The organism is Lacicoccus qingdaonensis (assembly GCF_900101075.1).
GTDB lineage: Bacteria > Bacillota > Bacilli > Staphylococcales > Salinicoccaceae > Lacicoccus > Lacicoccus qingdaonensis.
This window is the reverse complement of the sequence record NZ_FNFY01000010.1, coordinates 1-53,972: the sequence shown is the minus strand read 5'-3', so window position 1 is coordinate 53,972 and position 53,972 is coordinate 1. Positions and strand designations below refer to the sequence as shown.

Annotated in this window: 77 protein-coding genes (1 of these 77 running past the window's edge); 10 read left to right on the top strand and 67 right to left on the bottom strand. The window is 41.0% G+C overall.

The window, feature by feature from the left end; all coding sequences use genetic code 11:
- From BLR15_RS07305 to BLR15_RS07180, 27 genes are all read right to left on the bottom strand, one after another.
- On the bottom strand, nt 1–128 hold the beginning of the coding sequence (locus BLR15_RS07305) for a hypothetical protein (RefSeq protein ID WP_092986118.1). Its footprint begins 313 nt before the window's first position; the window shows 128 of its 441 coding nt (coding positions 1–128); the start codon lies at nt 126–128; its stop codon lies beyond the left edge, outside the window.
- A 19-nt stretch (nt 129–147) separates the two neighbouring features.
- Nucleotides 148–528: a hypothetical protein gene (locus tag BLR15_RS07300; RefSeq protein ID WP_092986116.1), complete on the bottom strand. Its 381-nt coding sequence runs from the start codon at nt 526–528 to the stop codon at nt 148–150.
- A gap of 1 nt (nt 529) precedes the next feature.
- Nucleotides 530–1,033 carry an EMC3/TMCO1 family protein gene (locus BLR15_RS07295; RefSeq protein ID WP_092986114.1) on the bottom strand — a complete coding sequence of 168 codons (504 nt, stop codon included), beginning with the start codon at nt 1,031–1,033 and terminating at the stop codon, nt 530–532.
- A 107-nt stretch (nt 1,034–1,140) separates the two neighbouring features.
- Complete coding sequence (locus BLR15_RS07290) at nt 1,141–1,560, bottom strand: DUF1064 domain-containing protein (protein WP_176754086.1); 420 nt, start codon at nt 1,558–1,560, stop codon at nt 1,141–1,143.
- Nucleotides 1,561–1,570: 10 nt separating this feature from the next.
- Nucleotides 1,571–1,912: a hypothetical protein gene (locus BLR15_RS07285; RefSeq protein WP_092986110.1), complete on the bottom strand. Its 342-nt coding sequence runs from the start codon at nt 1,910–1,912 to the stop codon at nt 1,571–1,573.
- A complete protein-coding gene (locus BLR15_RS07280; protein ID WP_092986108.1) occupies nt 1,903–2,196 on the bottom strand; it encodes a hypothetical protein in 294 nt (97 codons plus the stop codon). Before BLR15_RS07280 ends, BLR15_RS07285 begins: the two co-directional genes overlap by 10 nt.
- Nucleotides 2,197–2,200: 4 nt before the next feature.
- Entirely contained in the window at nt 2,201–2,479 is a 279-nt protein-coding gene (locus BLR15_RS07275; RefSeq protein ID WP_092986106.1) for a hypothetical protein, read from the bottom strand.
- Entirely contained in the window at nt 2,480–3,271 is a 792-nt protein-coding gene (locus tag BLR15_RS07270; RefSeq protein WP_092986104.1) for an ATP-binding protein, read from the bottom strand.
- 12 nt (nt 3,272–3,283) lie between these two features.
- A complete protein-coding gene (locus BLR15_RS07265) occupies nt 3,284–4,141 on the bottom strand; it encodes a phage replisome organizer N-terminal domain-containing protein (protein ID WP_092986102.1) in 858 nt (285 codons plus the stop codon).
- Between the two features lie 106 nt (nt 4,142–4,247).
- Entirely contained in the window at nt 4,248–4,751 is a 504-nt protein-coding gene (locus tag BLR15_RS07260) for a hypothetical protein (protein ID WP_143003939.1), read from the bottom strand.
- Nucleotides 4,735–4,950, bottom strand: coding sequence for a hypothetical protein (locus BLR15_RS07255; protein ID WP_092986098.1), 216 nt, complete (start codon nt 4,948–4,950; stop codon nt 4,735–4,737). The genes BLR15_RS07260 and BLR15_RS07255 overlap by 17 nt, the downstream gene beginning before the upstream one ends.
- Nucleotides 4,947–5,420: a hypothetical protein gene (locus tag BLR15_RS07250; protein WP_176754085.1), complete on the bottom strand. Its 474-nt coding sequence runs from the start codon at nt 5,418–5,420 to the stop codon at nt 4,947–4,949. Before BLR15_RS07250 ends, BLR15_RS07255 begins: the two co-directional genes overlap by 4 nt.
- 36 nt (nt 5,421–5,456) lie before the next feature.
- Complete coding sequence (locus BLR15_RS07245; protein ID WP_092986094.1) at nt 5,457–6,158, bottom strand: MBL fold metallo-hydrolase; 702 nt, start codon at nt 6,156–6,158, stop codon at nt 5,457–5,459.
- A complete protein-coding gene (locus BLR15_RS07240; protein WP_092986092.1) occupies nt 6,158–7,090 on the bottom strand; it encodes a RecT family recombinase in 933 nt (310 codons plus the stop codon). Before BLR15_RS07240 ends, BLR15_RS07245 begins: the two co-directional genes overlap by 1 nt.
- Nucleotides 7,090–7,272 carry a hypothetical protein gene (locus tag BLR15_RS07235; protein ID WP_092986090.1) on the bottom strand — a complete coding sequence of 61 codons (183 nt, stop codon included), beginning with the start codon at nt 7,270–7,272 and terminating at the stop codon, nt 7,090–7,092. Before BLR15_RS07235 ends, BLR15_RS07240 begins: the two co-directional genes overlap by 1 nt.
- The gene (locus BLR15_RS07230) at nt 7,272–9,230 is read right to left on the bottom strand and encodes an AAA family ATPase (protein WP_092986088.1); all 1,959 of its coding nucleotides are present in this window, start codon (nt 9,228–9,230) and stop codon (nt 7,272–7,274) included. Before BLR15_RS07230 ends, BLR15_RS07235 begins: the two co-directional genes overlap by 1 nt.
- Before the next feature lie 72 nt (nt 9,231–9,302).
- A complete protein-coding gene (locus tag BLR15_RS07225; RefSeq protein ID WP_092986086.1) occupies nt 9,303–9,488 on the bottom strand; it encodes a hypothetical protein in 186 nt (61 codons plus the stop codon).
- Nucleotides 9,489–9,704 (bottom strand): hypothetical protein, encoded by a 216-nt coding sequence (locus tag BLR15_RS07220; protein WP_092986084.1) that lies wholly within the window; start codon nt 9,702–9,704, stop codon nt 9,489–9,491. It lies immediately after the preceding gene.
- Nucleotides 9,701–9,898 carry a hypothetical protein gene (locus BLR15_RS07215; protein WP_092986082.1) on the bottom strand — a complete coding sequence of 66 codons (198 nt, stop codon included), beginning with the start codon at nt 9,896–9,898 and terminating at the stop codon, nt 9,701–9,703. The genes BLR15_RS07220 and BLR15_RS07215 overlap by 4 nt, the downstream gene beginning before the upstream one ends.
- Nucleotides 9,891–10,073, bottom strand: coding sequence for a hypothetical protein (locus tag BLR15_RS07210; RefSeq protein WP_092986080.1), 183 nt, complete (start codon nt 10,071–10,073; stop codon nt 9,891–9,893). Before BLR15_RS07210 ends, BLR15_RS07215 begins: the two co-directional genes overlap by 8 nt.
- Nucleotides 10,066–10,308, bottom strand: coding sequence for a hypothetical protein (locus tag BLR15_RS07205; protein ID WP_092986079.1), 243 nt, complete (start codon nt 10,306–10,308; stop codon nt 10,066–10,068). Before BLR15_RS07205 ends, BLR15_RS07210 begins: the two co-directional genes overlap by 8 nt.
- The gene (locus tag BLR15_RS14015; RefSeq protein ID WP_176754084.1) at nt 10,305–10,448 is read right to left on the bottom strand and encodes a hypothetical protein; all 144 of its coding nucleotides are present in this window, start codon (nt 10,446–10,448) and stop codon (nt 10,305–10,307) included. The genes BLR15_RS07205 and BLR15_RS14015 overlap by 4 nt, the downstream gene beginning before the upstream one ends.
- Nucleotides 10,448–10,648, bottom strand: a complete 201-nt coding sequence (locus tag BLR15_RS07200) for a hypothetical protein (protein WP_092986078.1) — start codon at nt 10,646–10,648, stop codon at nt 10,448–10,450. The genes BLR15_RS14015 and BLR15_RS07200 overlap by 1 nt, the downstream gene beginning before the upstream one ends.
- Entirely contained in the window at nt 10,645–10,863 is a 219-nt protein-coding gene (locus BLR15_RS07195; RefSeq protein ID WP_092986076.1) for a hypothetical protein, read from the bottom strand. Before BLR15_RS07195 ends, BLR15_RS07200 begins: the two co-directional genes overlap by 4 nt.
- A 1-nt stretch (nt 10,864) precedes the next feature.
- The gene (locus BLR15_RS07190) at nt 10,865–11,170 is read right to left on the bottom strand and encodes a DUF771 domain-containing protein (protein WP_092986074.1); all 306 of its coding nucleotides are present in this window, start codon (nt 11,168–11,170) and stop codon (nt 10,865–10,867) included.
- A 4-nt stretch (nt 11,171–11,174) separates the two neighbouring features.
- Complete coding sequence (locus BLR15_RS07185) at nt 11,175–11,930, bottom strand: phage antirepressor KilAC domain-containing protein (protein ID WP_092986072.1); 756 nt, start codon at nt 11,928–11,930, stop codon at nt 11,175–11,177.
- Complete coding sequence (locus tag BLR15_RS07180; RefSeq protein WP_092986070.1) at nt 11,931–12,176, bottom strand: helix-turn-helix domain-containing protein; 246 nt, start codon at nt 12,174–12,176, stop codon at nt 11,931–11,933. It lies immediately after the preceding gene.
- Between the two features lie 47 nt (nt 12,177–12,223).
- On the opposite strand from BLR15_RS07180, the gene BLR15_RS07175 reads away from it, so the two are divergent.
- From BLR15_RS07175 to BLR15_RS07160, 4 genes are all read left to right on the top strand, one after another.
- Nucleotides 12,224–12,658 carry a helix-turn-helix domain-containing protein gene (locus BLR15_RS07175; RefSeq protein WP_245696668.1) on the top strand — a complete coding sequence of 145 codons (435 nt, stop codon included), beginning with the start codon at nt 12,224–12,226 and terminating at the stop codon, nt 12,656–12,658.
- An 11-nt stretch (nt 12,659–12,669) separates the two neighbouring features.
- On the top strand, nt 12,670–13,122 hold the full coding sequence (locus BLR15_RS07170; protein ID WP_092986066.1) for an ImmA/IrrE family metallo-endopeptidase: 453 nt from the start codon (nt 12,670–12,672) through the stop codon (nt 13,120–13,122).
- A gap of 10 nt (nt 13,123–13,132) precedes the next feature.
- The gene (locus BLR15_RS07165) at nt 13,133–14,188 is read left to right on the top strand and encodes a site-specific integrase (RefSeq protein ID WP_092986064.1); all 1,056 of its coding nucleotides are present in this window, start codon (nt 13,133–13,135) and stop codon (nt 14,186–14,188) included.
- Between the two features lie 423 nt (nt 14,189–14,611).
- The gene (locus BLR15_RS07160) at nt 14,612–14,851 is read left to right on the top strand and encodes a DUF2626 family protein (RefSeq protein WP_092986168.1); all 240 of its coding nucleotides are present in this window, start codon (nt 14,612–14,614) and stop codon (nt 14,849–14,851) included.
- 51 nt (nt 14,852–14,902) lie between these two features.
- Here the strand turns inward: BLR15_RS07160 and BLR15_RS07155 are convergent, their stop codons facing one another.
- On the bottom strand, nt 14,903–15,532 hold the full coding sequence (locus BLR15_RS07155; RefSeq protein ID WP_092986062.1) for an MBL fold metallo-hydrolase: 630 nt from the start codon (nt 15,530–15,532) through the stop codon (nt 14,903–14,905).
- Nucleotides 15,533–15,624: 92 nt separating this feature from the next.
- On the opposite strand from BLR15_RS07155, the gene BLR15_RS07150 reads away from it, so the two are divergent.
- Both BLR15_RS07150 and BLR15_RS07145 read left to right on the top strand, forming a co-directional pair.
- Complete coding sequence (locus tag BLR15_RS07150; RefSeq protein WP_092986060.1) at nt 15,625–15,864, top strand: DUF2759 domain-containing protein; 240 nt, start codon at nt 15,625–15,627, stop codon at nt 15,862–15,864.
- Between the two features lie 66 nt (nt 15,865–15,930).
- Complete coding sequence (locus BLR15_RS07145) at nt 15,931–16,659, top strand: SDR family NAD(P)-dependent oxidoreductase (protein ID WP_092986058.1); 729 nt, start codon at nt 15,931–15,933, stop codon at nt 16,657–16,659.
- A gap of 24 nt (nt 16,660–16,683) precedes the next feature.
- Here BLR15_RS07145 and BLR15_RS07140 read toward each other — a convergent pair whose 3' ends face one another.
- The 11 genes from BLR15_RS07140 to BLR15_RS07090 all read right to left on the bottom strand — a co-directional run bounded on the left by BLR15_RS07140 (nt 16,684) and on the right by BLR15_RS07090 (nt 27,412).
- Entirely contained in the window at nt 16,684–17,637 is a 954-nt protein-coding gene (locus BLR15_RS07140; protein WP_092986056.1) for an ROK family glucokinase, read from the bottom strand.
- Nucleotides 17,634–17,834, bottom strand: a complete 201-nt coding sequence (locus BLR15_RS07135; RefSeq protein ID WP_092986054.1) for a YqgQ family protein — start codon at nt 17,832–17,834, stop codon at nt 17,634–17,636. Before BLR15_RS07135 ends, BLR15_RS07140 begins: the two co-directional genes overlap by 4 nt.
- Entirely contained in the window at nt 17,821–19,245 is a 1,425-nt protein-coding gene (locus BLR15_RS07130; RefSeq protein ID WP_092986052.1) for a rhomboid family intramembrane serine protease, read from the bottom strand. The genes BLR15_RS07135 and BLR15_RS07130 overlap by 14 nt, the downstream gene beginning before the upstream one ends.
- A 3-nt stretch (nt 19,246–19,248) precedes the next feature.
- Complete coding sequence (locus BLR15_RS07125) at nt 19,249–19,806, bottom strand: 5-formyltetrahydrofolate cyclo-ligase (RefSeq protein ID WP_092986050.1); 558 nt, start codon at nt 19,804–19,806, stop codon at nt 19,249–19,251.
- A gap of 95 nt (nt 19,807–19,901) precedes the next feature.
- On the bottom strand, nt 19,902–20,546 hold the full coding sequence (gene phoU / locus BLR15_RS07120; RefSeq protein WP_092986048.1) for a phosphate signaling complex protein PhoU: 645 nt from the start codon (nt 20,544–20,546) through the stop codon (nt 19,902–19,904).
- Between the two features lie 2 nt (nt 20,547–20,548).
- Nucleotides 20,549–21,400, bottom strand: coding sequence for a phosphate ABC transporter ATP-binding protein PstB (pstB, locus tag BLR15_RS07115; RefSeq protein WP_092986046.1), 852 nt, complete (start codon nt 21,398–21,400; stop codon nt 20,549–20,551).
- Between the two features lie 16 nt (nt 21,401–21,416).
- Entirely contained in the window at nt 21,417–22,295 is an 879-nt protein-coding gene (pstA, locus tag BLR15_RS07110; protein ID WP_092986044.1) for a phosphate ABC transporter permease PstA, read from the bottom strand.
- 1 nt (nt 22,296) lies between these two features.
- Nucleotides 22,297–23,223, bottom strand: a complete 927-nt coding sequence (gene pstC, locus BLR15_RS07105) for a phosphate ABC transporter permease subunit PstC (protein WP_092986042.1) — start codon at nt 23,221–23,223, stop codon at nt 22,297–22,299.
- Between the two features lie 71 nt (nt 23,224–23,294).
- Entirely contained in the window at nt 23,295–24,359 is a 1,065-nt protein-coding gene (locus tag BLR15_RS07100; RefSeq protein WP_092986040.1) for a PstS family phosphate ABC transporter substrate-binding protein, read from the bottom strand.
- 147 nt (nt 24,360–24,506) lie between these two features.
- Complete coding sequence (locus BLR15_RS07095) at nt 24,507–26,699, bottom strand: peptidoglycan D,D-transpeptidase FtsI family protein (protein ID WP_092986038.1); 2,193 nt, start codon at nt 26,697–26,699, stop codon at nt 24,507–24,509.
- 110 nt (nt 26,700–26,809) lie between these two features.
- Nucleotides 26,810–27,412, bottom strand: a complete 603-nt coding sequence (locus BLR15_RS07090; RefSeq protein WP_092986036.1) for a superoxide dismutase — start codon at nt 27,410–27,412, stop codon at nt 26,810–26,812.
- 248 nt (nt 27,413–27,660) lie between these two features.
- On the opposite strand from BLR15_RS07090, the gene ispG reads away from it, so the two are divergent.
- A complete protein-coding gene (gene ispG / locus BLR15_RS07085; protein ID WP_092986034.1) occupies nt 27,661–28,776 on the top strand; it encodes a flavodoxin-dependent (E)-4-hydroxy-3-methylbut-2-enyl-diphosphate synthase in 1,116 nt (371 codons plus the stop codon).
- A gap of 42 nt (nt 28,777–28,818) precedes the next feature.
- Here the strand turns inward: ispG and BLR15_RS07080 are convergent, their stop codons facing one another.
- The 5 genes from BLR15_RS07080 to BLR15_RS07060 all read right to left on the bottom strand — a co-directional run bounded on the left by BLR15_RS07080 (nt 28,819) and on the right by BLR15_RS07060 (nt 33,181).
- Nucleotides 28,819–29,232: a Fur family transcriptional regulator gene (locus BLR15_RS07080; RefSeq protein ID WP_092986032.1), complete on the bottom strand. Its 414-nt coding sequence runs from the start codon at nt 29,230–29,232 to the stop codon at nt 28,819–28,821.
- On the bottom strand, nt 29,207–30,058 hold the full coding sequence (locus BLR15_RS07075) for a metal ABC transporter permease (RefSeq protein ID WP_092986030.1): 852 nt from the start codon (nt 30,056–30,058) through the stop codon (nt 29,207–29,209). The genes BLR15_RS07080 and BLR15_RS07075 overlap by 26 nt, the downstream gene beginning before the upstream one ends.
- Nucleotides 30,055–30,837 carry a metal ABC transporter ATP-binding protein gene (locus tag BLR15_RS07070; protein WP_092986028.1) on the bottom strand — a complete coding sequence of 261 codons (783 nt, stop codon included), beginning with the start codon at nt 30,835–30,837 and terminating at the stop codon, nt 30,055–30,057. Before BLR15_RS07070 ends, BLR15_RS07075 begins: the two co-directional genes overlap by 4 nt.
- Before the next feature lie 106 nt (nt 30,838–30,943).
- Entirely contained in the window at nt 30,944–31,849 is a 906-nt protein-coding gene (locus BLR15_RS07065; RefSeq protein WP_092986026.1) for a deoxyribonuclease IV, read from the bottom strand.
- An 18-nt stretch (nt 31,850–31,867) separates the two neighbouring features.
- Complete coding sequence (locus BLR15_RS07060; RefSeq protein ID WP_092986024.1) at nt 31,868–33,181, bottom strand: DEAD/DEAH box helicase; 1,314 nt, start codon at nt 33,179–33,181, stop codon at nt 31,868–31,870.
- A 141-nt stretch (nt 33,182–33,322) separates the two neighbouring features.
- On the opposite strand from BLR15_RS07060, the gene BLR15_RS07055 reads away from it, so the two are divergent.
- The gene (locus tag BLR15_RS07055; RefSeq protein ID WP_092986022.1) at nt 33,323–34,285 is read left to right on the top strand and encodes a 4-hydroxy-3-methylbut-2-enyl diphosphate reductase; all 963 of its coding nucleotides are present in this window, start codon (nt 33,323–33,325) and stop codon (nt 34,283–34,285) included.
- 166 nt (nt 34,286–34,451) lie between these two features.
- On the opposite strand, the gene BLR15_RS07050 is transcribed toward BLR15_RS07055, so the two are convergent.
- The 7 genes from BLR15_RS07050 to BLR15_RS07020 all read right to left on the bottom strand — a co-directional run bounded on the left by BLR15_RS07050 (nt 34,452) and on the right by BLR15_RS07020 (nt 41,093).
- Nucleotides 34,452–35,528: a Nif3-like dinuclear metal center hexameric protein gene (locus tag BLR15_RS07050; RefSeq protein WP_245696666.1), complete on the bottom strand. Its 1,077-nt coding sequence runs from the start codon at nt 35,526–35,528 to the stop codon at nt 34,452–34,454.
- Nucleotides 35,515–36,198, bottom strand: a complete 684-nt coding sequence (locus BLR15_RS07045) for a tRNA (adenine(22)-N(1))-methyltransferase (protein WP_092986020.1) — start codon at nt 36,196–36,198, stop codon at nt 35,515–35,517. Before BLR15_RS07045 ends, BLR15_RS07050 begins: the two co-directional genes overlap by 14 nt.
- Before the next feature lie 57 nt (nt 36,199–36,255).
- The gene (locus tag BLR15_RS07040; RefSeq protein ID WP_092986018.1) at nt 36,256–36,648 is read right to left on the bottom strand and encodes a c-type cytochrome; all 393 of its coding nucleotides are present in this window, start codon (nt 36,646–36,648) and stop codon (nt 36,256–36,258) included.
- Between the two features lie 105 nt (nt 36,649–36,753).
- Nucleotides 36,754–37,863 carry an RNA polymerase sigma factor RpoD gene (rpoD, locus tag BLR15_RS07035; protein ID WP_092986016.1) on the bottom strand — a complete coding sequence of 370 codons (1,110 nt, stop codon included), beginning with the start codon at nt 37,861–37,863 and terminating at the stop codon, nt 36,754–36,756.
- 24 nt (nt 37,864–37,887) lie between these two features.
- Entirely contained in the window at nt 37,888–39,633 is a 1,746-nt protein-coding gene (gene dnaG, locus BLR15_RS07030) for a DNA primase (RefSeq protein ID WP_092986014.1), read from the bottom strand.
- A gap of 6 nt (nt 39,634–39,639) precedes the next feature.
- Nucleotides 39,640–40,464, bottom strand: a complete 825-nt coding sequence (locus BLR15_RS07025) for a pyruvate, water dikinase regulatory protein (RefSeq protein ID WP_092986012.1) — start codon at nt 40,462–40,464, stop codon at nt 39,640–39,642.
- Between the two features lie 11 nt (nt 40,465–40,475).
- Complete coding sequence (locus tag BLR15_RS07020) at nt 40,476–41,093, bottom strand: transcriptional regulator CcpN (RefSeq protein ID WP_092986010.1); 618 nt, start codon at nt 41,091–41,093, stop codon at nt 40,476–40,478.
- Between the two features lie 285 nt (nt 41,094–41,378).
- Between BLR15_RS07020 and BLR15_RS07015 the strand changes: the two genes are divergently transcribed.
- Nucleotides 41,379–42,755 carry a glycine--tRNA ligase gene (locus tag BLR15_RS07015; protein ID WP_407927588.1) on the top strand — a complete coding sequence of 459 codons (1,377 nt, stop codon included), beginning with the start codon at nt 41,379–41,381 and terminating at the stop codon, nt 42,753–42,755.
- A gap of 221 nt (nt 42,756–42,976) precedes the next feature.
- Here BLR15_RS07015 and BLR15_RS07010 read toward each other — a convergent pair whose 3' ends face one another.
- From BLR15_RS07010 to BLR15_RS06935, 16 genes are all read right to left on the bottom strand, one after another.
- A complete protein-coding gene (locus tag BLR15_RS07010) occupies nt 42,977–43,279 on the bottom strand; it encodes a hypothetical protein (protein ID WP_092986006.1) in 303 nt (100 codons plus the stop codon).
- A gap of 49 nt (nt 43,280–43,328) precedes the next feature.
- Nucleotides 43,329–43,730 carry a hypothetical protein gene (locus BLR15_RS07005; RefSeq protein ID WP_092986004.1) on the bottom strand — a complete coding sequence of 134 codons (402 nt, stop codon included), beginning with the start codon at nt 43,728–43,730 and terminating at the stop codon, nt 43,329–43,331.
- Complete coding sequence (recO, locus tag BLR15_RS07000; RefSeq protein WP_092986002.1) at nt 43,723–44,496, bottom strand: DNA repair protein RecO; 774 nt, start codon at nt 44,494–44,496, stop codon at nt 43,723–43,725. Before recO ends, BLR15_RS07005 begins: the two co-directional genes overlap by 8 nt.
- 8 nt (nt 44,497–44,504) lie before the next feature.
- The gene (era, locus tag BLR15_RS06995) at nt 44,505–45,410 is read right to left on the bottom strand and encodes a GTPase Era (RefSeq protein WP_092986000.1); all 906 of its coding nucleotides are present in this window, start codon (nt 45,408–45,410) and stop codon (nt 44,505–44,507) included.
- Nucleotides 45,410–45,817 (bottom strand): cytidine deaminase, encoded by a 408-nt coding sequence (cdd, locus tag BLR15_RS06990; RefSeq protein WP_092985998.1) that lies wholly within the window; start codon nt 45,815–45,817, stop codon nt 45,410–45,412. Before cdd ends, era begins: the two co-directional genes overlap by 1 nt.
- 13 nt (nt 45,818–45,830) lie before the next feature.
- A complete protein-coding gene (locus BLR15_RS06985) occupies nt 45,831–46,178 on the bottom strand; it encodes a diacylglycerol kinase family protein (RefSeq protein ID WP_092985996.1) in 348 nt (115 codons plus the stop codon).
- Nucleotides 46,179–46,180: 2 nt separating this feature from the next.
- On the bottom strand, nt 46,181–46,645 hold the full coding sequence (gene ybeY / locus BLR15_RS06980) for an rRNA maturation RNase YbeY (RefSeq protein WP_092985994.1): 465 nt from the start codon (nt 46,643–46,645) through the stop codon (nt 46,181–46,183).
- A 9-nt stretch (nt 46,646–46,654) separates the two neighbouring features.
- Nucleotides 46,655–47,593: a PhoH family protein gene (locus BLR15_RS06975; protein ID WP_092985992.1), complete on the bottom strand. Its 939-nt coding sequence runs from the start codon at nt 47,591–47,593 to the stop codon at nt 46,655–46,657.
- Between the two features lie 179 nt (nt 47,594–47,772).
- Nucleotides 47,773–48,111 (bottom strand): SGNH/GDSL hydrolase family protein, encoded by a 339-nt coding sequence (locus BLR15_RS14395; RefSeq protein ID WP_092985990.1) that lies wholly within the window; start codon nt 48,109–48,111, stop codon nt 47,773–47,775.
- Complete coding sequence (locus BLR15_RS14390) at nt 48,102–48,503, bottom strand: SGNH/GDSL hydrolase family protein (protein WP_092985988.1); 402 nt, start codon at nt 48,501–48,503, stop codon at nt 48,102–48,104. The genes BLR15_RS14395 and BLR15_RS14390 overlap by 10 nt, the downstream gene beginning before the upstream one ends.
- Before the next feature lie 107 nt (nt 48,504–48,610).
- The gene (locus tag BLR15_RS14470; RefSeq protein ID WP_092985986.1) at nt 48,611–48,805 is read right to left on the bottom strand and encodes a GNAT family N-acetyltransferase; all 195 of its coding nucleotides are present in this window, start codon (nt 48,803–48,805) and stop codon (nt 48,611–48,613) included.
- Nucleotides 48,806–49,024: 219 nt separating this feature from the next.
- Nucleotides 49,025–49,195, bottom strand: coding sequence for a DoxX family protein (locus BLR15_RS14010; protein ID WP_176754083.1), 171 nt, complete (start codon nt 49,193–49,195; stop codon nt 49,025–49,027).
- A 123-nt stretch (nt 49,196–49,318) separates the two neighbouring features.
- Nucleotides 49,319–49,864 (bottom strand): TetR/AcrR family transcriptional regulator, encoded by a 546-nt coding sequence (locus tag BLR15_RS06950; protein WP_176754082.1) that lies wholly within the window; start codon nt 49,862–49,864, stop codon nt 49,319–49,321.
- A 177-nt stretch (nt 49,865–50,041) separates the two neighbouring features.
- Complete coding sequence (locus BLR15_RS06945) at nt 50,042–51,913, bottom strand: PTS fructose transporter subunit IIABC (RefSeq protein ID WP_092985980.1); 1,872 nt, start codon at nt 51,911–51,913, stop codon at nt 50,042–50,044.
- Between the two features lie 14 nt (nt 51,914–51,927).
- On the bottom strand, nt 51,928–52,830 hold the full coding sequence (gene pfkB / locus BLR15_RS06940; RefSeq protein ID WP_092985978.1) for a 1-phosphofructokinase: 903 nt from the start codon (nt 52,828–52,830) through the stop codon (nt 51,928–51,930).
- Nucleotides 52,831–53,577: a DeoR/GlpR family DNA-binding transcription regulator gene (locus tag BLR15_RS06935; protein ID WP_092985976.1), complete on the bottom strand. Its 747-nt coding sequence runs from the start codon at nt 53,575–53,577 to the stop codon at nt 52,831–52,833.
- Between the two features lie 167 nt (nt 53,578–53,744).
- On the opposite strand from BLR15_RS06935, the gene BLR15_RS06930 reads away from it, so the two are divergent.
- The coding region (locus BLR15_RS06930; RefSeq protein ID WP_143003938.1) for a helix-turn-helix domain-containing protein at nt 53,745–53,972 on the top strand (228 nt) is incomplete at its 3' end.

The following is a 53,972-nucleotide window of genomic DNA, read 5'->3' as shown; positions in this document are numbered from 1 at the left end:
GGTAGTGATGACTCGATGCCGTAAGCACTCGTCGCAGTAGAATCCATCTCATACACCTGAGACTGAATGAGTCGCTTCTTCCAGTGGTAATCGTTTATGATTTGTCGTATGTCGTTTATCAAATACAATTGCGACACCCCTCAATATTTAATCTTCCAGAGTCATCTGTTCATCATTCTGTTTATCGACATAGCCACGCGCTGGATCATAATCCTGGCCGAACACGTCATCGTTAACTTTGTCTTCTTCATCGACGAATAGCTCAGTCTTCATTCCGAACAGTCGAGTCATCTGCTCTTTGATGAAATCATCGTCCTGGCTTTCCAAAGTGAACTTCGGCTTCACTGCATCTTTAGTAATGGTCGCTTGCAATATGTTTCCAGTCTCTGTCCATTCCAGGTCAAATGTTAGATGTTTATCTGTGATGTTAAATTTGTTGAACAGAACTTTGTCGTGGTCCACTCCGAATGTTTTAGTGATCAGTTCCTCGCTTGCTTGAATGTTTCTCATTTTGTTTTCAGTAGTCATATTATTTGTCCTCCAGTATTTTAGTTTCTGCCATCCACTTGTGATTACAATCGAGGCATGTGTTATGATATCTATCCAGAAGTACGCCATACGATATTGCACTAGCTATGTTTTCAGTTTCGCATTCTGGGCATTGACTGATTGACCCAGTCGTTGATTCGTAAATAAAAGTATCTGTTTCTTCAGGTGAATTCATTTTTTCTATCGCTTTAAGATGTGGCATTGGGTCTACTCCCTTGAATTTTCGCGTTTCTTCAAACAACTTTTCTCTTTGCTCTTTCAACCGTTCAAGTTCTTTCATATCCGCTTTGTGCTGCTCCAGTCGTTTAATCTCTTTCTGCTCTGCCTTGATTTCTTTTTGGAGCGGTGTGCTGCGCTTGAGAGACTTATTGTAAACTTCGTTAAAGAACCACTTTATTTTCCGTCGGTATTTATAAATTACCGATACATTAATTAAAGTAAGGGCAATGAAAAACATCAAGGCTGATATAATTTCTACAATCATCCTAAAACCTCCTTAATTCTCTTTCTAAGCGCTTTAATCATTCACATGATATAAATTCTCGCTTAATCTACCCCATAATTTTAAGGGGATTTAGATATGTCCAATGGTTATTTCTTCTTTCTCTTATCTGCTGCCCTCTTTTTAACCAATTCATCATATTCGATCCATCCGAACCGGTCGCCGTACTTTAAAGACTTCGCTATCCAGATAATGTGCTTATCTTTGTGCATGTACTCGGTAATCTTGCGTTTCATCTTTGCATCTGCCGTCGCAAAACCTTTGATGTCAATCCACACTTCGTAGTCATCATGATAGGTGACATGGAAGTCGAGCTTGTAATCCATCTTGCGGCGTTTCTTGCCGTAGTAATTAAAGGTTGGCATAATGTTCAGGACTGGCTGAAGCTCTATCTCTTTGATGTAGCCCGCCTTTTGTTTGGCAAGCAGGTGCTCGTAGTAGTCGGCCTCTTGCTTTGAATCGAATGTGATGCCGTTGACGACCGTTTTATTTGCGCCGTATTTAGTCAATGTGATCCTCCTAATTCACTGATGAAGTAATTTTGTTTTCTTCAAGATCAACCACGAATGCATCTTTCATCGTCCATTCGTCATAGAAATTTACAGACAACCGCTTTACACCTAACGCCCTAGAAATAGCTTTCCTGCGCCTCAGCAATACCCGCTTTGTCCTGTCGATGGTTTCATCCACATTGGATTGATTAAAAGCCGCATCGTAAGGCTCAACCTCCAGAAAAGCGTCGTCGCCATCGATATGATTAAGGTCTATTGATTTTAAAAGGCAGTTCCCTTCGCATCTGCAGTTTAAAATCCCGTGAAGTGAATTGTTCAATTGAGCTTGAATCATTGCATTCATCCCCATTGGTCATCCTCCTCTATTTCTTTATAAATAACATCCATAAGGCCAAGCATACTTTTCACGGTCGCGATCCTTGAGTGGTTAGCCCTGGATTGTCTGGCTAAGGCCGTTACCATATCTTTAAGGCTATCTTTCAGCTTGTCCCACGCCTCAGCCTTGTACCTTTCAGCATCCAGTTTGGCGCTGAACTCTGCCATCTGCCTTAATGCTTCTTCATCCGATACACCCCAGAACTCGGGATGCATATGCCTATTAACTTTGAATATCGGCTTACGCTCTTCTCTCATCCCATCACCTCCACCGATCCAAGCCCGTAAACCACTGCTCGGACTCTTTATTAATCTCAGGCTCGACGGTCGTGATGCCCTCTCTCGTCATCGCTTCAAACATCTTGTCGCAAACCATGCGTTGGCCGGCATTGAACAGTTTGTCGATGTAGTGATCATTGAACATGTCGAGCGACTGCACGTCTGATTTTGTGATTTCATCCTGCGCCATTAATTTTTCATACATGATATCGTGCGGCGTTTTTGGGAATATAATCATGTCGATGTCATTGATTGTTTTCATTTACATCAGCCCCTTTCGTCTATAATCTGCGCCTTTGATGACAATAGCTTTAGCGCGATTCACCATACGAGATAAGATCCTATTCAGTTCTTTTGTCTGGGTAAATTCTTCACTCGTCATGTTTGTGGTGTACACAGTGCATTTATCAATGCGAGCATCGACGAGCCTGAACAATTCTGATATTGCGAACTCATTCATACGATTCGCACCCACATCATCCAGAATTAAAAGATCGGCTTCAGTTGCCCATTTATAAATTGAGTGATGGTTCGATTTATCTCGAAACTCTTTCTTGAGTGCTTCGATGTAGTTTGGCAGTGAAATAAATAACACTTTATAATTTTGCTTTGATACTTCATTTCGAATGGCAGCAGCAAGATGTGTCTTGCCAGTTCCAAACGTGCCCTGAATAAAAAGATTCTGTTTCTCTTTAAGATGCGAACTGAAATTCAATGCATAGTGTTTAGTAAATTTGAGTGCTTCAGATTGCATCTTCTTTTGTTCTTCATCATCGCTATTGACAATATAATTATCGAATGATTTTTCCAGGTACTCATTTTGAATGACAGAAAACCGATCATAATCTCGTGCATTCAGTTCACGTTGTCTTTCTTGCGCTTTACGATTTGCCTCACACATGCAACCGGCCTCATTCATCTTTTGGGAACCGCCTTCGAATGTGATGATGACCCTCTGTATCTCCCTGCCGCACCCTAGACACTCAATGTCCGTATGCTCGACCTGCGTATCAATGATTTTGTGTTCTGCCATGAATTTTGCGATTTCTTCCATTTTGACCCCTCCTTAAAATCCTAGGTTTTTATATTGATTACGAGTTTCTTCGTCGTTGGGAGTGCCGTATTTTGGTTTGTTACTCTTATTTTCGTACTGCATCAAGGCTTCGTAAGATGTTTTGCCATCTTCGAACCAATTCTCAATGATTCGTAAAACGTAAGGTGCTTTGAGTACGCCCTTGTTATCTGCGACATCTATCGCTTTATGGAGATACTGAATATCATCAATGCCACTCATTTTCTGACTGATTTTAAAACAGGCTTGAGCATTACTCATGTCGATTCCTCTTTTATTCAAGACATCATAAACTTCCTGATTGTAGGAGAGAGAATCTTTTTTCTCTTCTTCTCTCTCTTTCTCTATATCTAATTCTTTATCTAAGTCTTCTTCTCTCTCTCTTTCTCTCTCTGTAGCGTGACTGTCACGTGACATCACGTGACTTTGTTTATTTTGGTCACTTTCAGGCATCTTATTCTGTGCTTCACGCTCCCTTTCTCGCTGTTTTCTCTTCCTTAATTTCGCTTGTTCTCTTGCTCTTTCCATGCCCTCAACGTTCTGATGATTTTCCCAATTCTTTATCTTTATAACGTCGTCCTCACGATTGATCATTCCATACCGTTCAAATACCTGAAGAGCGTAACGAACAGTATTTAGTGGTCTGTTGAATATCGTTGCGATTTCTTCTTCATTCATCGGTATCGTTTCGGTCAAAAGGATATAGCCGCTTGAATTCGTTTTGCCTGCATAAGTAAGCAGCTTTATCCAAATAACCAAAATACTATCCGCGTCGGGCATGGCTTCAATCAGCTTGATTTTTTCATTGTCGAACATATCGACTTTAAGTTTTATCCACTGTATTTGGGCCATTATTCATCCTCACTTCCCTCTCCAATTCCAAATCAAAATCCCGAGCACAATCAAGATGGGTATTGCCAGTGCGATATATACCATCAAGGCATAGATGACTATGATCTCAAACGCCAGGGCGCTCATTGTCACCACCCCATCCCCTGAACATATCTCTAAACACCATCCGCCAGTAAAAATCCATATTGCTCGTCAAGATGACACGACTTTCTTTCGGCGGTTCAGATGCTTTATTATGCTTACTGTCTTCAAGTTGCTCACCGACGGTATCAGCGACGTATACATATTCGCTCGTCGATGAAATATCATACCTGCTTGAGTTGTGCAGTGAATCAGGGTTCTGCATACCTAATTTCTTAGCAAGTGCGTTTTTCGTGCCCTTTGCAACAACAGTTCCGTCGTGCGTGTTGGCCACTTGGTAAACGGGGTACATGCGACCGATTTTTATCGTCTCCCGATTTGCTGTCGGCTGATGAACATAACGGCGTATATGCCTTTGGTCTAAACCAGTCTTCTCAACCAACTCGTCAACTGTGCCGTAATAAAATTCATCTTCGATTCTCATTTCATAGTAATTTTTAGGGCTGACCTGCTTACTGATCATCTTCATCAATCCTCATCACATAATATTCGTCATCATCCCAAGTTTTAATCTTATGATTTGGCAACTTACCTTTAAGTGTTTTGTGCAGTGTCCTGAAGAATTTTCCATCATAAAAGCTTTTGTTATATTTATTGGTTTGAGTACGTACCAGATGGCGCATGATGAAATTTGCTTCACCTGCGACCAGGTTGTTTGTCGTTTTCATTCCACCAGCCTCCCATAATGCTTGAATCGGTGCGTCAAAGCCTCAAAGTCATCGATTTTATGTTTTAATATGGAAACTTCATCTTTCAACTGTTCTATCTCTCCTGATATGGTTTCTATCGATTTTGGATTATATGATTTCAGACGTTTGATTTCCGCCTCGTGCATCTTGATGGCTTTCGTTCTATATTCTCGTTTTAACGGTTTTAATTGCTTGTCGACACGCTTGCTGACAATCTCTTGTATTTCGTCGGCCAGCTCCCTTGATGCATCTTTGTAATACGATACGGTGATAACTTTATTTTCCTTGCAGATAATATTAAATTCTTTAAATTTATAGTGTCGTCTGCCATCGTCATCAATTGCTGTTAAGCTTGAATGCGGCATAACGGAATTGATCCAGTTTTTTGCGTTTTCCATCATGGTCCGATTCTTAGATTTCTGGATGCCGACGCGTTGCTTTATCCTCATTTCTGCATGGTATGTCAATTCGTACACAGTCACATTTCATCGCCCCGCAATTTTGACCGGAACACCAGTCACTTTTTGTATTCTTTCTTTAAACTCATTCGCTTTGGCATTATCTTTTGACAGGTGGATCATTGTGATTTCTCGTAACTTCGATAGGTCGCTGGACTTTAAATATTTGATGGCATTGTCTATGTTCAAATGCGACTTCATAATTCTGTTTGCCAGTGCCTTGTGAATGATGCCCTTTTCAACGTTCTCCATCATATATCCATAGTCATGATTGACCTCTAAAAGCATGTGTGTGAGGCCGGGAATCGTATATTTGATGTAATACGTATCTGTGGCAAACAGGAGCTTGCTGTCGCCCGATTTAATCAAATAACTGCATGGTTCAGCGACATCGTGCTGTGCCTCGAATGGCATCACTGTAAATGAGCCAATCCTGATGACTTCTCTGTACTCGATCGTGTGTAATCTGTAATGGCTGATGCCGAGTGCCTCTTTCGTTCCTGCTGTCATATAAACATCCAATCCGTTCTTCAAGAAATCCATCACATACTTAGAATGATCAAGGTGCTCGTGAGTAATGAAAACTGCCTTAATCTGTCTCGTTTTAAACTTGAGTGCCTGCTGTACCTTCTTAAATTGTATGCCGGCTTCCAGGAGGATGGCCGTTTGGCCGTCTGAAATCTTATAACTGTTACCAGACGACCCACTGCCAATAATTTGAATATCCATCAGAACGGCTGATCATCGTCAAACGATGCCTGGTCTGCATTCGCAAATGGATTTTCTTCTTGATTCTGCTCTTTTACTTCGCCAGTTTCTTTATCATGCGCTGGTACTTCCTGAATTTCGGCATCTTCAAAGTCGTCGGGAATATCAAGGATTTCTGATGCTTGCCCTTCTTCGACATCCGCATCAAACACTTCTTTTCTTTGGCGGTCATCGGCTTCCTGAGCAAACTTGAGTAGCCCTTCATCAGTGGAAGTATTGATATAGCGTTTGGCAGCACGGTTGATGACGGTCTTACGTGCCATTTCTTCTTTAAAGTTGTTATGCGTTTTTGAACGTTTCAGTGCATCTCTGTCTTTGATCATCGATGACTGCATCCACGCTTGTTCAATTTGGTCAATGGTCATGACCTCAATATGATTTTGTTTATTATCAAATATGATAGTTGCATAGCCACCGACGATTTTATCTTTATTGATATTTCCAAATTTTTGTTTGAGTCTTGGATTTACGATATAGCCGTTCTCATCAATCTCATAAGTGAAATCATCACCTTCATAAATCGGTTGAAACGTAATGTCTTTTGTCCCGGCGTCCCTTTTAAGCAGCATCACATTCCCGTGCACACTTCTTTGGAGTTGCATTTTATTGCCGTAAGGAATGAAATATGCTTGTTTCTTCGCAGGGTTCAAACCTTGTGTGACCATGTCTAACAGCGCATTCGCTTTACTGGTGTCCGATGTGTCCATGAGCTTCTTATCCTGGCTGATTGTGAGCCATGCCTGTTTCATTGCATTGGATGGTGAATAGTTTGCTGGAAGCTCCAGGTTCCCTTGATTTTCGAGGACACGCACCTTGTTCAGTACGCTGTCCGATACGTTTTTTTCGTCGAGTAATTGTTGTTCTACCTTTTGCAATTTAGTGTTTTCAGTCATTACTTATTCTCCTCTTCCATGATTAATTTAATGTCCATAACTGGCATGCAAGCGTAACTAGACGCTTCAGTAATTTTTATCGCTATATCTTCAACAAGCTCCATCTGCTCTTCGGTCAGGTCGTATTCAATGCATGTTGAGTCGTCACATCCATGAACTGCGATTTCGAATTTCTTTTTCATTATTGATTCACTTCCAATCTCAATTTTTTATCCGGCTCACTGACGATGAGCTGAATTTGTTGTGACGGTATTTCTTTCAGCTGTGTCACTGCCTCGCTGTTATCGACAAAGCAAGGCGCTTCCACTTCGAAATGCTTTGATAGGACACCGATAATGTCTAAACCGGCATTTATCCTCATAGCATTATTCAGACCGCCGTCATACGTCACGCCGTCAACCATAATCTCACACGTCTCCTTGATGTCGCCGTTCACTTGCGTGTGGAACAATTTGAATCTCGCAAGGTCGAACATGCTGTTGACCTTTTCAGTAATCAGATTGACCTTCGTTTTCGTAAACTGATCAATCAGATGCTTTCGATATTTCAAGTCCTCGATGGTGTCGAGGATGCTTTCTTCTTCCTTGCGATAATCATCTATGGACTGCTTCAATTGTTGCTGATGTTTAACAGATGCCTTCTGTTCTTGAACCTTATCTAGTTCACCCTGCTTAACAGTAATTTGTTGAGTGAGGTCTGCTACCTTCGATTCTGTAGTCTGTTTCTCGTCGCCCAGCTTTGATTCCAGTGCCGTCTTTTCTTTTTGAAGGGTTTTATACTCACTGTTCAACTCGACCTTCACAATGGATGTTTTGGCCTTATCCAGACGAACAGACAGCAGGCTGATTTCTTTCTCTTTATCAGCAATCTTCTTTTTGAATTCTTCAACTTCCGATTCGTTATGCTTAATGGCAGAACCGAGAGATTTACCCGCTTCAACGACACGCTCCATTTCTGCATTGATACTTTCGAGCTTATTCGATTTACGTTTATTAAATTCAGCCTGTGCATGTTCAACGGATTTTTCTGCATCGTGTTCAGGGAGTGGCTGGCCACAGTGTGAACAGATGGATTCATCTTCATTTACTTCAAACTGATCAGCCTGCACATTGTCACGCTCGGTAGCAAGCTCTTTATATTCTTTGAGCTTCGAGTCTTTACGAGCTGTTAAATCCTTAATATCTTCAAACGTGCGATTCTGGCGGGATTCATAGATGCTGACATCACTCTCAAGAGACTCTAATTCACGCTGCAGACCGTTCACTTTATCCTGTGCGCCCGTCTCTACCTCACGCTTCAAGTTGTCCATCTTGTACTGGATTTCATCAATCTCACGCTTGATTTCGATGACTGCACCGCCGTGCTCAATCTGAGTACGCTTATCTTTCAGTAACTCAATTTCTTCGTTAATTTGATTTATGGTTTTATCAATGAGTGGCTCGTCCAGTTCATCATCACTTAACTGCTCGTTCAAAGTATTGATTTTGACCGGAATATGTTCCAGATCCTCACGTGCTTTTTTCAGCTGCTCATTGACCACTTTCTTTTCATCTTCGATTTCTCGACGGTTAATAACTTCGAGTAGGTCTTTAAGTTCTGAATTACTATTAATGACATCCTCATCGGACACGTCGCCTGCAATTTCGAATAGCATTTTGCGCTTATCCTGCCAGTGCAGCTGGGGGAAGGCGTCAGGATTGGTCACAAGCTTGAATACCTCTTCATCAATAATTTTGTTAATCTCTGCTTTGTATTTGGTAATCGGGAATGGCACCTCGTCGATGTACTGCTTGGTGGAACGAGAGTTTTTATAATGTTTCTTCGTGGAACCTTCAACCTTTTCATAATTCGGATGGGATTCTCTTTTTAATGTCAGTGCATTGTCGTCCATGTCGAACACTGCTTCAACGGTCGGCACAAGCTCATGGATATGGTCGTTGTTCTCATCCTTCGGCACGATGTCGATTTTCTGCCCCTCAAGCCCTTTATCAAACAGGAGCCAGTTGAGCGCAATGGCAGTAGTCGTCTTGCCTGTCGCATTGTCGCCGTAGATTTTGGCATCCTTGCCATCAAAGTTGAACGACTCATTTTTAATGCCGGCAAAGTCCTTGATGGACAATGATTTTAATTTGAGTTTCATGCTAATCCTCCTAATGTGTTATAATTCCGGTAGATAGTTTGTTGATGGCACGCTTTGCAGAGCGTGTCTTTTTTATTTCTCTTCTAACTTTGCTCTCACGAAGCAGTCTTTCGCTTCAAGGAGTTTTCTCATTCCCGCCTCTTTTTCGTCGCCAGCTATGAGCGACTCATCCATTTGTTTTGCGAGTTCACCCAATGGCTTACTAACTTCCTGTAAGTGTTCTGGTAGATGTTTGTATTCGAAGAAATCCATGTTCATTTACCTCACCTCCTCCAGCACCCACCGAGGGATGCTCACTGTTTTCCTGTCCGAGTAGAACAGCGCGTTCCCGGTCTTCGTGTAAGTGTCCAATTCACCGTTCTGGAACAGCTTGACCGCCCGCACCTTGCCGCGCTTGTCCTTATCCACCTCATGTAACTCAAAGTGTTCAGCGACACCTGTATCGGCGTTGACGAGTTGTAATTCTTTAATCATTCGCTCACCTCTCTCTTTAATATGTCGGGTAATGGAGCGCGTTTTAATTCGATGAGGCTGTTGTATTTCGCCATCAAATCCATGTACTCACTTGCATTATTCTCATTAATTTTCAACAACTCCTCTTTCTCTGCTTGCAACTTGTCGTTTGCGACCCTTAACAGGCGATTTTCTTCAAGTAATTTATCAATCATCTTTCTGCCTCCCGATGCCATTGTCTTTGTTCAAAGCTTTTAAATATCTTTCGTAATGATCCATTTCTTGGTCGTAAGCTTTTCGACTGGCTTCATTTTGCTGCTCAACCGGCGGCTTATCCGGATGAATTTGGTGCTTGCTCCACTTCGGGCGCTGTGATTCTGGTCTAGTCATCTGAATCACCATCCTCCACCGTTTCCGGATGCTCTTTGATAATTAGAAGCGGCGGTGCTGCATATACGAATTCTTCATCGACATTAATTTCGGACTTTGACACTCCTCTGGAAACCTTTACCTCTATCGGAACTTCATATCTTCCTGCTAAAGAACGCACTTGCATCTTCACTTCTATATCTCCGTGAATCTCACGAGCCTTTTCTAAATCCTTGATTAATTCACTGATTTTCATTCAAAATCCTCCTTATTTACACTTCTCAACATCACCCAGAACCCTGCGATGAATGTAAAAGCACCCAATACAATCATTGGTGTGTTACCTGCGAATAAGCCGACTGCAACAGCGATTAAGAATAATGATAGATATGCCATTAGTAGCCCACCTCGTCATTCAATATTGAAGTTAATGAAATGCTGTTTTTATGTCCGTGACCGTGACGACCAAGTGAGTAGTTGTCGGGGATCATCCTTTTGACATCGAGCGGGATCCATTCAGTTTTACGTTTTGACCTATAAACAGCATATGCGATTAAGCCAGTTGTAACTGCTGTGATTGGTAGTAGGTATTTCATATGATGTCCCTCCAATTTTCTCCGGTTTCATAACCCCATTGACTGCGGTCTGCCAGCTTGTCCCCATTAGAGTCATAATCAGCACCACAGAAACATGAGTTGGTAAAACCTGTACAAGCTACTTTTTCGTCACACTCTTCGCATTTGATAATTAATACATCACGTTCTACAAGCCGTCCCAGGTCATCGACAAATGATAGTTTTTCGTAATTCATTTCAAACCCTCCTTAGTATTGGTAAAAACTCTTTGTCCAGATACTCACGCATTTCCTTTGCTTTGAACGACCAGCGGTCGCCCTGAGTTTGCGGAAAGTGCGAAAATGCTTCAATCTCTTTCAAGCGTCTCGGGTCGTTGAGCAAATTCTCTCGTATGAACGTTTGCGACTTCCCGGTTAATTCACAGATGTCCTTTACAGATAAATACTTGCCAGTTAAATCGTTTTTGATTAAGTCTTCGTATTCGATTTTCTTAATCAGTACATAGTCTTCGGGGATTGTGATTTGTACATCGAAGGATTGCATGTGATCACCCCTCTCTTTCAATCATCGGAAGAATGTCATTCTTCTTCAGTAACTCATATAAAAATATTCTTCCTTTTTGAGTCCATTTCGTATGAAGATTAAAATCAACAGTGCCGTCACTCTTTTTATATTCGTGGGTCTCTGATGATGTATAGCCTTTGTCTTGATGCTTTGCATACAGTAACCATTGACCGGATTGCTTGAATTGTATTTTTAAATCATGTAATAGCTTATTCATTGTTTGAGAAGTCATGCCGTAATCCTTTGCAATTTGACCGATAGCAAGTAACTTTTTGCTTTTTAATATCTGATCGTAGTAATCCGCTTTTGGCTTCAACTCTCCGATTCGTTGTTTCTGAACACTGTTTTCTAGCTGAAGTTTTTCATTCTCTTCGACTCTTTCAACAAGTTGCAACAGAGCCTCTTTGTAAGTGCCAGGCAACTGATTCTGTAGTTGGCTTTCCATCTCATTAAACTTATTGATATAGGCCATTTTGAAATCGTTGTAACCTTGAATGTTGAACATGTAAAGAATGAAGCTGTCTTTGGTTAGAAGGTATTCTCTGTACTCTCGGCCTCTAGAATTTTTATATTTACTTCCAAAAATCTCACCGCTCAAATCTGTGCCGTGAGATTCAATCAAATTATCCAAATCTCTTAAAACGACTTTATGTTCCTTATTAAGTTCTTCAGCTACTACTCGACTGCTTACGACAAGACCGAAGTCTTCTTTATTTTCAATTTGAATTATTGAGTTCATTTATTTCGCTCCCTCCTTTTCTTTCTCATCACGTAAGTCTGTGCTCAAAAAAATATCTACGCCTTCATCTGGAGTTAATTCTAAAGCAAAATAAATGCTGTTCATTACTTTAAATGAAGGTGATGTCTTTCCATTAAGTACATTGGAAATAGTATCTCTGTGCAGTCCTGACGCTTCAGACAACTCCTTTATGCCATAACCTTTAAGAGCCATTTTCGACTTTAATAATTTTGAATCGATATTCATTTTCTCACCTACTTTCTTATTACGTAAGTAAACCTTACCAATTTAAAATGAAGAAAGCAAGCCTTTTACGTAAGTTTATTATTATTTTGCTGAAATATATTGCATATAAGGAAAGTATTCCGTATAATGAATATGAGGTGATAAGAATGAGCTTTTCAAAAAGAATGAAGAAAGCAAGAGACAACAAGAAAATGACTCTAGCTCAGCTCGGTAAAATTATTGATAAAACAGAAGCAACTGTTCAAAGATACGAAAGTGGTAGTATTAAAAATCTTAAGAACGATACGATTGTTCAAATAGCAAATGCCTTAGAAGTTAACCCTGCTTACTTAATGGGATGGATTGACGAACCAAATACGAGCGAGGAAGAAAATGAACACACCAAAGCAATCGCTGCACACATCAGAGAAGATGCAACTGAGGAGGAAATTAAAGAGATTCAGAAATTTATCGACTATACATTTCATAACAGGAATCAATAAGGGGTGATACATTGTTCAACTATGAGAAGTTAATGTCAGCTCATAACCATATAAATTTTAAAGAGGTGTCGTTCTTACCCGCAAAGCTTGATGGCTTGCTGATGTCCGACACCATTTTTATAAATGAAGATTTAGACCCTCATGAGAAAAATGCAATTGTAGCCGAAGAAATAGGACACTATTACACCGTTTCGAGTCGCATTACAGACTATGAGAATATGAATGAATATAAATATGAATTGAAAGGTCGGCGCTTAGGTTATGAATTCAATGTCCCGATACAGAAAATAATTGAGTGTTATGAATTGGGATTGTCAAACATCCATGAAATGGCTGAACACTTAGAACTGCCTGAAGAATACATATGTGAGGCATTAAAACACTATGAGATTAAATATCAGAATAAGTTATTCTATAAGGATTGCTTAATCACATTCAATCCTTTGAAAATTATTGAGGATTAGGAGGCACTCAATGTCAGTAAAGAAGCGAGGCGCTACATGGCAATATGATTTCTACCACGATGATAAACGTTACCGCAAGTCCGGATTCAAAACCAAACGTGAAGCGACGATGGAAGAAAATGAGCGGCTCAATCAGCTCACAAAAGGCTTTCATCTGGATGACGACATTTCTTTTGCTGAGTATTTTAGGAACTGGACGAGATCACGATCAATCAACAAGGCGGCAGGCACAATCCAAAACTATAATTTGTTTTCGGACATCATCAATGATTACTTTGACGATGCGCCCTTAAATAAAATGACGCGCCCGAAGTATCAAACTTTTTTAAATTGGTACGGAATGGAAGCACCGAGCCGAAACGGCGGAAAAGGACACGCAAGAGGGACACTTAATCAGATAAATTCAATCATACGGTCATGTGTGAATGATGCCATTTTCGAGGGCTTGATATACAAAGATTTCACTTATAAGGTAGAACTCAATGCAGCAGTCGCCACTAAAAAGCCCGCAGATAAATTTATGGACTATGACGACTTTAAAAAAATGAAGCAAGCGACGACAGAAAATAAAAACTGGAATAATCTCTTTTTCTTCATGATGATTATTACCGGCGCACGCTACTCAGATATCATTGACATGCAGTACTCGCACATCAACGAACTAAAGAACGATGTTTATTTAAGCGGCACAAAGACCGACACTGCCGCTAGGACGGTCAAAGTTTCCAAGAGTGACATGTTAGTCCTAAAAGATTATCTAAGCGTTCTGCCGTACAATATGAGCGGTTATGTATTCAGGCGGAATGGATTCAGACCTTATTCATCTTCGTTGAATCTATCATTGAAAAAATTGTGCTCAGAATTAGATATTAAAGGTGTTTCGATGCATGCGATCCGTCACACGCATTGCAGCGTGTTAATCAAGGAAGGCATATCAATCAGTTACATCAGTGAGCGATTAGGTCATAAGAATACACAAATCACTTACGAAACATACGCGCATCTGTTGAAGGAACATAAGAATGAAGCAGAAATGAAAGCGGCAGATGCGATTGCGAACTTGTGACTACAAATGTGACTAAAAATTAGTGGATTGGTGACATCTAAAGATTATTGATAAATTGATGATTGTTGATATATCAACGTTTTAAGATTTTAAAACATGCTTGAGTTAGACTTATCACTTTCGAGTATAATGTGAATATCAGTGGCATCATTTTCCTGTGCACTTTCCAAAATGTTGATAACTTTATTTTTCATAAATTTCCCTCCTACTATATATAATCCTAAATTCTGCCTTTTTGATTTATTCTCACTTAATTTCACACTTTTTGGATTTCTGTATATATAAAACGGAGTTATTATAGTATTATGGAAGTTATTACCACGAAATTTAATATAAAGCCTATTTACTTTAAGAATCAGATTATCTATAATTAGTAGTGATGAAATGTTTATAAATATTTACTTCGATGAAAGGACTGGTCCGATGGATAAGGTATTTAAGACTTTAGGATTCTGGACAGCGATGTTCAGTATTCTGTTCTATGTGGGCGACATGATGATGATGACATTATTCTTCCTTGCTCAGACAGGATTCTTCGTCTTACTTGGATATATGAAATTGACTGAGAGAATGTATATGTATGTATTTGCAGCATATTTGGTGTTCTTCTTCGTTGGATTTACATACTACACAACGTTTATAATGGAGCCGGCATTCGGCTAAAAGACAAAAAAGTTCAAACCTCACATGGTTTGAACTTTTTTCTGTTTATCTTTAAAATATATATGGATTTGTCTGTTTTTCTTTTTCAATCGAGGTCGAATTGCCATGACCGGGATAAACCGCCGTTCCGTCATCCAGTTGGAACAGCTTGTTTTTTATCGATTTCATCAGGACGTCAAAGCTGCCTTCAAGCAGGTCCGTTCGCCCGACACCGCCGTTGAAGAGTACATCTCCTGAAAATATTTTCTGCTCTTCCTTGAAATAAAAGCTTAAGCTCCCCGGTGAATGGCCAGGCGTGTGAAAGATTTCAAAGTTAAAACTGTTGATTGAATAATCACCTTCCTGCAGAATGACCGGCTCGATATCACTCTCTATCGGTTCTATGCCCATCGATACGCGTTTAATTGACATATTTAAATTTGGATCTCCGATCCATTCTTTTTCTTCACTTGCCATATAAACATCTGTATCGTACTTTTGCTGTACTTCATCAAGTGCCCCGATATGATCATAATGAGCATGTGTAAGCAGTATACCCGTAACAGGCAGGTTGATTTCTTCTACAGCTTCAAAAATGACTTCTGCTTCCGCAGCCGGATCGACAATCAGCACTTCTTCTCCATTGGATATTACATAACAGTTTGTACCAAGCTGTCCCAGCGATAAAGTTTTTACATTCATTCAATCACTCCTAAAAATTCTTCTAGACAAGGTCCGATATTAATTATACAATAATAATGAGCTTAAAGAGAAATATGGGGGGTTAAGATAACATGCCTTTCTTAGATACAGGAGAACTATTTGAAATTGGCGGCATTACGATTCGCATCGGCATTAATGCTCTCGCATTACTAATGATTATTGTTACTGCCTTTTCAATTTGGGGCATCGTAGGTGCACTTAGAGCAAGAAATCTATTGGCTGTACTGATGAGTATTGGTGCAACTCTTACATTTGGCTTCTTTACGGTGGCCACAATACTTACATACGGCTATCCGGAACTCGGAGCTTAAATTGTAAATTCTGGAGATTAGGATACCCTAATCTCTTTTTTATATTTAATAAGAGGAGAGAATTGTATGAGATATGTATTTATTACCGGAACATCCAGAGGTCTCGGAAATGCACTGCTAGAAATGTTTCAGGAAGACCGGATCATCAGTATTTCAAGGGGCAGGGTCGAAACGGAATATCCTTTATACAAAGAATTTAATGTTGATTTTCTCGATGAGAAGAAACTGGAAAGTACTGTGGATGAGATTTTTGGGTCGATAGAACCGGAACCGGGCGATGAAGTGTTTTTAATCAATAATGCCGGTGTGGTCGATCCGGTGAAATCCGTTGAAAGCATAGATGCGGAAGGATTTTTAAACAATTACAAAGTGAACGTCCTAGCACCCGCCTTATTTATGAAAGGCTTTGTAAACCAGTTTAAAGACCTCCGGGGTGCCAAGCGTATACTGACGGTGTCAAGCGGTGCAGCATTGAATCCGACTGAAGGATGGGCTGCCTACTGCAGTTCTAAAGCTGCTGTAAACATGGTCAGCGATGTTTTAAGACTTGAAATGGATCGATTGGATTATCCAATTTTCACTGCGACATTCCGGCCGGGTGTAATCGATACGGATATGCAGAGTGATATCAGATCATCAGAAGAAAATGAATTCCCCGATGTGGAACGTTTTAAAAAGTATAAGGAAACAAACAAATTATATAATAAGAAAACTGTCGCATACGTTTTAAAAAGAGTGATAACGTCGGATAACTTTGCATTCAGTGAAAGCTTCAGCATCAGCGACTTCCTATAAAAAGTAAAGTAACAGCGAAAGCTGTTACTTTTCATATTGGGAAACTATTTTTGCTGCACCGTATATACCGGCATCATTGCCAAGAGATGCAAACACTATATCAGTACTTTCCACCGCCGGCGGAAAGGCATATTTGCGAAATTTTCCCAGTATTCTTGAACGGAGAAATTCACCGGCCTGGCTTAGGCCGCCGCCCAAAATGATATGTGACGGGTTGAGCGTTGCAGCGATATTTCCGATGCCGATACCGAGATATTCAGACATCTTATCCACCAGATACAGGCTCAGCGAATCTCCGTTTTCTGCATGTTCAAAGATTGTTTTGGCGTCAAGTGAACCAGACGATATCTTATCATCCAGTGCAGACGGGACGAATTCCCTGTGGTATTTGGCCGCCATGTTTTTCAGCCCCGATGAGGAAGCGACGGATTCCAGACAGCCTGTGCCGCCGCAGTTACACTTCAAGTCTTCTTCCACAGCCACTTTTATATGGCCGACTTCACCTGCAGCGCCGCCTGCACCATGCACAAGCAGATTGTTTACAATCACGCCGCCCCCGACCCCTGTGCCAAGAGTGAACATGACCACATCATCTTTGTTCTGTCCTGCGCCGAATGCCTGCTCACCTAAAGTTGCAAGGTTGGCATCATTATCGACTATTGTCCACACCCCGCTCATCTCTTCAAACTCTTTCTTTATATCTTTCAGGCCGTACCAGTTTAAATTGATGGCACCGTTCACTGTGCCTGCTTCAAAATCCACCGGCCCCGGGACACCGATTCCGGCACCTGTACAATCATCGAACGATAATTTATGCACCGACAATTTATCTGTAAATGAAAGATGTATATCTTTCAGTATGTTTCCCCCTTCGTCAGATGTATCAGTCGGTATCTGCCATTTTTCGACCAATTTCAAAGACGAATCAAATAAACCGAGTTTACATGTGGTGCCTCCAATATCCACCGCTAAAATCATTTTTCCTCATCCATTCTTTTGTTGATTATTAAAATGCAATTCAAATATTCCTCTTTATTGATCAAACCGTTCCTGTATAGTTCCTGGATTTCCATTTTCATCAGTTCGAGCCGGTTAATCATATCCTTATCATAGACATAGCTTCCAAACCGCAGCAGTATATCATTGATATATGTCAGATTTTTACTCAATTTCATCAAGCTCCTCAACGATGAGTGCAAGATCCGGATCCTCCACATCTCCCTCATACTGATTCATAATGGCTCTCATATCGTCATACTGCTGATTTTTTCGCAATTCGATCAATCTGTGTTTAATAATAACGTCGTTCTGCTGGTCAAGTTGGAAACTCAAATCATAATACTCTTCTGCTTTGTCTTCGTCTCCTGCATGCTGATACAGAGATCCTAGTGCGTAATAAGTAAGTCCTGTTTCATTATTCATCGCAAATGTCTGATTAACCATATCAAGTGCATCCTGATAATTGCCTTCTTCTATCGCAGTCAGTGCTTCCGTGTCCATCGCCTGCGTCTCCCCTTCCTCGGGTGTCTGGATAAAGAAGACCGGAAGAACAGCAATGATTACAAAAACTGCTATTGCACCAAAAAACCATTTCTTAAGTAATTTATCAGGATTAAATATCAATCCCAGCAGCAAACCAAAAATCAGACCGCCAATGTGGGCATAATGATTCACATTGCTGAATAGTGAAGACAGGACAGCTATGACGATAAAAATTAAAGCAACCTGTACAAGTAATTTATAATTAAACTTTTTATTCAGCAGCAGATGTATGATAATAATTCCGAGCAGACCATAAACCGCCCCGCTTGCACCAAGTGAAATTGCATCTTGAAGAAACATCAGGGAAAATAGGCTGGCAAGCGTCCCTGTCAGTAAATAAGCGGCAAGAAGATGCCATTTACTGTACAATGATTCTACAAATTTACCAAGCACGAAGAGCGCAGTGGCATTGAACAGAAAATGTTCCATACCGCTGTGCAGGAATGTACTCGTCAATAATCGATAGTAATCGCCATTGGCAACCGCCTGATAGCTGACAGCCAGATTATCCGTAACTTGAAGAGAACTTTGTATATAAAGATAAAATAAATTCAGCAAAAATATGACCAGGTTCACCGCGAGGAGCAGATAGGTCATCGGCGTGTACTTAGTCAAATGGGTTTCAAGAGGATGGTTGGACATCACCTTTTTTCTGTAAGATTCATCACTTTTTTTGGATTGCTGATTCATTTCCATTTTGTAGAAGGGGTGATTGATCAGGTTTGAAAAATTGTTCAATCCTTTATGAACAATTTTCAGTCTGTCATCTTTATCTTTTTCCTTAAAAGGCTCGGCAGTTCTATAATAACTTCTGACATTTTTTATAGTGAAACCTGCCATTTTTGAAAATTCATGATGCCGGTTGAAGATATTATCAGATAACAGCTTCCTTCTTTCTTCTGATAGCGGCTCCGGGTTTATGAGCATCACCGACTGTTTCTTTTTGTTCTTCAGCCAGATGATATTGTTGTAATCATCATAATTGAAAAAAGAATAGTCGGTATACCGTATCACTTCATAAGCTGATTTCCATATTCCAGACATGGGTCAGCGCCCTGCTTTTGCATCGATTTTTCTGGTTGGTGTAATAATATAGTCCACAGGGATATCATGGGATTCATGCTCGACATGACCAAACTGCTCGTCAAAAATGACAGATACTTTCTGCCCTTCGAATTCTGCAAGGAACTTATCATAGTATCCGCCGCCGTAACCGATACGGTAGCCCTGTTCATCAAATACAAGACCTGGAACGACAACAAGTTCAAAGTTATTGGTCTTTACAGTTGTCGGCGGTATTCTGATGCCCTTCTTATCCTTTAATATATCTTCCATATTCGTAAATGGGTAGAAGTTCATTACCTTCGCCTTATAATCGACTACCGGGTTGTATACTTTGATACCATCTTCAAGAAGTGTCGATATGATACCGTCAGTATCCATTTCATGCGGCATTGATAACACGATGCCGACTGATTTGAAATTATTCACTTTTATAAAATCGAGCAGTTCTTTCTTAAGTATGTCTTCCTGCTCTGTTTTATAATTCTCATCCAGCTCTGACAAAGTGTTTATCATATTTTTACGTGATTCTTTTTTAGACATCTGCTGTCCCTACTTTCTTCATTTATACCTCAAGTATCAATATACATAAGATTATAACAAAATAAAAGTATCCCTAAGGATACTTTTATTCGAAACTAATCTATTTTCTCGATCTTTTCACCAGTTATTACAAAGTACACATGCTCTGCAATGTTCTTCACATGATCGCCTATTCTCTCCAAATACTTGGCACAAAGCTGACTTTGTCCTGATACAAACAAGTCACTGTCTTCAAATATATCAGAAGTCGTCACATGTACAAACAGACTGTCGATATCTTCATCCCGTTCGTACACCTCTTTGCACAATGAAGTATCCTGATCGAGATAAGCGGCGTAGACATCTTTGAGCATTAATGATGCAAGCTGTTCCATTGTTCTTAAACGGAGCAGTAATTTTTCATTAGTGATTTTCACCCGTTTCCTTACCTCTGCTAAGTTACTGATGTTATCACTGATTCTTTCCAGGTCATAAGCAATTTTAATACTTGATATGATGATTCTTGTGTCAGTCGCCACAGGTGCCTGTGTTGTAATCAACGTCACAGCCTGACTGTTTATATTATACTCTCTCCTGTTGGCTTCCACATCACCTGAAACCAGGTCTCTTGCAGGTTCAATATCATCCATGCTGAGCAGATTAGTTACGCCTTGCAGGCGGTCGTAGCAAAGCACGCCCAGGTCGATGACTTCATCGGTCAGTGATTGCAATTCACCGGTAAATTTTTCTCTGTAGGACATTTTTATCCGAACCTGCCGGATACATAGTCTTCCGTTCTCTGGTCTCTTGGATTTTCGAAAATCACTTTGGTATCGTCGTGTTCTACAACATATCCCTGATAGAAGAATGCTGTAGTGTCTGAAACCCTTGCAGCCTGCTGCATGTTATGAGTCACTACGACGATGCTGTAGTTCTTTTTCAATTCCTGCATCAGATCTTCCACTTTAGTTGTAGAAATCGGGTCAAGCGCACTCGTCGGTTCGTCCATTAAAATAACATCAGGTTCTGTTGCAAGTGCTCTTGCAATACAGATACGCTGCTGCTGACCGCCGGATAATCCAATCGCATTTTCATTGAGACGGTCTTTCACTTCATCCCATATCGCTGCGTCACGCAGACTTTTCTCGACAATTTCATCCAGTATCTGTTTTTTACGGATGCCGTGAACACGTGGTCCATAAGCAACATTGTCATAAATTGATTTTGGAAATGGGTTAGGCTTTTGAAAAACCATGCCCACCTTGGTTCTCAATTCTTCGACAGTGAACTTTCTTTCAAATATATCTTGATCACGGTAGAGAATCTCGCCTTCTGTTCTTACTATCGGGACAAGCTCAACCATACGGTTCAATGATTTTACAAATGTAGATTTGCCGCAACCAGACGGTCCGATTATTGCAGAAATTTCATTTTTGTTGAAAGTCAGATTGATATCCTGCAAAGCATGGTTGTCACCGTACCATAAATTAAAATTATTTGTTTTGAAAATAGGTTCCCTGATGATTTCAGGTTTTGTTTCACCTTGTGTCTTATCTTCCAATGTTGCAGTATCTACAGTTTTTTTGATTTCGTTTCTTTCTTTTATATTAGCCATAAATTATACCTCCAAATTAATAACGCGTTGAGAACTTGTTACGTATGAAAATTGCAGCTGAGTTCATCAGCAGTAATATTACAAGCAGAACGATGATACCGGCAGCAGCAAGATACTGGTATTCTTCCTGAGGCATCTTGACCCATGAGTAAATCTGCATAGGCATTGCCTGGAATGAATCAAGAAAGCCGTTCGGTGTGACGAGCAGTGTCGTCGGTACGCCGATTACCACGAGCGGAGCTGTTTCACCGATGGCACGGGAAATCGCAAGTATGATACCTGTAATTATCCCGGGTATGGCAGCAGGAAGGATGATTCTTGATACCGTCTGCCATTTTGTTGCACCCATGCCTATCGATGCTTCACGTACGGTCGATGGTACAGAACGTATCGCTTCCTGTGAAGAAACGACGATGACAGGCAGTATCATGAGCGCAAGTGTCAGGCCGGCGGCCAGTACGGAGTTGCCCATTGCCATTGCACGTACAAAAATCGCAAGACCAAGCAGTCCGAATACGACTGAAGGGACACCTGCCAGGTTTGAAATGTTAATTTTTATAAATTCGGTCACCCTGTTTTCCGGAGCATATTCTTCCAAATACAAAGCTGTTGCAACAGACAAAAAGATAGCGACCGGTACCGTCACCAGCATCAGCCATAATGACCCGATTATAGCGCCATAGAAACCTGCTTCTTCTATACGGGAAGATCCCATACTCGTCAGAAAGTGCAAATCCAAATAGCCGACTGCATCGATCAAAGTATCGACTATCAGCGAAATCAGGACAGCCAGTCCCACAAGTGTACACAGGAAGAAAAGCCATTTCAATATTTTGTTTGTCATTAAACGGCCGTTACGTTTTTTGGCAATCAGATTTTTATCTATCAACTGCATATCAGTATTCCTCCCTGAAACGTTTAGTGATCCACTGTGAAAGTATGTTCATTGCAAATGTGAACAAGAATAATGTCATGCCGACTGCGAACAGGCTGAAGTATAGAGTTGAACCGTATGCTGCATCACCTGAAGTGATCTGAACGATGAAGCCTGTCATCGTCTGCAGCGGATCAGTCAGATCCAGACTCGCGTTCGGCGTACTGCCGGCAGCAATGGAAACGATCATCGTCTCGCCGATTGCCCTTGATACGGCCAATACCACTGAAGCGACAATACCTGATACCGCAGCAGGCAAAACAACTTTGAAAGTCGTTTCCAGTCTTGTTGCACCCAGCCCAAGTGAACCTTCCCGGGTGGAATTTGGTACAGAACTCATGGCATCTTCACTCAGACTTGCAATCATAGGCAGTATCATTATACCCACTACAATACCTGCACTGGTCGCATTGTACAGGGAAAAACCGCTGTAAATGGACTGGAGAATCGGTGTAATGAAGTTGATGGCAAAGAAACCATAAACAACAGTCGGTATACCTGCAAGTACCTCAAGAATCGGTTTGATGATTTTCTTCACTCTGTCAGTTGCATATTCACTCAGATAGATGGCTGCGCCAAGTCCGAGCGGTACTGCAAAGATGGTTGCCACAAACACTATTTTGAAAGTACCCATTGCCAATGCCCATATGCCGTATTCAGGATCCGATGAATAAGGCATCCATGTTGCCGAAGTGAAAAAATCGACAATTGATTCTCTGCTGAAGAACTCAACGGATTGTGAAATTAATGTATAAAGAATAGCGATGGTCGCAAGAATAGAAACCAAAGTGATAATAAATAAAATAACAGGAATGGATTTTTCAAAAGCACCGCCTTTATTGTCGGTATTCTTCTGAATCATCTCTTGAACATTATAATTCTTGGTCATGATATACCTCTCTTTCAGTGAAAAAGGACGGGCAAAATACCCCGTCCGGTTTAATATGCTTAGTTGTAATTTTAGTTGTCAGAGTTAGGCAGTTTGTCGTACTGCTCTTGAAGTACATCATCTTGAAGAGGTACATAACCTACTGATTCAGCAGCTTCAGCTGAATTGGCAAGAGCAAACTCGAAGAATGTGTGCAGAGTTTCATTCTCGTTTAATGACTCATTATTTACATATGAGAAAAGTGGACGAGCAAGTGGATATTCGAAACTCATGACGTTGTCTTCTGTCGGTTCAACTGCTTCATCACTGTCTGGACCTTGGATAGGTACTGCTTTCAACTGATCTTGGTTTTCAAGGTAGAAAGCATAACCAAAGAATCCGACTGAGTTAGGGTCGCCGACGACTGAAGATACAACTTGGTTTGTATCCTGGATAAGTTGTCCTTCAACGCCTTCCTCATCCATTACTTCTTCATTGAAGAAATCGTGAGTACCATGTGACTGGTCCGGACCATAAGCTGTAATCGGCTCATCAGGGAAGTCTTCACGGACATCTGACCAGCTTGAAGCTTCGCCACTGTAGATAGTGTTCAGTTCATCGAAAGTCAGGGAGTCAACAAAGTCATTCTCTTGGTTGACTGCAACAGTCAAGCCGTCAGTAGCAAGCTGGATTTCTGTCCACTCGACACCACCGTCAGCAAGCTGCTCTTCTTCATCTTCAGCAATCGGACGTGAAGCGTTCGCGAATTGTGCTGAACCATCAATCAGTGCACTGAAACCAGAACCAGTTCCGTTACCGCCAAGTTCGATAGGTATTCCATATTCGGAGTTGAAGTCTTCAACCAATACGTTCATGATCGGGAACACTGTTGATGAACCTTCACCAGCAATTTGAGGGTCATCTTCATTTACATCACCAGTAACGGCAACTTCTCCACCTCCATTTGATGCACTTTCATCTTCAGATCCTTCTTCAGATGAAGCGTCCTCTTCTGTTGAACCTTCTTCTGTTGATTCTTCTGTAGCTGCGTCGTCTCCAGATTCTTCTGTAGACTCTTCAGACCCGCCACCGCCGCAGGCAGCAAGAATGAACATCAGGCTCATAAGTAAAGCCGAAAGAAACAAGCTCTTCTTCATACTAAAATTCCTCCAATTGTCAATGTAGTAACTGGTGTTACATATATACAATAACGGTTGAATGTAAATGTGTAATGAACTAATTGTAAAGATTGTGTAAAGTTGAAAATACATATAAAAAAACCTTTTAGAATTTCTTCTAAAAGGTTAATATTCACCGTATTCAAGTTGTTGATAGAACCAGTCTGTATCATAGTTGAAAGGCTCTTCTTCCTCATGTCCGTATTCAAGTTCATAAAATTTGTTGATTACATCCGCTCCGAAATACTGTGCCGGGAAGAATGGAATCGTATATGGCATGTTAGGGAATATTACCGAAAATGCCATGTCCGGGTCATCGTATGGTGCGTATCCCAGATAAGTCTGGTTGAAGACATCGGTGCCGTCTTTGAAAGTTTCTGCTGTGCCGGTTTTCCCGGCAGCTTTCAATTCCAGTTCATGGAAGGCATCCCAGCCTGTACCGTATCTGTCCGTCGACTGATCATGCGTATTGAAAACGTCATAAAAGCCGTTTTGCACCTGATCCCATTCCTCTTCTGAAATATCCACTGTATTAAGAACCGTAGGATTGAAGGATTTTAAGACAGGACCTTCTTCATTTGTATCACTGCCACGCACCTCTTTTGCAAGGTTGAGTTCCATTCTTTTCCCGCGTGTCGCAATCGTTGATACATACTGGCTCAACTGCAGTGCAGAGTAGGTATCATACTGCCCGATTGACAAGTACAGATAATTACTTGCAGGATATTGTCCGAAGTCGGGAGACAGTCCGGTTGCTTCATTAGGGAGGTCGATTCCTGTAGATACTCCCAGCCCGAATTGATTCATGCCGTTTCTCAAAATCTGGCCGGCCTCGGTTATATCGTGCGGCAGCGACATATTGTCCGTATATTCCATTCCGGCAATACGGAGGGCCGTTTTATACATATAAACGTTGGATGATACCATGAGCGCTTCCTGATCATCTATCGGAATTTGGGAATCCCTGTTGAAAAATGATGTCCTTGGATTATTGTCACCGCTGAAATTGAGCGGTTCATCCAGCATGACCTCACCGGCTTCAAGAACATCTTCCTGATACCCTGTAATGATTGTAGCAGCTTTGGTGGAGGATCCCGGAACGAATGTTGAAGTCAATGTTCCATAATGATAGTCCACAATCTCGCCTTCGTCATTGATCTGCTTTCCGACCATTGCAAGGACATCCCCGTTCTCAGGGTCCTGTACAGCCAACAGCACAGTGTCCAGATACTCAGGTATGATTGTATAATCTATGTCGCCTGTCACTTCATCTCTTTCCGTAATCTCTTCAGCAAGTTGTCTCAGTGATGTCAGATGATGTTCTGCCAGTTCTTCAAGTTCAAGCTGCAGTTCAATATCTATGGATAAATAAAGATCATCACCCGGTTTGCCGCTCTCTACGGTTTCCTGGTTGATAATGCGTCCGGATTTATCCGTCGAATATTTCACCTGCTCCTTTTCACCTTGAAGCACATCTTCATACTGATATTCGAGGTAGGTTTTACCTACCCTGTCATTTCTCGAATAACCTCTTGACAGATAATCTTCAAGCAGTTCCCTCGGCAGACCTTCATCCGGTGAAGATACCTCTCCAAAAATAGTTTTTAAAGTATCGTCATAAGGGTAGTATCTGTCCCAGTCCATGCCTGTGGAAATGCCTTCCAGTTCTTCCAGTGCTGAATTGACACTTGCAAATTCTTCTTCTGTAACATCTTCATTCTTGATGACCACCGGGTTCAGTTCCGGTGCATTCGCCATTTCTACATAAATTCCGAGAGTATTTAAATCTTCATCAGATAATATACTGTCTACAAATTCTTCATCTGCCCTGTTATAAAATTCTTCATTGAATTCTGAGCGGCTGATGTTTCCGTCTTCCAGCAGAGTGGTTTCATCACTCATCAGTGAACTCGTTTCATCAGGATAGTTATTGATGATGAAGTCCTGCTTGTCCCTCAAAGATATTGATTCGACATCCATCTGTATGTAGTTGCTCAATTCAGAAGCGACATCCATGATTTGTGAAGTATTCATATTTCTATGTCTTGTGAAATAAATGGCAGGTCTGGACTCGTTACCAACAAGCAGGTTGCCATTTCGGTCATAGATCTCTCCGCGCGGTACACTCTGGTTGATTTCTACATACTGCGCATTTTCTATTTCTTCCTGATATTCGTCACCCTGCACAATCTGAAGGTAGCCCAGCCTTAAAATAAGCAGCAGACATAATGAGAATATGACTATGAGAACAAGATTGATTCTGCTTTTTAATGTTTGTCTGTTAATTTCTTCAAGGCTTTTGGTTTTTGCTCTTTTCAATAGACTTCATTCCTTAACCCATAAAAATACTAACGTTATTTTATCATAGCAGATGATTTATAGATATAAAAAAGACGGGAACAAAGTCCCGTCTTTTTAATTAAATATATTTATTTTGCATTTTTGTAAAGTTCGTTTACTTTATCCCAGTTAACAACGTTCCAGAATGCTTTCAGGTATTCAGGACGTTTGTTCTGATACTTGAGGTAATACGCATGCTCCCATACGTCCACACCAAGGATAGGTGTTTTACCATCAGTAATCGGGTTATCCTGGTTTGGAGTTCCAACAACTTCAAGTTCTCCGTTATTGACAACCAACCAAGCCCAGCCTGAACCGAATTGGCCAGCACCAGCTGCTTCAAATTTCTCTTTGAAAGCATCCAATGAACCGAATTTTGCTTCGATTGCATCTTTTACTTCTCCGTCTGCTTCAGAAGCATCTGGAGTCAACATCTGCCAGAACAGTGAGTGATTGTAGTGTCCACCACCGTTGTTGCGAACTGCAGTTTTGATGTCTTCAGGTACTGAATTTAAATCTTTGATCACTTCTTCGATATCTTTTGATTCCAAATCCGTGCCTTTCACTGCATCGTTCAGCTTCGTGACATAAGTGTTATGGTGCTTAGAATGGTGAATTTCCATAGTTTCTTTGTCAATGTGTGGTTCCAATGCATCATATGCATAAGGTAATTCTGGTAGTTCAAAAGCCATAGTTAATTCGCCTCCAATAAGATTTTACATATTAAATATAACAATTCACTGATATAATAACAAATGAATTGTTTACCTTACTGTTATTATCATACCTTTGTATGATTCATTTTAAACATCATGAAGAAACAAAACCGCTCTGATAAAATAGAAAGATGAATTAATAAAGCGAAGTAGTTACATTTCATGATTAAATTTAGTATAATAGCAAATGATTTAAGAAAGTATTTATATTAAGGAGTTTGGATATGTCTGAAATTATACATCGTACTAAGACACGACAAGTAAAAGTCGGCGACTTGACCATTGGCGGTGAAGATCAGATTGTCATTCAAAGTATGACAACGACTAAAACACATGATGTTGAAGCGACAGTTGCGGAGATACACCGTTTAGAGGAAGCCGGATGTCAGATTGTCCGAGTGGCATGCCCGAGAGAAGAGGATGCTTTAGCAATCCCGGAAATTAAAAAGCAGATTAATATACCATTAGTTGTAGACATACACTTTGATTATAAGCTGGCACTTCTTGCTGTTGAGGGCGGTGCGGACAAAATCCGTATTAATCCTGGTAACATCGGACGCCGCGAGCGCGTTGAGGAAGTAGTAAAAGCATGCAAGGCAAAAGGAATTCCAATCCGTATCGGGGTGAACGCAGGAAGTCTTGAAAGACATATCATTGAAAAATATGGTTATCCTACTGCCGACGGCATGGTTGAAAGTGCACTGCATCACATTCAGATACTTGAAGATCTTGATTTCCACGATATTATCGTTTCGATGAAAGCTTCTGACGTCAATCTCGCAATCGAAGCATATACAAAAGCTGCAAAAGCCTTTGACTACCCGCTTCACCTCGGGATTACAGAAAGCGGCACTTTATTTGCAGGAACAGTCAAAAGTGCGGCAGGACTGGGTGCAATCATTTCACAGGGGATAGGCAACACGCTCAGAATTTCATTATCAGCAGACCCTGTAGAAGAAGTTAAAGTCGCAAAAGAACTGTTGAAATCATACGGCCTGGCAAGCAATGCAGCAACATTGATTGCATGCCCTACATGCGGACGTATAGAAATAGACTTGATTTCAATTGCCAACGAAGTCGAGGAGTACATCGCGAAAATCCAGGCGCCGATCAAAGTTGCTGTACTAGGCTGTGCGGTCAACGGACCGGGAGAAGCACGTGAAGCCGATATCGGCATTGCGGGCGGACGCGACGAAGGTCTGCTCTTCATGCATGGTGAGACAGTCAGAAAAGTGCCGGAAGAAACGATGGTAGATGAACTCAAGAAAGAAATTGATATTCTTGCAGAAGCACATTACGAAAAAGAACGTAAGGCCAAAGAAGAAGCTGCGGGAAAATAGTACAGAAAAGAAGGGATACTCCTGATGGAATATCCCTTCTTTTTATTTACATCCGGCACACAGGCCGTACAGTTCCACTTTATGATTGGTAATCTCAACATCGTCAAGTTCATTCTGCCAGGTATCTACCGGACAGTAGTGAATCACTTTTGTATTGCCGCACTCTTCACATATGAAATGATGGTGGTGATGGTCGGAACATGAGATTTTAAACTGCATCTCTCCTTCGAAATTAGTGTTTTCAAGCACTTCTATTTCTTTTAAAGTGTAAAGGTTGCGGTAAATAGTATCGTAACTCAAACTCGGATAAGTTTTATGAAGCTGTTCCTGTACTTCCTTGGCGCTTAAATAACGATCCTCATTCAAAAACAATTCAATCATTGTCATTCTTTTCTCTGTTACTTTTAAACCATGATCTCTCAATTTCATTTTATACTTCTTGAGCTCTGCTGCCATTTCTACTCACCCCTAATCGATTTAATAAGATTGTTCCGAGCAAGATTAATATTGAGACTAAAACAATCGTACCGCCTGGAGAAATGTTCAGATGGAAACTTAGGAATAAACCGGCGATTACAGCTATTTCACCGAATATTACACTGACGATCATCAGCTGTTTGAAGCTCGATGTTATTCTCATCGCGCTAGCTACCGGCAGGGTCATCAATGCACTGACCAGCAATATTCCAACAATGCGCATGGATGCACTGATGACAAGGGCCACTACAATGATGAAGGCGACATAGATCCATTTGTTTATGTTCATGACATTTGCATATTCTTCATCAAATGAGACCATAAATAATTCTTTATACAGAAAGAATATGAAAAGGATGACTATGAGGCCGATTCCTGCTATCAGCAGAAGATCATTGATGCTCACAGCACTGATGCTGCCGAAAAGATATCCGAACAGATCCTGATTGAAACCGTCTGCCAGTGACAAAAATACGATACCTATTGCGATACCAAGACTCATTATTATCGGAATCGCAAGTTCCTGGTAATGCTTATAGACAGATCTTAACCGCTCTATACCGAGAGCGCCCATGATTGAAAATATGATGCCGGTGATCAGCGGGTTGATGGTGACTGTGAATATGGATGACAGATAGACACCGAATGCAATGCCTCCAAGAGTGACATGACTGAGTGCATCGGCAATCAGTGAAAGTCTTCTGATGACTATGAATGTCCCGACAAGAGGAGCGATCAGTCCTGCGATGACACCGCTTATGAAAGAATATCTTATGAATTCATACTCCAAAAGTGCCTGGATCATACACAGCACTCCCTATCATGATCATGACTGACAAGCTGGAGTGGAAAACCATATATCTTGGACAACTCGGCCTCTCCCAGGTTTTTAAATTCATGATTGGTTCCATGGAAATGCAGGTGTCCATTCAGACAGGCAACTTCATTCGCATGATCTACGACGACGCCGATATCGTGTGTCACCAACAGTATCGTGACGGACTGCTTTTTCAATTTTAAAAGTACATCGTAAAATTCCTTTACATGCTGATTGTCGATACCGACTGTCGGCTCATCCAGAACCAGTATGGAAGGACGGTTGATCAGTGCCCTCGCAATAAATACACGCTGTGTCTGCCCGCCGGATAATGAAGAAATGTTCTTATCTTTCAGATCCTGTATGTCCAGCAGTTCCAGTACTTCTTCCAATCTTTTTTTATCTTTCCTCGAGAATCTCTTGAACAGTCCCTTTTGTTTTGTCAGCCCACTTAAAATCACTTCACTCACAGACGCCGGAAAACCTTTGGCAAAACTGTTCGATTTTTGGGAGACATAACCGATTTCCTGCCAGCTTGCATATTTCTGGTGATTATCCCCTTTAATATAAATTTCACCTTTCTGAAGTTTCATTACACCCAGAATCAATTTGATCAATGTTGTTTTACCCGAGCCGTTCGGACCGACAAGAGCAACAAAGTCTCCTTTATCAATCTTCAAATTAATATTTTTCAGGGCTGGTGTATGTTCTAATTTGTCTTTATAAGTATATGAAATATTCTTTAATTCAAAGATTGCTTCAGACATTTATTTCGCTCCTTTATAATTATAATCATCTTATTATAAAGTAATCATTACGATTTGTAAATAGGAACGATTACGAAAGAAGCCGCAGCAAATGCCGCGGCTTCTTTTACTCTGCTTCAGACATTAAAGGGTTAATGTCTGTAAGTAAGTCTGGATTAAATTTACCTTTTTTAATCATTTCAATTTCATGTTTGTATGGTGCTTTCTTATTCTTCTTATCTGTACCGACAAACGGGGTTTCCAAAATTTTCGGTACATTTTTAAATTCCGGATGATTGATGATATAAGTCAATGTGTCAAAGCCGATGTGACCGAAACCAATATTCTCATGGCGGTCTTTATGGGCACCGACTGGATTTTTAGAGTCATTCACATGGACGACTTTGATACGGTCAATTCCGATGATCTTGTCGAATTGTTCCAGTACACCATCGAAATCATTAACGATATCATATCCTGCATCATGCACATGGCAAGTATCAAAACAGACACTCAGACGTTCATTATTTTCTACACCGTCTATGATTTGTGCCAGTTCTTCGAAGTTCCTGCCGATTTCTGTGCCTTTACCTGCCATCGTTTCAAGAGCAATCTGTACATCATTATTGTTGTCGAATGTTTCATTCAACCCTTTTATGATGGATTCAATCCCTTTACCTGCCCCTGCACCCACATGACTGCCGGGATGCAGAACAATCTGATTGGAACCTATATGCTCAGTCCGGACGATCTCTTCCTGAAGGAATTCCACGCCGTGGTCGAATACTCCATCGCGAACAGTATTTGCAATATTGATGATGTAAGGTGCATGAACAACAATATTCGACATCCCATGTTCTTTCATATGCGCCTGGCCCGCTTCTATATTCAGGTCTTCAATCTTTTTTCTTCTTGTATTCTGCGGAGCACCTGTATAAATCATAAAAGTATTTGCTCCAAAGCCTGCAGCTGATTCGCTTGCAGCTTCCAACATTTTTTTTCCACTCATCGATACATGCGATCCTATTAACATAATACCATCCTTAAAAATTTATTTCTTTCTTCTTTTCGATTTAGAATATTTGCGTCTCTCCTGCTGTCTCAGCTCATTCAGTTCTTTTGACATCTTCTTCTTATAACCCGGCTTCACTTTCTTTGGTTTTCTGACCTTATAGTTTAAATTTTTAGCCACGTCTTTTTCGACTTTCCTTCTGCTGACACGTGACGTTCTGGATTTGACCGGCTTCAATTCACCCTGTCTGACATCTTCATCCTCAAAATGGTAGCCTTTCTTCTCAAGCTGGTCGATTAAATAGTTTTCATCAGGCGTATATATTGTGATCGCGACACCTTCATACTGTCCGCGTCCGACACGTCCGACTCTGTGTGTAAAGAACTCAATGTCTTTCGGGATGTCGAAGTTGATCACGTGGGATGCGCCGTCTATATCCAGTCCGCGTGCAGCAAGATCGCTTGCAATCACCCATTCATATTTCAATTCCCGTATGTTTTTTATTTCTTTTGTTCTTTCACGCGGCTTCAAACCACCGTGAAAAATGCCTATATTCATGTTATGCTCCCGCAGGTAATCGTACAAGTCGTCCGCTCTCGACTTTGAATTTGCAAAGATGATACCGATATATGGATTTATCACTTCAGTCAGCTGTTTCACTTTCCCCATCTTATCATCACCTTTGACCGGGACAAGTGAATATTTGATGGAAGCTTTGTTTTTTGGCTGATCGATGACTATTGTTTCAACTCTGCCAATATACTTTTCAAGGAATTGCTGCAGCATCTCTGGAATCGTAGCTGAAAACACTAAAAACTGTGCTTCCTGATGTAGCGTGTTGGCAAGCATATCCACATCATTCAGGAATCCCAGATCAATCATCAGATCCGCTTCATCAATGACGATTGTCTTTGCCTCGTGGACTTTGAGCACTCCCTCTTTCATCAGTTCATTGACCCTTGTCGGTGTTCCGATGATGACCTGCGGCGATTTCTTCGCTTTATCAGCATCCTTGTTGAAATCAGTCCCGCCGATGAACAGTCCCGTCTTGATATCCTTATAATTTCCAATCAGTTCATTGGTCATTTGAAACAGTTGGCTTGCAAGTTCCCTTGTGGGTGCTAGAATTATGGATTGAGTCGAGTATTTGCCGACATCGATGCTTTCAAGTATTGGCAGGATGAATGCATGTGATTTTCCGCTCCCTGTCTCACTCATCGCAACGACGTTCTCTCCTCTCTGGACTTTGGGAATCACTCTTTCCTGAACTAATGTCGGATGAGTAAAGTTTATGGATTTTATCGCCTTGAGCAGATTTTCATCAAAGTTAAATCTTTTAAATGCGTGACTCATAGTATCACCTTTTCATTATTAAATTCGAATTCAATTATAACTGAAAAGCGTGTTACATGCTATAATGTAATTTCGGACTTCATGATGATTTTAATTATAAACGATATTAGATATAATGATTATTAAGGAGGAATGGACTCTATGGATATTATAAAAATTACACCACGAGGTTACTGCTATGGTGTTGTTGATGCGATGGTCATCGCAAGAAATGCCGCGATGGACAAATCATTGCCGAGACCATTATATATATTAGGGATGATCGTGCATAATAAACATGTGACGGATGCTTTTGAAGAGGATGGCATTGTAACATTGGATGGTCCTAACAGACTGGAAATTTTAGAGGACATCAATGAAGGAACTGTAATCTTTACAGCCCACGGTGTCTCTCCTGAAGTGAAAAGGCGTGCAAAAGAAAAAGGATTGACCTGCATAGACGCTACCTGTCCCGACGTACAGGTGACTCATGAATTGATCCGCAACAAGACGGAAAAAGGCTATGATGTAGTATATATCGGTAAAAAAGGCCATCCTGAACCGGAAGGTGCCGTAGGTGTTAATCCTGAACATGTACACCTGGTTGAGACGATGGAAGATATTGATGATCTGCCGGAGTACCTTCATGAAAGAAAACTGATCGTTACGAATCAGACAACAATGAGCCAATGGGATGTCGGTCACTTGATGGATGAACTTAAAGTGAAATATGAACACATTGAAGTGCAGCAGGAAATCTGTATGGCGACACAGGTCCGTCAGGAAGCGGTTGCTGAACAGGCAGACCAGGCGGAACTGCTCATTGTGGTCGGGGACCCTAAGAGTAACAACTCAAACAGACTTGCACAGGTTTCAAAAGAAATAGCACACACCAATGCCTACCGGATCAGTTCACTAAGTGAATTGAAAACAGAATGGCTGCATGGAATCAATTCAGTAGCCGTTACAGCCGGTGCTTCAACCCCTACTCCGATAGTGAGAGAAGTAATCGAGTATCTGAATCAGTATAATGAAGAGCTGGCAGAACAGCCAGTTTCATCTGTTCCTAAAGATAAGATTCTTCCAAAAATCAGAAAACCGAAACCGGTTGAAATTATGGATTGATATTAAAAAAAAGATGGCGATGCCTCCGTATGGGTGCATCGCCATCTTTACGTTATTCTGTTTTTTTACAGAATTAGGATAAATAATAAAGCTCTTATAACAATTAAAGTATTGAAAAAATTTATACTCCGGGAATTATACCCCTGCCGCTTCATCGTATTGATTATCATTGAAATGGATTTGTATTGGTTTTACTGGAAACTGCATTTAAACCAATGTTATCTTTTATTAAAGTTTCAAGTCCTTCTTTCATGAACATTTCAAGATAATGACCGGCATCGATGATATTCCTGCCAAGGAGTTTTGCATCGTAGGCTTCATGATATTTAACATCACCCGTAATGAGGACATCAATCCCCTGCCTGAACGCTGCATCTGCATAGCTCATCCCCGAACCGCCGATGATACCGACCGTTGATATATCCTGTTCATTGCTCTTTACAACATTGACAACAGGGTGATCCATTTTGTCTTCCAACAGTTCAATCAGGGAATCCAGCCTATCATCGTAATTAAATTTCACTCCCAGTCCTTTGTTGGGCACATTATTGATTGTGAAGATATCAAAGGCCGGTTCTTCGTACGGATGCACTTTCAGCAATGCATCAATGACTTGATCCTGTCGGCCGGAATCGAAGACTGCCTCGACTATATATTCATCAACGGTTTCCAGTTCATTACGGGTACCGATATGAGGATTTGCATCTTCATTCGGCCTGAACTGTCCGGTCACCGGGTATTCGAAGAAGCATTCAGTGTAATCACCCTGATTGCCGACACCGCCTTCTGATAATCCTTTTTTCAGGTCTTCCTTATCTTCTTTCGGTATGTTCACCCTCAGTTTTTTCAGCTCATATTTTTTCGGTATTAAAATCTCTGTATCAGGATAGCCTAAAGCTTCGGCAATCATATGGCTCACACCATTCGGCTGATGGTCCAGATTAGTATGCATAGTAATCAGGTTGATATCATTTTTAATCAATTTTCTGATGATTCTTCCGTAAAAATGCTCTGTTATACTGTTCACTTTCGGAAAGATGAGCGGGTGATGCGAAACAATTGTATTCAAATCCTTACCGATTGCTTCATCCACAGTCTCAAGTGAGCAATCCAGCGTCGTTAAAACACCGGTAACTTCGGCTTCGCTGTCTCCGACAAGAAGTCCCGTATTATCCCAGTCTTCACTGTCTTTAAACGGCGCAATCTCATCCAATCGTTTCATCAGTTCATTAATCTTCATCATTCAGCACCTCTTCCAGCATTTTGATTTTAGATTTTATTTCTTCCTTTTTATCACTGCTCTTGTCACTGTTTATACCATTATATATTCTAACCATATGGTCATGTTCCCATTCCACTTTTCCAATAAACGCCTCATCACGCTCAGACAGGTTGACAGGACCGAAAGTCATCTCTTTATCTGTCAAGGACACCTTTTCTGCTTTGTAGTCACATACGATGATTTCATAATAGCGTCTGCCTATTTTCAATACTTTTTCATGTGTGATCGTGTAATTGAGATCAGTAACGGCTTTTCTGATCGGATATGTGAAGTTGTTCGCCTGCAGAACAAGGCGGGGATGGCCGTTTACATTGCTGTACCCCTCTTCCAATATACTGGCAATCAGCGGACCGCCCATGCCGCATATCGTTATCGTATCCACTTCATCTTCTTCTGATAGAACTTTTAAACCGTCGCCGAGCCTAGCATCAATTTTATCAGTCATATGATACACATCAATATTTTTCAGCGTCGCTTGATACGGCCCTTCCACCACTTCACCACATATTGCATTTTTAACTATTTTATTCTGAATCGCATAAATCGGCAGATAAGCATGATCCGAACCGATATCCGCCATTTTATCTCCAATTATATAATTCGCTGCGTATTTTAAACGTTCATCAATCATCTTTAACATCCTCTAAAATAAAAACCTCCACTTCTGTGGAGGTTTCATAATTAATTATTATTCTGAGAAAAAGTCGTAAAGTGCAGTCAATTCCTCATCACTTACTTGACTTTCGTCAAACGCAGGCATTGATCCCTGGCCGTTTCTTACGATATCAGTGAACTCGTCCTCACCAAGACTAGTTCCTGCAAGTGCCGGTCCCATACCTCCTGAAAAGTCCTCACCGTGACATGATGCACAGCTGTTTTGAGCAATGCCTTCTGCATCCACATCGCCCGATGATGCGCCTTCTTCTGAGCCTTCTTCACCGCCACCTTCTTCTGAACCTTCTTCAGTAGCAACCTCTTCTCCTTCTTCTTCCTGGTTTGCACCTTGTGAAGACAGTAAGAAAACAAGACCCACACCTAAAAAGATGATAAGTAAAAATGGTATAATCGGATTCTTATTCAAATGTTGACCCTCCCTTATATAAATGCATATACAATTATAATTGTATATTAAAAATACATAATGTCAAAATGATTTTAGTTATAAAATTACACCTTTAATATCATCTTAATCCATAAAATCCCTCAAGCGTTTACTTCTGCTCGGGTGACGCAGTTTTCTAAGCGCTTTGGCTTCAATCTGACGAATTCTTTCTCTTGTCACACCGAACACTTTTCCTACTTCTTCCAATGTTCTAGTACGGCCGTCATCAAGGCCAAAACGTAATCTAAGGACGTTCTCTTCCCTGTCTGTCAGCGTATCGAGAACATCTTCCAACTGTTCTTTCAATAACTCATAAGCAGCATGATCTGACGGACTTTGAGCTTCCTGGTCTTCTATAAAGTCTCCAAGGTGGCTGTCATCCTCTTCACCGATAGGTGTTTCAAGGGACACAGGCTCCTGAGAAATTTTAAGAATTTCACGAACTTTATCGGCAGGCAGGTCCATTTCTTCCCCGATTTCTTCCGGAATCGGCTCACGGCCCAAGTCCTGCAGTAACTGGCGCTGTATTCTTATAAGTTTGTTTATTGTTTCAACCATGTGAACCGGAATACGTATCGTTCTAGCCTGGTCGGCAATGGCTCTTGTGATTGCCTGACGGATCCACCATGTAGCATAAGTTGAGAATTTGAATCCTTTTGTGAAGTCGAATTTTTCAACAGCTTTGATAAGACCCATATTACCTTCCTGAATCAGGTCCAGGAACAGCATACCGCGTCCGACATACCTTTTAGCGATACTGACAACCAGTCTCAGGTTGGCTTCGGCTAAGCGGCTTTTGGCAAATTCATCGCCCTGCTCTATTTTCTTGGCAAGTTCGACTTCTTCTTTTGCACTCAAAAGATCCACGCGGCCGATTTCTTTTAAATACATGCGTACCGGGTCGTTGATTTTAACCCCCGGCGGTGCACTCATATCATGCAGATTCAATTTTGCGTCAGTATCTGTTGCATCTTTTTCATTTATTAATTGTATGTCACTTTCATTCAGTTCATCAAAAAACTCATCCATTGTATCTGCATCTAATTCAAAATTGGATAGTTTATCTGCAATTTCCTCGTGTGATAAATGCCCTTCTTTTTTCCCTTTTTCAAGGAGTGCCTGTTTTACCTGTTCAACAGAAGTAAACAACTCTTCATCTTTTGTCTCGGTTGCTCCTACTTTATTTTCAGACATAAATGTACCTCCTAATTATATTGACTAACTTTTATATCTGCTGTTAATTTCCAGCAATTGCTGCATGATGCTGGCCTGCAGATCGATATCATTATCTGCCTCAGCTTCAGCAAGTTGTGCAAATAATAATTTTTTCTCCTTGTTACTATTTCTTTTACCACTTAAATCATCGAGGTAATCATCTATTTCATCCCGTGAGACATCACTTTGAATCTTCAAATTATCAATATCAATTACAACTTCTAATAATTCATTCGGTATCTGCTGAATAAAGGATGATACTTCAAATGTGTCATGGTCGTCAAAATAATTGCATAACCCTTTAAATATACCATAATACTGCTGTGAAGTTAATACTTCAGCGTCTATTTGATTTCTGCAATATTCGAACAGGCTTCTATCATTTAACAGTGCTTTTAAAAAGTAACGTTCTTTCTTCTCCCGGATGGAAAGTTTTTCAACCTGTTGTATACCACTTTCCCGTTTTACCGGATTTTTAACAGGAAGCCTGCTTTCAATCTGTGATTTGTCTATATTATATCTTTCACTGATATGCATGATCAATCTTGATTTTATCGCACTATCATTTACGTACTTCAATGCATCGATCAATGCATTGATATTCTGTGAATAAGCGAGGTCGTTATGCATACTTTCATTCAGCAGTTTTTCGGATAAAAAGTGCACATAATGGCGTTTTTCATTTTTAACCAGATCGCGGAATGCCGCTTCACCATTTTCCACGATGAACTCATCAGGATCCATGCCGCGAGGCAGCTGAATGACAAATGTATTCAGCCCATGTTTCAGCAGCTGCTCACCAATGCTCATCGTCGCCTGGGCTCCCGCGTTGTCGCCGTCGAACATCAAGGTGACATTTGAGGCAAGCCTGTCGAGAAGGTTTATATTTTCATCACTCAGTGCGGTACCCATGAGCCCTACAATGTTCTCGACGTTCACCGATTTCACTTTCAATACATCCAGATGCCCTTCCATCAGTATCACTTCATCCTGCTGCCTGATGGATTTTCTTGCGTCACTCAAATTGAATAATAAATGCCGCTTTTGAAACACTTTGGTTTCCGGTGTGTTCAAGTATTTCGGTTCGGAACCGTCTATACTTCTTGCAGTAAACCCGATGACATAGTCCTGATGGTTTTTAATCGGAATCATGATACGGTTCACAAAACGGTCGTAATACGAAAAGTTTTCTTCATTGCGTGAAAGCAGTCCAGCGCTGTAAGCCGCTTCTTCCGTAAATCCTTTTTCAAGGATTGCATTTTTGGTGAAAGAAGACATTTTCGGAGCAAGTCCTATTTTCTCCCTTTTCAGGATGTCGCTTGAGAATCCTCTGTCGATCAAGTAGTTTAAAGCGGCCTCGCCTTCGTTTGTATGAATCAGTATATGGTGGAAAAGATCTGTGATATGTTCATGCATCTTGATGAACTGCATATCATTATCGTCCACTCTGCTTTCACTTGTGGCAACTTCCACGCCGAGCGGCTCACCCAACCTTTTGACTGATTCGGAGAATGATATATTTTCAATTTGCATCAAGAATTGAAAGACGTTTCCGCCCTTTTTACAGCCGAAACAGTGACAGATCTGCTTTTCCGGACTCACGCTGAATGAAGGTGTCTTTTCATTGTGAAAAGGGCAAAGACCGACGTAGTTTCGCCCGCGTTTTTCAAGTTTTATATACCCGGAAACGAGCTCTGTAATGTCGGTCCTCTCTTTTACATGTTCAATTGTCTGTTGTGGAATATTCACTCTCCATCATCCTTTAATATCTATTTTACCATCAACATACTTCATTATTTCATTTGCAGTTTCTTCAATGGCTTTTTCAGATACATCAATGACAGGACAACCTATTTTTTCTATGATCGAATCGAAGTAATCCAGTTCTTCCTGAATTCTTTCATTTTGGGCATAGCTGGCAGTATCCTTAAGACCCAGCTGGGTCAACCTCTCTTTTCTGATTTTATTCAGCGCGGAAGATTTTATTCTCAGTCCTATGCAATTGGAGGCAGGGATTTCAAACAGTTCTTTTGGAGGTGTCACCTCGGGAACAAGCGGCATATTCATGACTTTATATTTTTTTAGCGCCAAAAATTGGGATAATGGTGTTTTCGATGTTCTCGAGACACCGATCAGTACGATATCCGCCTTGTTAAGTCCGCCTGCATCTTTGCCATCGTCATATTTTACCGCAAATTCTATGGCTTCGATTTTTTTGAAGTAATCCTCGTCCAGCTTATGGACGCGTCCGGGTTCATAATACGGTCTTTCCTCGGTTTTTCCTTCAAGTATCGACATCAGCGGACCCATCACATCGACAGATGGTATATTTTCCCTTCTGAGCTCTTCTTTGATATAGTTTCTGAATTTAGGGGTGATGATTGTATAGACAACGATTGCCTCTTTGCTTTTTGCGAGGTCGACGACATCATCCACGTTATCTTCCGAATCGATATACGGGTATCTTATTAATACATCCGATGAACTGTCTATATCGAATTGTGCCAGGGATGCTTTAGCCACCAGCTCCCCGGTTTCACCTACAGAATCAGATGCAATGATTACTTTTATGTTAGACATCCAGACACTCCTTATTCCATTAGATTAACAAATACTTTTGTAATATTTGTTTTCGTTATACGGCCGATGACAATGTCTTTATCGGCGTCTTTATCTATTACAGGTATCGAATCTATCTGTTTCTCTATCAGCTGATTCGCTGCGTAAATCAATAAATCGTTAGGATAACATGTAGTGATATGCGGTCTCCTTGTCATGATGATGCTGACCGGAGCGCGTTCTATGTCATTTTTGCCCATAGTGCCTTTTAACAGGTCTTTTCTTGAAATGACTCCAACAAGGTCCTTGTCCTCATCAATTGCATATAAAGTGCCCACGTCTTCCAGGAACATCTTTACAATCGCTTCGTATATTGACGTATCCTCTTTTATCACTATCGGTAAACTCTGCACGTCCCTCACCAGAATATTTCTGATTTTATTGGTCAATACTTCAGCCGGCTCTTTGCCGGTGTAAAAATATCCGACCCGCGGACGGGCATCCAGATAACCGCTCATTGTCAAAATTGCAAGGTCCGGTCTTAGCGTTGCCCTTGTCAAGGACAGCTGTTCTGCAATTTTGCTGCCGGTTATCGGTCCATGCTGTTTTACAATCTTCAGTATCTTTTCCTGTCTGCTGTTCAGTTCCATGGCCTCACTCCCAATAATGATAATTATAATACATCTGATAAAATAAAGAAATACAATGAAACATTTGCACTTTCAAAAGACATTTTATATAATGTGAATTAAGCGAGTTAAGGTTGGTGTGAGCTTAACATGTTAAATGGCATATAAACTCTTAAAAAATAACTGTATATTAAAAGTTGAGTGGAAACACTAATTTGGGTGGAACCGCGGGTATATACTCGTCCCAGGATAGCTTAGCTATCCTGGGACTTTTTATATGCCAAAAAAATTAAGGAGTGTTTGATTATGGATATGGACAAGATTGTGAATTTGTCAAAAGCAAGAGGTTTTGTATTTCCAGGCAGTGAGATTTACGGCGGTCTGGCGAACACCTGGGATTACGGTCCCCTCGGCATCGAGCTGAAAAATAACGTAAAAGCTGCATGGTGGAGAAAATTCATCCAGGAGTCGCCATATAACGTAGGTGTCGATGCTGCAATTCTGATGAACCCGAAAACCTGGGAAGCATCCGGCCACTTAAACAATTTCAATGACCCGATGATCGACTGTAAAGAATGTAAAAGCCGTCACCGCGCGGATAAACTCATTGAAAATGTCATTCAAAAAGAAGATGACACTTTTGTTGCAGATGGCTTAAACTTCGATGAAATGAAAAACATCATTGAAGAGCGCAACATCGCATGTCCGAACTGCGGCGCCCAGGATTACACAGAAATCCGCCAGTTCAACCTGATGTTCAAAACATTCCAGGGTGTAACAGAATCATCAACGAACGAAATTTTCCTAAGACCGGAAACGGCCCAGGGTATTTTCGTCAACTATAAAAACGTTCAGAGAACGATGCGTAAAAAACTGCCTTTCGGTATCGGCATGATCGGTAAATCGTTCCGCAATGAAATTACACCGGGTAACTTCATTTTCAGAACAAGGGAATTCGAACAGATGGAACTTGAGTTCTTCTGTAAACCGGGTACTGAAGTCGAATGGCAGAAGTACTGGAAAGATTTCTGTCAGAACTGGCTGCTGAACCTGGGTCTTGCAGAAGACAACCTGCGTATGCGCGATCATGATGATGACGAGCTGTCCCATTATTCGAACGCGACGACAGACATCGAATTCAAATTTCCGTTCGGCTGGGGCGAACTGTGGGGCATCGCAAGCCGCACAAACTTCGACTTGAGGCAGCATATGGAACATTCCGGTGAAGACCTCACCTACCATGATCAGGAATCCGGCGACAAGTACATCCCGTTTGTCATTGAGCCCGCTTTGGGTCTTGACCGTGTGACACTTGCATTCATGAGTGATGCATACGACGAGGAAGAGCTTGAAAACGGTGACTCAAGAACTGTTATGAGATTCCATCCGAGCCTTGCACCATTCAAGGCTGCTGTTCTGCCGCTGTCCAAAAAATTAAGCGACGATGCATTTAAAGTGTATGAAAAAATTGCACCTGACTTCAATGTCGAATTTGACGAGTCACAGTCAATCGGTAAAAGATACCGCCGCCAGGACGAAATCGGCACACCGTACTGCATCACTTTCGACTTTGATTCATTAGAGGACAACATGGTGACAGTACGTGAAAGAGATACTATGGAACAGACAAGAATGCCTATCGATGAAGTAAACGGCTTCCTGAAAGAAAAAATAAAATTCTAAAAGTAATGGTCCCACATAAAAGCAGGCATCCGGTTTTCTTAAGAACCGGATACCTGTATTTTACTTGTAATTTACGAATTTCGATTTGAAGGTCTTTTTCTGACTACCCAAATCGAATATAGTACTGAATTTCGATTTCAACTTGTATTTTTGTGCTTCCAAATCGAATTTGATGTCATATTTCGATTTCATGAGCAATTTTTCAGACCTCAAATCGAACGTCAGTATCGACTATAAATTTCATAACCGACATAACCGAATAATAAACCTATTCCAGGCCCCATGCCAATTGCATGCATCATGGAAACTGCCGGGAACAAACTGAGAATCAATGCAAAGATAAAGCCGGCAATCATTCCAAGCGGTATCAGACTGTCCAAAATATTTTGCTTTTTCTTTGATTCTCTCCTGCCAAGTGTGCCACTTTTAGCTTTATATACCATTCTGAAGATAACGAATATCACAATTCCGCTGACAATGACAAGTGGCAGTATGATATTCACGATTTCCTGATTGGAATACATACTATCCCCCCTGAACTGTAAACAAATCTAACCATTACTGATAAGTAATTCACCCATGGTCCGCTGCATTCGCTCCATTCTTCGACATGAGTTTAGAGACGATTGGAACTACAACTGCAAAAATCCAAAATTCAGAGTTGGAGATGTTGAAAATATTAGACTTTGGTTCACCGACAAAGATATTCATGGCAAAGATTACGGTTAAGAATGTAGTAATCATCATTGAATATATAAAAGGACTCAATTTTCTTCCTTCGGGTTCTTCACGGTCCTTATATAATTTAGATGTAATGAACGCTCCGCCTAAAATATACAGTACAAACAGAGCTATCGGTCCATACTGTACATAGCTGTTCACCCATTCCAAATGATGGTAAAAATCTAATATGATCGCATTCAATATTGCAATAAACCCCAACATTCTCATAATAGTAATGCTGAGCTTATACATCTGATCTCCTCCTCCTCTGTAAATCATTTACAAGTTTTCTCGCTTTAAAATAAACACCTGCATATTCGTCATAGATCATCTCTATGAAATTAAGCAGTGCTCTGCCATTTTCGGGACTTGTTTTGACTGAATTGATCAAATCGAGTTTAACGTTTTTCATGTATGCTGCAAGGTAAATGCTCCTGTTGCCGATATTTACCGAACGTGCGAGCGTTTCCTCATTCGCACAATAATCACAGATGACGCTGTGGTACATGAATGAATAATGGCTGAAAGTATTATAGTCCTTGCTGCCGCAAAGTGCACATTCATCCACGTTGATCTCGATACCATACTGAGGCATCAACTTGATTGCAGCCAGTGCAGTAACTGCGTTCTTTTCGTTTTCTTCCTTATTTTCAAGTAGTCTGAAACACTTCATCAGAAGCTCGAAGTTTTTGGGTGTAACATCCTCATCACTCAATATCCGCGTGACAAACTCCATTATATAGCTGCCATATGCAAATACATCAAAGTCATTATTGATGCCTTTGAACTGCGAAATGACATCAACTTCATTCAAAGTCCCCATGCCTTTAAACCGGCTGTATGTGAAAAGTGCTTCTTTGAACCCCTGTCTCAAAACGATAAACGGGCTTTTCGTCTTGTTGAACCCGCGTGCCATCAGCGGCACTATGACCCCTTCTTCATTCAAAATAGTAATAATCCGGCTAGACTCGCTATAGTTTGTCTGCCGGATCATGATACCTTTTTGCTGGTATATCATCTCATCACCTAGTATTCATCATCTTTGTATCCAAGTGACCTTATAAAGTTGGATTTATTGCGCCAGTCTTTTTGTACTTTGACCCAAAGTTCAAGATAAACTTTGTTTCCAAGCAGGTTCTCTATATCTGTTCTTGCAAGCTTCCCTATTTCCTTCAACATTTTGCCGCCCTTGCCGATTACCATGCCTTTTTGGGAATCACGTTCGACATAGATGACTGCCTGAACATGAATTTTATCACCTTTATCAGCTTTCATCTTTTCGACTTCGACACCGATGGCATGCGGTATTTCCTGGCTTGTCAGATGCAGCGCCTTTTCCCGGATAAGCTCACTGACAATGAAATGTTCCGGATGGTCCGTCACCCTGTCTTTGGGATAATACATCGGTCCTTCAGGCAGATAGTTTCCAATTACTTCTAGCAGGGTTTCCACGTTATTGCCCTGCAGGGCAGAAATCGGTACAACATCACTGAACTCAAGTTTATCCTTGTAGACGTCTATCTGTTTCAGAAGGTCGTCAGGATGTACAAGGTCTATTTTATTCAGCACAAGAATAATCGGAGTTCTTGTATTTTTAAGCATATCTATGATGTATTCATCACCTCTGCCGATTTCTTCTGCAGCATTGATGATGAAAAGGATTACTTCAGTTTCCTTTAATGTATTACGGGCAACCTTCATCATATGCTCGCCCAGATGATGTTTCGGCTTATGGATGCCCGGTGTATCGATGAATATCATCTGTGTGTCTTCAGTCGTATATACACCCTGCACTTTATTCCTTGTTGTCTGAGGTTTATCCGACATGATCGCAATCTTCTGCCCGAGCACTTTATTCATAAATGTTGATTTACCAACGTTTGGACGCCCGATTATACTGATGAAACCGGATTTGAAATTATCTTCTGACATTACTCCATATCCTTCCCTGAAAAACCGAGTGGTAATAAATCATCTACGGTACGTTTGATGACTTCTCCCGATTTGCTTGTTAAATAAACAGGCATATCATCATCACACAGTTCCTTCATGACCTGACGGCAGACACCGCAAGGGCTCGCAGGTTCATCTGCATCAGTGACGACGACGATTGCCTTGAATTTAGTGACATTGTTGGAATAGGCACTGACCAGTGCACTCCGTTCGGCACAGATGGAAGCAGGATAAGCTGCATTCTCAATATTGGCGCCGTAAATATATTCATCATCTTCCGTGACCAGCAGCGCACCGACGTTAAATTTTGAATACGGCGTGTAGGCCCGGCTTTGTGCCTCAATGACTTCATCCAACCATTCATCTTTAAAAATTCCATCGTTCATATATGTCTCTCTCCTAAGTGAATAATTCAATTAATTTTGGTAAAAAAACGATCAGACCTGTAATAACTGCATATGATGCTGCGAGCAGTACGGCAAGCGCCGAAGTGTCTTTGGCATACTTTGCCAGCTCATGGTAATCAGCCGTCACAAGGTCTACAGTATACTCGAGACTGGTATTGATTATTTCAGTAATCAGCACAATGAAAATTGCACTGATGATAAACAGCCATTCCACTGCATTCAGGCTGAATAAAAAACCCATTACCGTAACAGCCAGCGCAATCATCAGATGGCCTGCAAAGTGAAAATCTTTTTCAAATAACGCTTTGATACCTGCAAATGCGTATTTAAACCGCTTCATCGCTACTCATCTCTTGTTATACCAAACGCATTCAAAATCTCATCCTGTGTCTGGTTCATTTCTTTCTCATCTTCATCATTCATATGATCATATCCAAGCAAATGCAAAAAACCGTGAAGGGACAAGAAAAGTAATTCACGGCGATAGCTGTGTCCGTAATCGTCTGCCTGCACTTTGGCACGATCTGTCGATATGATGATATCACCGAGCGTTCTCGGCGCATCTTCATGAATCAGATTGAATTCATCATCTTCCATTGCAAAAGAAATGACGTCGGTCACTTCATTTTTATCTCTGTACTGGTGATTGATACCGCGGATGGATTCACTATCCACAAATGACACACTGATTTCGGCATCGGCTTCAGCTTCCAATTTCTCATAGGCAAAGTTCAATAATCTATTAATCTCATTTTGCTCATCACTTGATGTATAGCTTTCATCATCTATAAAATCGACTGATAGCATAGTGCACCTCTATTCATATGCTTTAATTATTTTTGAAACAAGCGGGTGTCTGACAACGTCAGTTTCATCCATACGGTTGACCGCAATGCCCTTTACTTTTTCAAGCCTTCTCACAGATTCAATCAGTCCGCTCTTAGAAGCACCCGGCAGATCAATTTGAGTTTCATCTCCCGTAACTACCATTTTCGAACCGAAACCGAGACGGGTCAAAAACATTTTCATCTGCATCTCTGTAGTGTTCTGTGCCTCATCAAGAATACAAAATGCATCATTCAGTGTACGTCCTCTCATATAGGCAAGCGGGGCCACCTCGATAACGCCGCGCTCAATCAGACGGTCGGTCTGTTCTGTACCGAGCACCGTGTGCAGCCCGTCGTAGAGAGGTCTTAAATAGGGATCGACTTTCTCTTTCAAATCGCCGGGAAGGAAACCCAGATTTTCACCGGCTTCCACTGCCGGACGTGTCAGTACAATTCTTTTTATCTGGCCGTCACGCAGCATCTGGCATGCAAGGACAACAGCAAGGAAAGTCTTCCCTGTCCCCGCGGGGCCGATACCGAAAGTCAAATCATGCCGTCTAATATTTTCAATATACATTCTCTGCCCTGTGGTTTTTGCACGGATACCTTTTCCTTTAGTATCTTTTGCAATCACTTCATTATATAAATCTAATAAATATTCAATCGTGCCATTTTTAGCCATACTGGATGCCGATTGAACATCTCTTAAGTTTATTTTCATCCCCCGCTGGATGATTTTCAGCAGATGAATGAGCACATCTTCCGCAAGTTCGACATTTTCATCATCCGACCCACCTACTGTAATTTCATTTCCCAGTGTGTGGATTGTGACATCAAACTCGTCCTCCAAATAGGTGATATGCGCATCATTTGCCCCGATGAGTGCCTGAGCCTCTTCGAGACTATCTATACTTATTATATTAGGCATTTATAAACCCCTTTAAATTATATTGTGATTACATTAAATTTACCATTATCAAAACCCGACTGCAATGATTTCGTAAGGCAGTTTCACGTTTTAATTTGACCATACATTACTGAATTGACGAATAAAGTTCATATGCATTTCAGGCTTAGAAGAGAAAAGTGATGGCTTTAGCCCTCTTGTTAATTAATAGCTTTCATCAAAGTATTTGCGATTGTTTTCATTCCACGGGTGTCAGGATGTGCACCCACTTTTGAATAGGTAGGTATCAGAACATTCTCTATCCCCAACTCAGCAGTCACTTCTTCCATGATTACGGCATAATCAGGTTTCAATAAATCACTTTGGATATTTATGATTCTTGTCGAGGGATTCCAATACTGCAATTCAATCATGAGCTTTGAAAAGGCACCGCCGAAAGTGTCCAGGTCAGCCTCGGTCCAGTCGCTGTATTTAACAGTGCCTGCCGGCGAGTTTTTACCACTGTCATTTGTACCGCCAAAAACAATGATTACATCCACTTTGGTTCCAGCACCCTGCCTTGTCCCATTGTTTTATCAAATCTGCTGATGAAACTTCTGTAGCTTTCATCTGTATCACCGTTGTCGGCTTTATTACATACAGTCGCACCGCTCCAACTGTCATTCGTCATCAGTTTATTACCCGTCTGCTTTAAAAATAAATGCCACCAGGTTTGTTCAACATTCACTACCCCGGTCCCTCTGTCTGCATCATCTGAATACCAGAACTTCGCATCAGCTGGAATCCATCCTTTGAATGTTGTTATCGAGTCTCCTAAAAAACTGATGTTCAATGGTTTTGACTGTGAATGATCTGATTTGATCTCAAATTTTTTATTAACTTCATTCTTATCATTGCCTTTTAACTTTCGGATGAGACGGCCTAATTTCATATCTTCACATCACTCCCTTTTATTACTCGAAATCATACCATAAATATGAATTTGTACTTCTTATACAGTAATTTTAAACATAAAAAATGAATCAGTCTCTTTTTATTTCATCCTTTAACAAATACATGCATGGGTATAATCATTTTATAACCTAGTTTTTCATATAAGTGAAAGCCTGCTTCGGTAGAACCCAATATATTTGTTTTGATTTCGTTTTGTTCAGACACTTTTAACATGAAAATACATAATTCCCTGGCCAGTCCCAGACCTCTAAAATCTTGATCTGTATATATACGATCCAAGCAAGAGACATTGTTTTTTTATTGACATGACACCAGTACACACAGGCCGGTCATCTTTAACAATGAAATAATATCTTAACTGTGCATCCTGTATTCTATCGGGATTAAACTTTTTGAAACCAAGAATGTTATTTATAGACTCTGCTTCCTCTTCTGTCCGAACTTCCTGCACTTTATATATTTTTTCTTGGAACAACTGATCTTTTCCAGAATATTTCATTATGATTTATACGTCTTCTCAAATAAGAGCATTATGGCGAACAGAAGCTCAACAACACCTGTCAGATAAACGATGGTTATCGGAAATGGAATGAACGGGGGAACCATTGCAGCAAGATTTGATGGAATAAAGAAATGACTGATGCCTATGAAACTGAGCATGGCACTCATAGAAAACCTTCCAATTTTCTGATAGGTAATGTTCATATAAAATCGTTTTAAAATGAACAATACTGTAAAACTGACTAATAAAATAAAAGTGGCCATTATTATCACTATGCTTTCCTTTTATATTCATGTCTGCAAAGTGTTTTTCATCAAATTATAAAAATCGTTAATTTCATATGAAATATCTTCTTCCAACATCCCTCGTACTCTCAGACCATATGAAAAGCTCATGAACATTTTTGCAGTAGATTGTGGGTCCAGTTCAGATTTAATCACCCCTGCTTTCTGTCCCGTTTCAACCCATGAAATAGCATTTTTAAGTGAAGCCTCATATATATTTGATAATAGTTCAATGATTACAGGATTATCTTTAAGACCTAATAAATAAATGAATATAATATTTCTCACATCATCTTTATCCGTTAAATAATCCAGGTGGCTTACTATCGCCGACAGCGGCTCATCTAATCCTGCTGTTTCTTTACTTGCCTGCTTAAAAAAACTGTCATCAACGTTAACTGAATGGTTTCGTAATATAATACCATATAACTCCTCTTTACTCCTGACGTAATGATAGATGGCCCCTTTAGACAATCCAGAATGCCGAATGATATCCTGCAAAGTCGTTTTCTTACATCCTTTTTCCAATATTAAATGTTCTGTCGTTTCCATCAATTGTCGGAGACTCTTTGTCAGTTTAATCGGCTCAGTCATTAATATCATTCCTCTTTTTATTTCACATTAAAAACCGACCGTCGGTTTGTCAAGGTGTATAAAGAAATCTTAATTGTAAATAAAAAACTTCCAGCCGGATCAGTTTTGCTCACGGTTGGAAGTCTTCTATTATATCTATATCTGTTCTTTCCTTTTCAAAACCCCTAGAAGAATCGCACTGACAATCGTACCGACAAGAAGTGCCAGCAGGAACATCAGTACATTGTCACCAACACCGGCTACGAAGATACCACCGTGCGGTGCCGGTATGGTTGCTCCTAGACCAAGTGCCATTGCACCCGCAACTGCCGACCCGACCATCATGGATGGAATTACACGGAGTGGATCTGCCGCAGCAAAAGGGATTGCCCCTTCAGTTATGAACGAGAGGCCCATCACCAGGTTCGTCGGCCCTGAGGAACGTTCTACAGGAGTGAATTTGTTTCTGAACACCACCGTTGCAAGTGCAATCGCAAGCGGTGGCACCATTCCGCCGATCATTGCAGCCGTAATCGGTTCTGGATTTCCTGCTGTCAGAGTTGCGATACTGAACGCATATGCGGCCTTGTTAATCGGCCCGCCCATATCAATCGCCATCATACCGCCGAGAATCGCTCCAAGTATGACGATATTTGTGCCGCTCAAGTTTTCAAGGAATGAATTGAGTGCTTCATTCAATGCCGTTGCAGGCGGATCGATGATATAATACATGATTACACCAGTTAAAAATACGCCGAGTAATGGATAAATCAATACCGGTTTGAGGCCATCCAGTGCCTGCGGGAATTTTTCAGTCAACTTTTTAATGGCAACCATCAAATAACCGGCAAGGAAACCTGCAACAAGACCTCCTAAAAAGCCGGAGCCCATCGTTGCTGCCATCAGACCACCGACCATGCCCGGTGCAAAGCCCGGTCTGTCTGCAATGCTCATCGCTATGAAGCCTGCTAAAATCGGTACCATCAGCTCAAATGCATTGCTTCCGATAAAGTTGATCATCTCAGCTATCGGACTATAATCTGCATGATCCGGGTTTGCGGATTCTATACCCCAGAAAAAGCTGATTGCAATCAAAATACCACCGGCCACAACGAATGGCAGCATATTGGAAACACCATTCATCAAGTGTTTATAGATTGACGGTTTTCCTTTAGAGGAACTGCTCTGGCTGCTTCCTCCATCTGAACCTTCATACACTTCTCCCTGCCCATCAAGAGTGGACTGAATGAGTGCTTCCGGTCTTTTAATACCATCAGACACCGGCACTTCTAAAAGTCGTTTGCCATTAAAACGTGCCATTTCCACTTTCGTGTCAGCAGCTACGATTACGCCCGAAGCTTTCTCTATATCCGCTTCGCTTAAAGGTTCTTTCACCCCGCCGGAACCGTTCGTCTCCACCTTGATATCAACATTCATCTCTTTTGCCTTGTTTTTCAATGCATCTGCTGCCATATAAGTATGTGCAATACCCGTCGGACAGGCAGTAACTGCAACAATGTACGGTCTGTCTTCATTGCTGACGACAGTTTCGGCCGTATCTTCCGATGGTTCCGATTCATCATAATGATCGATGGTGTTTAACACTTCATCAGCACTATCTGCTTTTAGAAGCCTTTCCTTTGCATCAGGGTTCATCAATATACCTGAAAGTTTGGCCAGTGCATCCAGATGTGTGGTCGCCTGGCCGTCAGGTGCAGCAATCATAAAGAACAGATATGCATCCTGACCATCCAGTGAATCATAATCTATGCCTTCTGCACTGCGACCGAACATTATTGCAGGCTTTTTAACTTCCTCGGTCTGTGCATGGGGTATCGCGATACCGTCACCGACACCTGTTGTACTCTGTGATTCTCTTTTTTGTATCGCCGCTTCAAATTTACCGGCATCCGTAATAATACCGGCACTGTCCAGTTCATTGACCAGCTCTTTTATCACGGCATCTTTATCTTTTGCTTCTACGTTCATCTTGATGGTCTCTTTTGTCAGCAGTTCTGTAATTCTCATCTATATCACCCCGATTAAATTTTTTCGATTTTTACTTTGTCCAATAAAGAAATAATATCCTGAGATGTCGCAAGATCGCTGTTATAAGCAGTGGCGCTCCCTGCAGCCACCGCATGTTTCACCTGCTCTGTAATACCTTTGCCATGCTGGCTGATAAATCCGGCAACAGTCGAGTCGCCTGCACCGACCGAATTGACAAGCTCTCCATCAGGAGGAGTCAGTTTCAAAGCATACTCTGCGTTAACAAACATCGCGCCGTCCCCACCCAGCGTGATCAGAACATTTTGAGCACCGCTCTCCAACAAAGCGTCGGCCGCATCTCTTATATCCTCTGATGATTTCAATGATTTTCCGGTGATCTGCTCAAGCTCGAACAAGTTGGGTTTGACCAGGTACGGGTTAAAAGGCAGTGTCGATGTCAGTTTCTCTTCTTCCGAATCTATAGAAAATGGAATTCCATTCTCATATAATTTTGCAGCCAATCTTTTGTACGCATCTTTGTGACCGCCGGGCACGCTGCCCGCAAATATCACATGGTCCTCCGGCTTGAGACTGGACAATTTTTCTTCCAAAGCTTTGAAATTATCATCTGAAATCCTGGGACCATCGGCATTAATTTCTGATTCCTGTGAAGTTTTAAGTTTTACATTGATTCTTGTATCACCCGACACTTCTATGAAATCATGTATTATATTTCTCTGTTCCAATTCAGATTTTATATAATCTCCGGTAAATCCGCCTGTGAAACCGAGTGCCGTCGTCTCAGCTCCGATTTCCTTCAAAATCCTTGATACATTGATGCCCTTTCCACCGGGGTACTTTTCAGTCAAAGAAGTGCGGTTTAACTCACCTTCTTTAAAATCATCCAGTTTCATAATATAGTCCACCGATGGGTTAAACGTCACGGTATATATCATTTACACCTCTCCTATCACGTTTGTTTCTTCTCCAATTTTTTTAACAAACTCAGACTTTAAGTCATTAGTAATGAGTGCTGCATCACCGAGCGCGGCAAATTTAACAAAGGCCGTCTTGTGAAATTTCGAAGCGTCGCCCAATATGTACTTCGCTTTGGACTGCTTCAATGCTGTCCATTTGATTGCCGCTTCCTCACCGTCCGGCGTTGAATAACCATGAGCGCTATCTATGCCATTTGTACCGATGAAGCATTTATCAAAGGACAGACTGTTCAGTTTATCTACGGCTTCTGTTCCGATAATTGCGTATGTCGTCGGTTTTACTTTACCGCCCAGCAGATATACAGTGTGACCGTCCCTGACCAGCGAACTGATCAAAGTGACACTGTTCGTCACAATCGTTAAATTCTTTTTATTGATGAAAGGCAGCATTTCATATGTACTGGTCCCGGCATCGATAAAAAGTGTATCACCATCTTCAATCAACGCAGCTGCAGTTTTGGCAATCCGGATTTTATCCTTTAAATTCCTTACTGCTTTGTCTGTGTAACTGGCCTCACTCTCAATCCGGTCGATTGTCGCCCCGCCATGGATACGGGAAAGCAGTCCCTCATCCTCCAGGTGTGTCAGGTCACGCCGGATCGTTGCACTGCTCGTACCCGTCAGTTTTACAAAATCATTGATGGTACCGTTACTATTTTCATTTAAAAAATTTAAAATCGCTTCATATCTTTGTGTCGTTATCATATCTATCACCATCTATAGAATAATGCATTTACCAATCAAAATCAATCATAAACAATCATTTTCAATCAATAATTATAAAAAGCTGTACAGGACACCCCTGATATGCTCCCCTCGTAGTAGACAGAGAAATAATAAAAACTCTGTAACTACGACGAGGGGAGATTTTTATGTCTAAACGAACGTCCAAGTATACGATCGAAGAGAAAGTCGATATGATTCATCAAGTGTTATCAGATCATCAATCCATCCATAGTGTATCTAATTATTATCAATTGAGCAGTCACACAATCGAAGCATGGATCCACCGTTATGAAACGGCTGGTGTGGATGGGTTAAAAGAGTCCAGAGGCTGGAAACATTACTCTGAAGCAACTAAGATAAGCGCTGTGAATGAC

Bases quoted from the DNA above. Each gene is read 5' to 3' on its own strand.
- BLR15_RS07250 (WP_176754085.1), bottom strand. From the start codon at position 5,420: ATGAGGATAAAGCAACGCGTCGGCATCCAGAAATCTAAGAATCGGACC.
- BLR15_RS07075 (WP_092986030.1), bottom strand. From the start codon at position 30,058: ATGATCCAGGCACTTTTGGAGTATGAATTCATAAGATATTCTTTCATA.
- BLR15_RS07255 (WP_092986098.1), bottom strand. From the start codon at position 4,950: ATGAAAACGACAAACAACCTGGTCGCAGGTGAAGCAAATTTCATCATG.
- pfkB (WP_092985978.1), bottom strand. From the start codon at position 52,830: ATGATATATACCGTGACGTTTAACCCATCGGTGGACTATATTATGAAA.
- BLR15_RS07160 (WP_092986168.1), top strand. From the start codon at position 14,612: ATGGATAAGGTATTTAAGACTTTAGGATTCTGGACAGCGATGTTCAGT.
- BLR15_RS07080 (WP_092986032.1), bottom strand. From the start codon at position 29,232: ATGGCAGCAGAGCTCAAGAAGTATAAAATGAAATTGAGAGATCATGGT.
- BLR15_RS07230 (WP_092986088.1), bottom strand. From the start codon at position 9,230: ATGAAACTCAAATTAAAATCATTGTCCATCAAGGACTTTGCCGGCATT.
- BLR15_RS07300 (WP_092986116.1), bottom strand. From the start codon at position 528: ATGACTACTGAAAACAAAATGAGAAACATTCAAGCAAGCGAGGAACTG.
- BLR15_RS07175 (WP_245696668.1), top strand. From the start codon at position 12,224: ATGAAGAAAGCAAGCCTTTTACGTAAGTTTATTATTATTTTGCTGAAA.
- BLR15_RS07125 (WP_092986050.1), bottom strand. From the start codon at position 19,806: ATGTCTAAAAAAGAATCACGTAAAAATATGATAAACACTTTGTCAGAG.
- BLR15_RS07140 (WP_092986056.1), bottom strand. From the start codon at position 17,637: ATGATTTTAGCGGTGGATATTGGAGGCACCACATGTAAACTCGGTTTA.
- BLR15_RS07200 (WP_092986078.1), bottom strand. From the start codon at position 10,648: ATGAAATACCTACTACCAATCACAGCAGTTACAACTGGCTTAATCGCA.
- BLR15_RS07285 (WP_092986110.1), bottom strand. From the start codon at position 1,912: ATGGGGATGAATGCAATGATTCAAGCTCAATTGAACAATTCACTTCAC.
- ybeY (WP_092985994.1), bottom strand. From the start codon at position 46,645: ATGCTATCAGTCGATTTTATAGATGATGAAAGCTATACATCAAGTGAT.
- era (WP_092986000.1), bottom strand. From the start codon at position 45,410: ATGTCAGAAGATAATTTCAAATCCGGTTTCATCAGTATAATCGGGCGT.
- BLR15_RS07135 (WP_092986054.1), bottom strand. From the start codon at position 17,834: ATGAAATTGAGTAAAAATCTGACATATATCAATGATATACTGCTGCGG.
- BLR15_RS07065 (WP_092986026.1), bottom strand. From the start codon at position 31,849: ATGTTAATAGGATCGCATGTATCGATGAGTGGAAAAAAAATGTTGGAA.
- BLR15_RS07145 (WP_092986058.1), top strand. From the start codon at position 15,931: ATGAGATATGTATTTATTACCGGAACATCCAGAGGTCTCGGAAATGCA.
- BLR15_RS07150 (WP_092986060.1), top strand. From the start codon at position 15,625: ATGCCTTTCTTAGATACAGGAGAACTATTTGAAATTGGCGGCATTACG.
- BLR15_RS07240 (WP_092986092.1), bottom strand. From the start codon at position 7,090: ATGACTGAAAACACTAAATTGCAAAAGGTAGAACAACAATTACTCGAC.
- ispG (WP_092986034.1), top strand. From the start codon at position 27,661: ATGTCTGAAATTATACATCGTACTAAGACACGACAAGTAAAAGTCGGC.
- BLR15_RS07045 (WP_092986020.1), bottom strand. From the start codon at position 36,198: ATGATTGATGAACGTTTAAAATACGCAGCGAATTATATAATTGGAGAT.
- BLR15_RS07185 (WP_092986072.1), bottom strand. From the start codon at position 11,930: ATGAACTCAATAATTCAAATTGAAAATAAAGAAGACTTCGGTCTTGTC.
- rpoD (WP_092986016.1), bottom strand. From the start codon at position 37,863: ATGTCTGAAAATAAAGTAGGAGCAACCGAGACAAAAGATGAAGAGTTG.
- BLR15_RS07210 (WP_092986080.1), bottom strand. From the start codon at position 10,073: ATGACTAGACCAGAATCACAGCGCCCGAAGTGGAGCAAGCACCAAATT.
- BLR15_RS07130 (WP_092986052.1), bottom strand. From the start codon at position 19,245: ATGTCTGGAATATGGAAATCAGCTTATGAAGTGATACGGTATACCGAC.
- BLR15_RS07155 (WP_092986062.1), bottom strand. From the start codon at position 15,532: ATGAATGTAAAAACTTTATCGCTGGGACAGCTTGGTACAAACTGTTAT.
- BLR15_RS07235 (WP_092986090.1), bottom strand. From the start codon at position 7,272: ATGAAAAAGAAATTCGAAATCGCAGTTCATGGATGTGACGACTCAACA.
- BLR15_RS06945 (WP_092985980.1), bottom strand. From the start codon at position 51,913: ATGAGAATTACAGAACTGCTGACAAAAGAGACCATCAAGATGAACGTA.
- BLR15_RS07180 (WP_092986070.1), bottom strand. From the start codon at position 12,176: ATGAATATCGATTCAAAATTATTAAAGTCGAAAATGGCTCTTAAAGGT.
- BLR15_RS07070 (WP_092986028.1), bottom strand. From the start codon at position 30,837: ATGTCTGAAGCAATCTTTGAATTAAAGAATATTTCATATACTTATAAA.
- BLR15_RS07280 (WP_092986108.1), bottom strand. From the start codon at position 2,196: ATGAGAGAAGAGCGTAAGCCGATATTCAAAGTTAATAGGCATATGCAT.
- BLR15_RS07265 (WP_092986102.1), bottom strand. From the start codon at position 4,141: ATGGCCCAAATACAGTGGATAAAACTTAAAGTCGATATGTTCGACAAT.
- BLR15_RS07020 (WP_092986010.1), bottom strand. From the start codon at position 41,093: ATGGAACTGAACAGCAGACAGGAAAAGATACTGAAGATTGTAAAACAG.
- BLR15_RS07275 (WP_092986106.1), bottom strand. From the start codon at position 2,479: ATGAAAACAATCAATGACATCGACATGATTATATTCCCAAAAACGCCG.
- BLR15_RS07015 (WP_407927588.1), top strand. From the start codon at position 41,379: ATGGATATGGACAAGATTGTGAATTTGTCAAAAGCAAGAGGTTTTGTA.
- BLR15_RS07100 (WP_092986040.1), bottom strand. From the start codon at position 24,359: ATGAAGAAGAGCTTGTTTCTTTCGGCTTTACTTATGAGCCTGATGTTC.
- pstA (WP_092986044.1), bottom strand. From the start codon at position 22,295: ATGCAGTTGATAGATAAAAATCTGATTGCCAAAAAACGTAACGGCCGT.
- BLR15_RS07005 (WP_092986004.1), bottom strand. From the start codon at position 43,730: ATGTATAAGCTCAGCATTACTATTATGAGAATGTTGGGGTTTATTGCA.
- BLR15_RS07190 (WP_092986074.1), bottom strand. From the start codon at position 11,170: ATGCAATCCTTCGATGTACAAATCACAATCCCCGAAGACTATGTACTG.
- BLR15_RS07260 (WP_143003939.1), bottom strand. From the start codon at position 4,751: ATGAAGATGATCAGTAAGCAGGTCAGCCCTAAAAATTACTATGAAATG.
- BLR15_RS07220 (WP_092986084.1), bottom strand. From the start codon at position 9,704: ATGATTAAAGAATTACAACTCGTCAACGCCGATACAGGTGTCGCTGAA.
- BLR15_RS06935 (WP_092985976.1), bottom strand. From the start codon at position 53,577: ATGATAACGACACAAAGATATGAAGCGATTTTAAATTTTTTAAATGAA.
- BLR15_RS07195 (WP_092986076.1), bottom strand. From the start codon at position 10,863: ATGAATTACGAAAAACTATCATTTGTCGATGACCTGGGACGGCTTGTA.
- BLR15_RS07270 (WP_092986104.1), bottom strand. From the start codon at position 3,271: ATGGAAGAAATCGCAAAATTCATGGCAGAACACAAAATCATTGATACG.
- BLR15_RS07225 (WP_092986086.1), bottom strand. From the start codon at position 9,488: ATGAACATGGATTTCTTCGAATACAAACATCTACCAGAACACTTACAG.
- BLR15_RS14010 (WP_176754083.1), bottom strand. From the start codon at position 49,195: ATGAGTGCCATGCTCAGTTTCATAGGCATCAGTCATTTCTTTATTCCA.
- BLR15_RS06950 (WP_176754082.1), bottom strand. From the start codon at position 49,864: ATGGAAACGACAGAACATTTAATATTGGAAAAAGGATGTAAGAAAACG.
- BLR15_RS14390 (WP_092985988.1), bottom strand. From the start codon at position 48,503: ATGAAATTAGGCCGTCTCATCCGAAAGTTAAAAGGCAATGATAAGAAT.
- BLR15_RS07215 (WP_092986082.1), bottom strand. From the start codon at position 9,898: ATGATTGATAAATTACTTGAAGAAAATCGCCTGTTAAGGGTCGCAAAC.
- cdd (WP_092985998.1), bottom strand. From the start codon at position 45,817: ATGAACGATGGAATTTTTAAAGATGAATGGTTGGATGAAGTCATTGAG.
- BLR15_RS07025 (WP_092986012.1), bottom strand. From the start codon at position 40,464: ATGTCTAACATAAAAGTAATCATTGCATCTGATTCTGTAGGTGAAACC.
- pstC (WP_092986042.1), bottom strand. From the start codon at position 23,223: ATGACCAAGAATTATAATGTTCAAGAGATGATTCAGAAGAATACCGAC.
- BLR15_RS07050 (WP_245696666.1), bottom strand. From the start codon at position 35,528: ATGATGAAGATTAATGAACTGATGAAACGATTGGATGAGATTGCGCCG.
- BLR15_RS07060 (WP_092986024.1), bottom strand. From the start codon at position 33,181: ATGAGTCACGCATTTAAAAGATTTAACTTTGATGAAAATCTGCTCAAG.
- BLR15_RS07245 (WP_092986094.1), bottom strand. From the start codon at position 6,158: ATGGATATTCAAATTATTGGCAGTGGGTCGTCTGGTAACAGTTATAAG.
- BLR15_RS07295 (WP_092986114.1), bottom strand. From the start codon at position 1,033: ATGATTGTAGAAATTATATCAGCCTTGATGTTTTTCATTGCCCTTACT.
- BLR15_RS06975 (WP_092985992.1), bottom strand. From the start codon at position 47,593: ATGCCTAATATAATAAGTATAGATAGTCTCGAAGAGGCTCAGGCACTC.
- BLR15_RS07205 (WP_092986079.1), bottom strand. From the start codon at position 10,308: ATGAAAATCAGTGAATTAATCAAGGATTTAGAAAAGGCTCGTGAGATT.
- recO (WP_092986002.1), bottom strand. From the start codon at position 44,496: ATGATATACCAGCAAAAAGGTATCATGATCCGGCAGACAAACTATAGC.
- BLR15_RS07090 (WP_092986036.1), bottom strand. From the start codon at position 27,412: ATGGCTTTTGAACTACCAGAATTACCTTATGCATATGATGCATTGGAA.
- BLR15_RS06985 (WP_092985996.1), bottom strand. From the start codon at position 46,178: ATGAAGCGGTTTAAATACGCATTTGCAGGTATCAAAGCGTTATTTGAA.
- BLR15_RS07010 (WP_092986006.1), bottom strand. From the start codon at position 43,279: ATGTATTCCAATCAGGAAATCGTGAATATCATACTGCCACTTGTCATT.
- BLR15_RS07165 (WP_092986064.1), top strand. From the start codon at position 13,133: ATGTCAGTAAAGAAGCGAGGCGCTACATGGCAATATGATTTCTACCAC.
- BLR15_RS14015 (WP_176754084.1), bottom strand. From the start codon at position 10,448: ATGGCATATCTATCATTATTCTTAATCGCTGTTGCAGTCGGCTTATTC.
- phoU (WP_092986048.1), bottom strand. From the start codon at position 20,546: ATGTCCTACAGAGAAAAATTTACCGGTGAATTGCAATCACTGACCGAT.
- BLR15_RS07055 (WP_092986022.1), top strand. From the start codon at position 33,323: ATGGATATTATAAAAATTACACCACGAGGTTACTGCTATGGTGTTGTT.
- pstB (WP_092986046.1), bottom strand. From the start codon at position 21,400: ATGGCTAATATAAAAGAAAGAAACGAAATCAAAAAAACTGTAGATACT.